59 protein-coding genes and 1 pseudogene (1 of these 60 only partly in view) are annotated in these 55230 nt (G+C 69.7%); 30 read left to right on the forward strand and 30 right to left on the reverse strand.

Translation table 11 applies throughout. From position 1 onward, the window contains the following. Positions 1-321: 321 nt before the first annotated feature. The 3 genes from HOV77_RS10415 to HOV77_RS10425 form a co-directional block, all read right to left on the reverse strand. Entirely contained in the window at positions 322-1020 is a 699-nt protein-coding gene (locus tag HOV77_RS10415) for a nucleotidyltransferase domain-containing protein (protein WP_290860779.1), read from the reverse strand. A gap of 61 nt (positions 1021-1081) precedes the next feature. Continuing rightward, a complete protein-coding gene (locus HOV77_RS10420; RefSeq protein WP_290860781.1) occupies positions 1082-1579 on the reverse strand; it encodes a hypothetical protein in 498 nt (165 codons plus the stop codon). Positions 1580-1614: 35 nt separating this feature from the next. Beyond that, positions 1615-3273 carry a RecQ family ATP-dependent DNA helicase gene (locus tag HOV77_RS10425; protein WP_290860783.1) on the reverse strand — a complete coding sequence of 553 codons (1659 nt, stop codon included), beginning with the start codon at positions 3271-3273 and terminating at the stop codon, positions 1615-1617. Positions 3274-3344: 71 nt separating this feature from the next. On the opposite strand from HOV77_RS10425, the gene HOV77_RS10430 reads away from it, so the two are divergent. Further along, the gene (locus HOV77_RS10430) at positions 3345-4127 is read left to right on the forward strand and encodes an SDR family oxidoreductase (RefSeq protein WP_290860785.1); all 783 of its coding nucleotides are present in this window, start codon (positions 3345-3347) and stop codon (positions 4125-4127) included. A gap of 99 nt (positions 4128-4226) precedes the next feature. Here the strand turns inward: HOV77_RS10430 and HOV77_RS10435 are convergent, their stop codons facing one another. Next, positions 4227-4409 carry a hypothetical protein gene (locus tag HOV77_RS10435; protein WP_290860787.1) on the reverse strand — a complete coding sequence of 61 codons (183 nt, stop codon included), beginning with the start codon at positions 4407-4409 and terminating at the stop codon, positions 4227-4229. Positions 4410-4537: 128 nt separating this feature from the next. Beyond that, positions 4538-4753 carry a DUF2795 domain-containing protein gene (locus tag HOV77_RS10440; RefSeq protein WP_290860789.1) on the reverse strand — a complete coding sequence of 72 codons (216 nt, stop codon included), beginning with the start codon at positions 4751-4753 and terminating at the stop codon, positions 4538-4540. Between the two features lie 103 nt (positions 4754-4856). On the opposite strand from HOV77_RS10440, the pseudogene HOV77_RS10445 reads away from it, so the two are divergent. The 9 genes and pseudogenes from HOV77_RS10445 to HOV77_RS10485 form a co-directional block, all read left to right on the forward strand. Continuing rightward, positions 4857-5303, forward strand: a pseudogene (locus HOV77_RS10445) (SRPBCC family protein); the annotation flags it as partial. Between the two features lie 362 nt (positions 5304-5665). After that, complete coding sequence (locus tag HOV77_RS10450) at positions 5666-6502, forward strand: ABC transporter ATP-binding protein (RefSeq protein ID WP_290860791.1); 837 nt, start codon at positions 5666-5668, stop codon at positions 6500-6502. Next, the gene (locus HOV77_RS10455; protein WP_290860793.1) at positions 6499-7311 is read left to right on the forward strand and encodes an ABC transporter permease; all 813 of its coding nucleotides are present in this window, start codon (positions 6499-6501) and stop codon (positions 7309-7311) included. The genes HOV77_RS10450 and HOV77_RS10455 overlap by 4 nt, the downstream gene beginning before the upstream one ends. Beyond that, positions 7308-8477: a sensor histidine kinase gene (locus tag HOV77_RS10460; protein ID WP_290860795.1), complete on the forward strand. Its 1170-nt coding sequence runs from the start codon at positions 7308-7310 to the stop codon at positions 8475-8477. Before HOV77_RS10455 ends, HOV77_RS10460 begins: the two co-directional genes overlap by 4 nt. After that, positions 8474-9091 (forward strand): response regulator transcription factor, encoded by a 618-nt coding sequence (locus HOV77_RS10465; RefSeq protein WP_290860798.1) that lies wholly within the window; start codon positions 8474-8476, stop codon positions 9089-9091. Before HOV77_RS10460 ends, HOV77_RS10465 begins: the two co-directional genes overlap by 4 nt. Before the next feature lie 37 nt (positions 9092-9128). After that, positions 9129-9947 carry a hypothetical protein gene (locus HOV77_RS10470; protein WP_290860800.1) on the forward strand — a complete coding sequence of 273 codons (819 nt, stop codon included), beginning with the start codon at positions 9129-9131 and terminating at the stop codon, positions 9945-9947. Beyond that, the gene (locus tag HOV77_RS10475; protein ID WP_290860802.1) at positions 9944-11128 is read left to right on the forward strand and encodes a lipid-transfer protein; all 1185 of its coding nucleotides are present in this window, start codon (positions 9944-9946) and stop codon (positions 11126-11128) included. Before HOV77_RS10470 ends, HOV77_RS10475 begins: the two co-directional genes overlap by 4 nt. Positions 11129-11131: 3 nt before the next feature. Then, a complete protein-coding gene (locus HOV77_RS10480; protein ID WP_290860804.1) occupies positions 11132-12220 on the forward strand; it encodes a CaiB/BaiF CoA-transferase family protein in 1089 nt (362 codons plus the stop codon). Positions 12221-12264: 44 nt separating this feature from the next. Beyond that, positions 12265-12948 carry a hypothetical protein gene (locus tag HOV77_RS10485; RefSeq protein ID WP_290860806.1) on the forward strand — a complete coding sequence of 228 codons (684 nt, stop codon included), beginning with the start codon at positions 12265-12267 and terminating at the stop codon, positions 12946-12948. Between the two features lie 187 nt (positions 12949-13135). On the opposite strand, the gene HOV77_RS10490 is transcribed toward HOV77_RS10485, so the two are convergent. Further along, positions 13136-13924, reverse strand: a complete 789-nt coding sequence (locus tag HOV77_RS10490) for a MaoC/PaaZ C-terminal domain-containing protein (protein WP_290860808.1) — start codon at positions 13922-13924, stop codon at positions 13136-13138. Continuing rightward, positions 13921-14331 (reverse strand): hypothetical protein, encoded by a 411-nt coding sequence (locus HOV77_RS10495; RefSeq protein WP_290860810.1) that lies wholly within the window; start codon positions 14329-14331, stop codon positions 13921-13923. The genes HOV77_RS10490 and HOV77_RS10495 overlap by 4 nt, the downstream gene beginning before the upstream one ends. A 105-nt stretch (positions 14332-14436) precedes the next feature. On the opposite strand from HOV77_RS10495, the gene HOV77_RS10500 reads away from it, so the two are divergent. Then, positions 14437-15111 (forward strand): PhzF family phenazine biosynthesis protein, encoded by a 675-nt coding sequence (locus HOV77_RS10500; RefSeq protein WP_290860812.1) that lies wholly within the window; start codon positions 14437-14439, stop codon positions 15109-15111. A gap of 10 nt (positions 15112-15121) precedes the next feature. On the opposite strand, the gene HOV77_RS10505 is transcribed toward HOV77_RS10500, so the two are convergent. From HOV77_RS10505 to HOV77_RS10525, 5 genes are all read right to left on the reverse strand, one after another. Beyond that, positions 15122-16105, reverse strand: a complete 984-nt coding sequence (locus HOV77_RS10505) for a winged helix-turn-helix domain-containing protein (protein WP_290860814.1) — start codon at positions 16103-16105, stop codon at positions 15122-15124. A gap of 146 nt (positions 16106-16251) precedes the next feature. Then, positions 16252-16977, reverse strand: coding sequence for a PH domain-containing protein (locus tag HOV77_RS10510; protein WP_290860816.1), 726 nt, complete (start codon positions 16975-16977; stop codon positions 16252-16254). Continuing rightward, complete coding sequence (locus HOV77_RS10515) at positions 16974-17615, reverse strand: response regulator transcription factor (protein ID WP_290860818.1); 642 nt, start codon at positions 17613-17615, stop codon at positions 16974-16976. Before HOV77_RS10515 ends, HOV77_RS10510 begins: the two co-directional genes overlap by 4 nt. Before the next feature lie 22 nt (positions 17616-17637). Continuing rightward, positions 17638-18882, reverse strand: a complete 1245-nt coding sequence (locus HOV77_RS10520; RefSeq protein ID WP_290860820.1) for a sensor domain-containing protein — start codon at positions 18880-18882, stop codon at positions 17638-17640. A gap of 72 nt (positions 18883-18954) precedes the next feature. After that, positions 18955-19929, reverse strand: a complete 975-nt coding sequence (locus HOV77_RS10525; protein ID WP_290860822.1) for an acetylxylan esterase — start codon at positions 19927-19929, stop codon at positions 18955-18957. 120 nt (positions 19930-20049) lie between these two features. On the opposite strand from HOV77_RS10525, the gene HOV77_RS10530 reads away from it, so the two are divergent. The 4 genes from HOV77_RS10530 (at position 20050) to HOV77_RS10545 (ending at position 23944) form a co-directional block, all read left to right on the forward strand. Next, positions 20050-21066, forward strand: coding sequence for a metal ABC transporter substrate-binding protein (locus HOV77_RS10530; RefSeq protein WP_290860824.1), 1017 nt, complete (start codon positions 20050-20052; stop codon positions 21064-21066). Next, positions 21063-21851: a metal ABC transporter ATP-binding protein gene (locus tag HOV77_RS10535; protein WP_290860826.1), complete on the forward strand. Its 789-nt coding sequence runs from the start codon at positions 21063-21065 to the stop codon at positions 21849-21851. The genes HOV77_RS10530 and HOV77_RS10535 overlap by 4 nt, the downstream gene beginning before the upstream one ends. Continuing rightward, entirely contained in the window at positions 21851-22699 is an 849-nt protein-coding gene (locus tag HOV77_RS10540; RefSeq protein ID WP_290860828.1) for a metal ABC transporter permease, read from the forward strand. The genes HOV77_RS10535 and HOV77_RS10540 overlap by 1 nt, the downstream gene beginning before the upstream one ends. 219 nt (positions 22700-22918) lie before the next feature. Then, on the forward strand, positions 22919-23944 hold the full coding sequence (locus HOV77_RS10545; protein ID WP_290860830.1) for a serine hydrolase domain-containing protein: 1026 nt from the start codon (positions 22919-22921) through the stop codon (positions 23942-23944). Here the strand turns inward: HOV77_RS10545 and HOV77_RS10550 are convergent. Continuing rightward, positions 23928-24545, reverse strand: coding sequence for a class F sortase (locus HOV77_RS10550; RefSeq protein ID WP_290860832.1), 618 nt, complete (start codon positions 24543-24545; stop codon positions 23928-23930). The genes HOV77_RS10545 and HOV77_RS10550 overlap by 17 nt on opposite strands. Continuing rightward, a complete protein-coding gene (locus HOV77_RS10555) occupies positions 24542-25105 on the reverse strand; it encodes a hypothetical protein (RefSeq protein ID WP_290860834.1) in 564 nt (187 codons plus the stop codon). The genes HOV77_RS10550 and HOV77_RS10555 overlap by 4 nt, the downstream gene beginning before the upstream one ends. Before the next feature lie 128 nt (positions 25106-25233). Between HOV77_RS10555 and HOV77_RS10560 the strand changes: the two genes are divergently transcribed. Next, entirely contained in the window at positions 25234-26409 is a 1176-nt protein-coding gene (locus HOV77_RS10560) for a phosphotransferase (protein WP_290860836.1), read from the forward strand. On the opposite strand, the gene HOV77_RS10565 is transcribed toward HOV77_RS10560, so the two are convergent. Further along, positions 26399-26812, reverse strand: coding sequence for a protease inhibitor I42 family protein (locus HOV77_RS10565; protein ID WP_290860838.1), 414 nt, complete (start codon positions 26810-26812; stop codon positions 26399-26401). The genes HOV77_RS10560 and HOV77_RS10565 overlap by 11 nt on opposite strands. A gap of 110 nt (positions 26813-26922) precedes the next feature. Here HOV77_RS10565 and HOV77_RS10570 point away from each other — a divergent pair, with 110 nt between their 5' ends. Beyond that, on the forward strand, positions 26923-28314 hold the full coding sequence (locus tag HOV77_RS10570; RefSeq protein ID WP_290860840.1) for an alkaline phosphatase PhoX: 1392 nt from the start codon (positions 26923-26925) through the stop codon (positions 28312-28314). A gap of 88 nt (positions 28315-28402) precedes the next feature. Here HOV77_RS10570 and HOV77_RS10575 read toward each other — a convergent pair whose 3' ends face one another. Both HOV77_RS10575 and HOV77_RS10580 read right to left on the reverse strand, forming a co-directional pair. Continuing rightward, on the reverse strand, positions 28403-30703 hold the full coding sequence (locus HOV77_RS10575; protein ID WP_290860842.1) for an HAD-IC family P-type ATPase: 2301 nt from the start codon (positions 30701-30703) through the stop codon (positions 28403-28405). A gap of 110 nt (positions 30704-30813) precedes the next feature. Continuing rightward, complete coding sequence (locus tag HOV77_RS10580; RefSeq protein ID WP_290860844.1) at positions 30814-31110, reverse strand: hypothetical protein; 297 nt, start codon at positions 31108-31110, stop codon at positions 30814-30816. Positions 31111-31214: 104 nt separating this feature from the next. Between HOV77_RS10580 and HOV77_RS10585 the strand changes: the two genes are divergently transcribed. Beyond that, positions 31215-32117: an NADP-dependent oxidoreductase gene (locus HOV77_RS10585; protein ID WP_290860846.1), complete on the forward strand. Its 903-nt coding sequence runs from the start codon at positions 31215-31217 to the stop codon at positions 32115-32117. A gap of 14 nt (positions 32118-32131) precedes the next feature. Here the strand turns inward: HOV77_RS10585 and HOV77_RS10590 are convergent, their stop codons facing one another. The 5 genes from HOV77_RS10590 to HOV77_RS10610 all read right to left on the reverse strand — a co-directional run bounded on the left by HOV77_RS10590 (position 32132) and on the right by HOV77_RS10610 (position 36692). Next, entirely contained in the window at positions 32132-32947 is an 816-nt protein-coding gene (locus HOV77_RS10590; protein ID WP_290860947.1) for a hypothetical protein, read from the reverse strand. A 28-nt stretch (positions 32948-32975) separates the two neighbouring features. Further along, positions 32976-33455 carry a hypothetical protein gene (locus HOV77_RS10595; RefSeq protein ID WP_290860848.1) on the reverse strand — a complete coding sequence of 160 codons (480 nt, stop codon included), beginning with the start codon at positions 33453-33455 and terminating at the stop codon, positions 32976-32978. 81 nt (positions 33456-33536) lie between these two features. Continuing rightward, entirely contained in the window at positions 33537-34475 is a 939-nt protein-coding gene (locus HOV77_RS10600) for a hypothetical protein (protein WP_290860850.1), read from the reverse strand. Between the two features lie 185 nt (positions 34476-34660). Beyond that, positions 34661-35323 (reverse strand): alpha/beta hydrolase, encoded by a 663-nt coding sequence (locus HOV77_RS10605; protein ID WP_290860852.1) that lies wholly within the window; start codon positions 35321-35323, stop codon positions 34661-34663. A gap of 196 nt (positions 35324-35519) precedes the next feature. Further along, positions 35520-36692 carry a winged helix DNA-binding domain-containing protein gene (locus tag HOV77_RS10610; protein ID WP_290860854.1) on the reverse strand — a complete coding sequence of 391 codons (1173 nt, stop codon included), beginning with the start codon at positions 36690-36692 and terminating at the stop codon, positions 35520-35522. A gap of 236 nt (positions 36693-36928) precedes the next feature. On the opposite strand from HOV77_RS10610, the gene HOV77_RS10615 reads away from it, so the two are divergent. Further along, positions 36929-37366, forward strand: a complete 438-nt coding sequence (locus HOV77_RS10615) for a hypothetical protein (protein ID WP_290860856.1) — start codon at positions 36929-36931, stop codon at positions 37364-37366. A gap of 23 nt (positions 37367-37389) precedes the next feature. Beyond that, complete coding sequence (locus HOV77_RS10620) at positions 37390-38646, forward strand: CoA transferase (RefSeq protein ID WP_290860858.1); 1257 nt, start codon at positions 37390-37392, stop codon at positions 38644-38646. Here HOV77_RS10620 and HOV77_RS10625 read toward each other — a convergent pair. After that, positions 38643-40409, reverse strand: a complete 1767-nt coding sequence (locus HOV77_RS10625; RefSeq protein ID WP_290860860.1) for a carbohydrate-binding protein — start codon at positions 40407-40409, stop codon at positions 38643-38645. The two genes, HOV77_RS10620 and HOV77_RS10625, sit on opposite strands and share 4 nt — an antisense overlap. A 234-nt stretch (positions 40410-40643) precedes the next feature. Here HOV77_RS10625 and HOV77_RS10630 point away from each other — a divergent pair, with 234 nt between their 5' ends. The 3 genes from HOV77_RS10630 to HOV77_RS10640 are packed head-to-tail and all read left to right on the forward strand — an operon-like array spanning position 40644 to position 43786. Next, the gene (locus HOV77_RS10630) at positions 40644-41972 is read left to right on the forward strand and encodes a sugar ABC transporter substrate-binding protein (protein WP_290860862.1); all 1329 of its coding nucleotides are present in this window, start codon (positions 40644-40646) and stop codon (positions 41970-41972) included. Then, positions 41972-42913, forward strand: coding sequence for a sugar ABC transporter permease (locus tag HOV77_RS10635; protein WP_290860864.1), 942 nt, complete (start codon positions 41972-41974; stop codon positions 42911-42913). Before HOV77_RS10630 ends, HOV77_RS10635 begins: the two co-directional genes overlap by 1 nt. Further along, positions 42914-43786, forward strand: coding sequence for a carbohydrate ABC transporter permease (locus tag HOV77_RS10640; RefSeq protein WP_290860866.1), 873 nt, complete (start codon positions 42914-42916; stop codon positions 43784-43786). On the opposite strand, the gene HOV77_RS10645 is transcribed toward HOV77_RS10640, so the two are convergent. Further along, on the reverse strand, positions 43776-44144 hold the full coding sequence (locus tag HOV77_RS10645; RefSeq protein ID WP_290860868.1) for a helix-turn-helix domain-containing protein: 369 nt from the start codon (positions 44142-44144) through the stop codon (positions 43776-43778). The two genes, HOV77_RS10640 and HOV77_RS10645, sit on opposite strands and share 11 nt — an antisense overlap. Before the next feature lie 127 nt (positions 44145-44271). Between HOV77_RS10645 and HOV77_RS10650 the strand changes: the two genes are divergently transcribed. Continuing rightward, a complete protein-coding gene (locus HOV77_RS10650; protein ID WP_290860869.1) occupies positions 44272-44904 on the forward strand; it encodes an LUD domain-containing protein in 633 nt (210 codons plus the stop codon). Between the two features lie 15 nt (positions 44905-44919). Here HOV77_RS10650 and HOV77_RS10655 read toward each other — a convergent pair whose 3' ends face one another. Together HOV77_RS10655 and HOV77_RS10660 are read right to left on the reverse strand one after the other, a co-directional pair. After that, the gene (locus HOV77_RS10655) at positions 44920-45204 is read right to left on the reverse strand and encodes an acylphosphatase (RefSeq protein ID WP_290860871.1); all 285 of its coding nucleotides are present in this window, start codon (positions 45202-45204) and stop codon (positions 44920-44922) included. Next, a complete protein-coding gene (locus HOV77_RS10660) occupies positions 45204-45971 on the reverse strand; it encodes an exodeoxyribonuclease III (RefSeq protein ID WP_290860873.1) in 768 nt (255 codons plus the stop codon). Before HOV77_RS10660 ends, HOV77_RS10655 begins: the two co-directional genes overlap by 1 nt. Positions 45972-46026: 55 nt before the next feature. Between HOV77_RS10660 and HOV77_RS10665 the strand changes: the two genes are divergently transcribed. Next, positions 46027-46566 (forward strand): DUF1697 domain-containing protein, encoded by a 540-nt coding sequence (locus tag HOV77_RS10665; RefSeq protein ID WP_290860875.1) that lies wholly within the window; start codon positions 46027-46029, stop codon positions 46564-46566. 15 nt (positions 46567-46581) lie between these two features. Here HOV77_RS10665 and HOV77_RS10670 read toward each other — a convergent pair whose 3' ends face one another. Further along, entirely contained in the window at positions 46582-47472 is an 891-nt protein-coding gene (locus HOV77_RS10670; protein ID WP_290860876.1) for an NAD-dependent epimerase/dehydratase family protein, read from the reverse strand. A gap of 85 nt (positions 47473-47557) precedes the next feature. On the opposite strand from HOV77_RS10670, the gene HOV77_RS10675 reads away from it, so the two are divergent. After that, positions 47558-48277, forward strand: coding sequence for a DUF72 domain-containing protein (locus HOV77_RS10675; RefSeq protein ID WP_290860878.1), 720 nt, complete (start codon positions 47558-47560; stop codon positions 48275-48277). On the opposite strand, the gene HOV77_RS10680 is transcribed toward HOV77_RS10675, so the two are convergent. Then, positions 48267-49175 carry an NADP-dependent oxidoreductase gene (locus tag HOV77_RS10680; RefSeq protein WP_290860880.1) on the reverse strand — a complete coding sequence of 303 codons (909 nt, stop codon included), beginning with the start codon at positions 49173-49175 and terminating at the stop codon, positions 48267-48269. The genes HOV77_RS10675 and HOV77_RS10680 overlap by 11 nt on opposite strands. A 166-nt stretch (positions 49176-49341) precedes the next feature. Here HOV77_RS10680 and HOV77_RS10685 point away from each other — a divergent pair, with 166 nt between their 5' ends. The 4 genes from HOV77_RS10685 to HOV77_RS10700 all read left to right on the forward strand — a co-directional run bounded on the left by HOV77_RS10685 (position 49342) and on the right by HOV77_RS10700 (position 54244). Next, positions 49342-49968 (forward strand): NAD(P)H-dependent oxidoreductase, encoded by a 627-nt coding sequence (locus HOV77_RS10685; protein ID WP_290860882.1) that lies wholly within the window; start codon positions 49342-49344, stop codon positions 49966-49968. Between the two features lie 405 nt (positions 49969-50373). Then, complete coding sequence (locus tag HOV77_RS10690; RefSeq protein ID WP_290860884.1) at positions 50374-52101, forward strand: discoidin domain-containing protein; 1728 nt, start codon at positions 50374-50376, stop codon at positions 52099-52101. Then, complete coding sequence (locus HOV77_RS10695) at positions 52101-53294, forward strand: MFS transporter (protein ID WP_290860886.1); 1194 nt, start codon at positions 52101-52103, stop codon at positions 53292-53294. The genes HOV77_RS10690 and HOV77_RS10695 overlap by 1 nt, the downstream gene beginning before the upstream one ends. Then, entirely contained in the window at positions 53291-54244 is a 954-nt protein-coding gene (locus tag HOV77_RS10700) for a hypothetical protein (protein WP_290860889.1), read from the forward strand. The genes HOV77_RS10695 and HOV77_RS10700 overlap by 4 nt, the downstream gene beginning before the upstream one ends. On the opposite strand, the gene HOV77_RS10705 is transcribed toward HOV77_RS10700, so the two are convergent. Continuing rightward, positions 54228-54902 (reverse strand): TIGR03089 family protein, encoded by a 675-nt coding sequence (locus HOV77_RS10705; RefSeq protein ID WP_290860891.1) that lies wholly within the window; start codon positions 54900-54902, stop codon positions 54228-54230. The genes HOV77_RS10700 and HOV77_RS10705 overlap by 17 nt on opposite strands. 21 nt (positions 54903-54923) lie before the next feature. Beyond that, positions 54924-55230: the end of an ABC transporter permease gene (locus HOV77_RS10710; protein WP_290860893.1), read on the reverse strand. 761 nt of this gene lie beyond the right edge of the window; only the last 307 of its 1068 coding nucleotides appear in the window; its start codon lies off the right edge, out of view; its stop codon occupies positions 54924-54926.

The following is a 55230-nucleotide window of genomic DNA, read 5'->3' on the forward strand; positions in this document are numbered from 1 at the left end:
CAGCTGCTCGGATGGGAGCCTTCGCCTCGCTCGCATGATGCTCCGGGCGCGCGCGGCGCGTCATGCGCCTTACGCGTCCGCTGCTTGATGCGCTGCGCGCGCGTCCGCCGCGGCGCGCGCGTCCGGCGCCGGGTCCGGCGGGCGCGTCCGGCGCCGCGCGTTATCCCGGATAACGCGGCTATTTCTCGCGGCGAAGCCGCGTTTTCCCGGGATATCGCGTCACGTCCGTCGCGCCCGCAAGCGCTCGCCACCCGCGGAGCGCGTCCGCAAGCGCTCGCCACCCGCGGAGCGCGCACGCGGGAGCGGAGTGAGGAGCGAGCGTCAGCGAGGACGCACGCCGGAAACCCGGTAGCCCTCGAAGAGGGGCCCACCAGCGCTGTCGAGGACCTCCCGGGCGAACTTCGCGGTCGCGGCAGCGTCACCAGACGCAGCCAGCCACCGCTCGGCGAGGTCGGCGTCCAGGTCCCGCAGTTCGCGCAGCAGCCATTTGCTCGTGCCGGTCCAGTGCCCGGCCAGCGCCAGGGCCTGCTGCGCCGATGCCGTCCACAGCGCGGTGGCGATCACCGTACGCTCGCCGGGGTCGACCGCATGCGTGAGATCGTCCAGCAGGTCGGTCAGGCCGTAGCGAACGTACTCGCGGTCGGCGTCGGACAGGCCGCGCGGCCCGGCGGCCAGCACCCGGGCGCAGCGCGCCGGCCGGTCGCCGGGATCACCGAGAATCGGCAGCCCCGTCGCGATCATGCGATGGAGCACCGGACGCCGTTCGGCGAGGTCCTTGTCCAGGTAGTACGTCAATGACTGTTCGTCGTGCACGAACAGTTCGACGGGCCAGCCGCGGAAGTATCGCGAGTCGCGGTGCGGCGCTTGGGAATCGCCGTCCGGCAACACCACGACGATGTCCAGGTCGGAGCCGGGCGTACGGTGGGCGGTCAGGACGCTGCCCGCCAGCATCGCCCATCGGGCCAGCGGAAACACTTCCAGGACCAGATCTCGGGCCACCGCCGCCGGTTCGTCGTGCATCTGGTCAGCATTCCCCGCGTACGCCGAAAGTGCCAACCAGATGGTGACCGGCTCCCTCGCCTCAGTCGTTGAGCACCTGCACGAGTTCGTCGCGGAAGGTCTGCTCCGCCGCGCTGACTTCGGTCCCCCCGATGCCGAGCACACCGCCGCTGGACGCCGCGGTGACGACCTCGTCGGCCACGGTGACCAGCCAATGCTTGTACGCCGCCGCGTCGGCCTCGTGACCGCGCTCGTCGAGCAGCTGGGCCGCCGCCTTGGCCCGGTCGAGCGCGTCGGCCGCCACCGCCGCCGGATCGCCGGGGGCGAAGACGGGCAGGCTCGCCTCCTCGACGCCCAGGTCGTCGCCGTCCGGGTCGCCCAACCGGGCGACGATCTCGGTCGCGACCGCCTGCACCAGGGGGCTGGCCGATTGCCGGGCGTCTGCGATCGCCGCCATCCCGGCCGCGTGCTCGGCAGCCGTCCGGCGCGTGCTGTCCTCCTCGGCCGCGCTCGCGGCCAGCAGGACCGCCTGCGGCAAGCCGACGAGCAGACCCCATTCGGCGTCGGTGAAGCCCTCCACGTTTACCCCCTCGAGTCGGTGAAGCCTGTCGTAATTTAGTCGACGACGAGCAGCTGCTGCGCCCGCACCACGGGGACGGACAACGTCTTGTAGCCGACCTCGTCGAACAGCACCGTCATCTTGTCGCCGTCATAGCCGAGAACCTGGCCCGTGCCCCAGTCCGCGTGGCGTACGCCGGTGTGCACGGCGAACGGGCGGTCGGCGGTGGTGGCCTGATCGGGTCGGGCGAGGCAGTTGTCGCAGTGCCCGCAGGGCTTGGCCAGGTGCTCACCGAAGTACGCGAGGAGCACCTGCGCGCGGCAGGACCGGCTCTGGGCGTACGCCCGCATCATGTCCCCCCGGGTCTGGCTGACCGCCTGCCGCCGCTCGAACTGGGCGAGGGCCGCTTTCGCCGCCGCGACCGGCTCCGGGGCGTATCGCGGGCTGACGACCTTGTTGTTCGCGAGCGTGTCGGCCGCGCCGACCTCCTCCAGCAGCCCGAGCAGCTGGGCGATCTTGCGGGCGCTCAGCCCGCTGCGCTCCTTGAGCTGTGTCTTCGTCGCCGGCCCGCCGGTACGCAGCAGCGCCGCGAGATCGCGCAGCTCGGCATGGTCGGGCGAGCCGCCGTTGAAGAACCGCTGGAGCGCCTCGTCTTCCATCCGCCACAACAGCAGGGTGCGGGCGGGCTGCCCGTCGCGCCCGGCCCGGCCGATCTCCTGGAGGTAGCTGTCGGGCGAGTCGGGCAACGCGACGTGGGCGATCCACCGGATGTCCGGCTTGTCGATGCCCATCCCGAACGCCGAGGTGGCCACCATGACCGGGATCTCGCCGTCGCTGAACTCCAGATGGCGCTTCTCGCGGACGCCACCGGCCATGCCGCCGTGGTAGAACGCCGCCTTGAACCCGGCCGACACCAATCGGTCGGCCAGTTCCTCGGCTGCTCGCCGAGTCGGCACGTATACGATCCCCGACCGGCCGTCCTCCTCGGTCAGGAACGCCTGCAGCCGCCGCCAGCGATATTGCTCGTCCGGGCAGTACGCCACTTCGAGGTGCAGATTCGGTCGGTCCAAACCGGACACGATCGTGCGATGCCGCCGCAGGTCCAGCCGCGCGGCGATGTCTTCGCGCACCGGAGGAGACGCGGTCGCGGTCAGCGCCACCACCGGCGGGCGGCCGAGGTCGCTGATGAGCCGGCCGAGCCCGAGGTAGTCCGGCCGGAAGTCGTAGCCCCAGGCGGAGATGCAGTGCGCCTCGTCGACCGCGACCAGGGCCGGTCGCAGCTCCCGGACTTGCCGCGCCCGTTCGGGATCGGCGAGCTGCTCCGGAGTGGTGAAGAGGAAGCGCGCCCGGCCCGCCCGCAATTCGGCGAGCGCGGCGGCCTGTTGCGAAGGCGTCTCGGCCGAACTGATCCGCACCGCCCGCAGTTCCGGCACGCCCCGGTCGTTCAAGGACGCGAGCTGATCCTGCTGGAGTGCCAGCAACGGCGAGATGACGATGGTCGGGCCGGGCAACAGTGTCGCCGGGATCTGGTAGACGGCCGACTTCCCGGCTCCGGTGGGCAACACCACCAGGGTGTCGCGACCCGACATGATGGACCGCATCGCGGTCAGCTGCCCGTCGCGGAGACGACGCCAGCCGAACACCTGCCGCGCCGCGCGGCGCAACCGCAGAGAGTGAAGCAGGTGGAACGGGGGGAACGACAGAAGTGATCTCATCGGCGCTGACGCTACCCGGTGGGTCTGACGAGCAAACCCGAGCGCCACGCGGCACCGCCTAAGGTGACGGCATGACGACACCATCCCCCGACCGGCCGGATGCGCCGGTAGCCGCGATAACCGGTGCGGCGCAAGGCATCGGAGCCCGCATCGCCGAAGTCCTCGACGCAGCCGGGTTCCGCCTCGCCTTGCTCGACCGCCAGGAGATCACGGAGTTCCCCGACGCACTGACCGTCGTCGGCGACGTCACGAGCGAGGCCGACGTGGCGGCGTACGCCGGTGCGGTCAACGATCGCTACGGCCGGATCGACGTGCTGGTCAACAACGCGGGGGTGGCGTGCATCAGCCCGGCCGAGGAGACTCCGGCGGCGTTGTGGCGGCAGGTCGTCGACGTGAACCTCACCGGGCCGTTCCTGCTGTGTCAGGCGTTCGGGCGGCAGATGCTGGCCGCCGGGACGGGATCCGTCGTGAACATCGCCTCGGTCGCCGGGATGTTCGGCATCGCCGACCGGGCGGCGTACAACGCGAGCAAGCACGGTCTGATCGGGCTCACCCGGACGCTGGCCGTCGAGTGGGGCGGCCGCGGCGTACGCGTGAACGCGGTGTGCCCAGGCTGGGTGAAGACTCCGATGGACGACGCCTCGCAGGGCGAGGGCGCGTACGGCGACGACGACATCGTCGACCACGTGCCGCTGGGCCGGTTCGCCACGCCGGACGACGTCGCGCAGGCCGTCGCCTTCCTCGCCGACGCCCGGCGCAGCGCGTTCGTCAACGGCGTGACGCTGTCGGTGGACGGCGGATGGGCGGCCGACGGCTCGTGGCAGTCGCTCCGGCTCGACGCCCGCAGCCGATGACGCGAACCCTTTCGCCCGCAGCCGGTTGACCAGGCCGACAAAGCAGCGAGGCGGCGCGCCCACGCGCGCCGCCTCCCGAACGAGAACTACGAACGAGCACTACTTGTCGATGATGTCCTTGGCGGCGTCGGCTGCCTTGTCGACGCCGGCCGCGGCCTTGCCCCCGGTCAGGTCGTTGGCCTTGTCCGCCGCGGTGTCGACATGTTCCTTGAGCTTGTCGTCGCCACCGAGCTTGTCGGAGACCTTGTCGACGGCGTCCGCGATCTTGTCCGAGATGCCCATGTCTACCCCCGTACGCCCAGGTCCCCCATGGACCCCGGGCGCTTCCGATGGTAATGCCGACAATCTTGGTGTGCGGCGCATATGTCCGAACCGGTGGGGTAGTTCCCCGTCATGGCAGAGACAACCGGTCAGGCGTCACGCTCGGCGGACATCAGCCGGATCGACTCAGCCACCTCGTCGCGTTCGTATTCGCCCTCGGGCAGCGCGTCGAGCCGGCTGAGCGTTTCGGCGGGCAGCTCCGCCGCGGTGGCCCGGCGGACGATCTCGTCCCGAGCCACCCGCTCGTCGGCGACGTAGACCTCATCCAGAAGTCTTTCGAGCCCCGGCAGCGGAACACCGCTCATCGCACACCTCCGAAGTTCAAGGAGCGAGCGCTGCGGTACCCGGGTTCGACGAGGTCAAACGCCGACGACGGCATGATCCGACCGGACGACGAAAGGAGCTGGCATGACCAGCCAGACCGAGACCGTCGAGGTCGCGGTGCCGGTCCACACCGCGTACAACCAATGGACCCAGTTCGAGCAGTTCCCGAAGTTCATGAAGCGGGTCAAGGAGGTCCGCCAGATCAACGACACCCTGACCCACTGGACGGTGGAGATCAACGGCGTACGCCGGGAGTTCGACGCGCAGATCACCGATCAGCAGCCGGACCGCCGGGTGGCCTGGATGTCGACCAGCGGTACACGTCAGGGCGGCATGGTGACCTTCCAGCCCATCGACTCCGGGCATACGCGGGTGACCGCGCAGCTGGATCTGGAGCCGGAGGGCTTCGCCGAGAACGTGGCGGACAAGACCGGAATGGTCGGCCACCACGTGAAGGAGGATCTCCAGAACTTCAAGGAGTTCATCGAGCACCGGGGCAGCGAGACGGGCGCCTGGCGCGGAAGCGTCGAGGACGGCCGGGTCGAGGACCGGGGCACCACCTACCAGTCGCAGGCGGCCGGTACGCCCGGCGGCAGCATGCCCAGAGACGACATGCCCAGCCGCGACATGCCGAGCCACGGAATGCCTGGTTCCGACATGCCGGACACCGGCAGGCCCGCCCCCGGCACGCCGGCACCCGGAATGCCGGGGACCGCGACACCGGGTTCCACGCAGCCTGGCCGGTGGAGCCGGCCGGACGACGACCTGGACCGCCCGCTCTAGTAGGTCCGCTGTAGTCGAATGAACAGACGGGGTGTCCACCGATTGGTGGACACCCCGGTTACGTCGGCCGGTCGTCCCGGCGCACCCCTTCCGACCGCGACGCTCATGACATGACGAAAACCATCGCGGTTCACGGATTGCGCAAGGCGTACGGGGATCGGGACGCGGTCGCCGGGCTGGATCTGGCCATCGACTCGGGCGAGGTCTTCGCCCTGCTCGGCCCGAACGGGGCCGGCAAGACCACCACCGTGGAGATCCTCGAAGGTCACCGCCGGCGGACGGCCGGCGAGGTCACGGTGCTCGGCGTGGACCCGGGCACGGCCGGGCGCTCCTGGCGGGCCCGCATCGGCATCGTGGCCCAGTCCGCGAACGACCTTGCCGACCTGACCGTCGTCGAGGCGGTCCGCCACTTCGCGACGTGCTACCCGAATCCCCGGCCGGTCGGGGAAGTCGTCGACCTCGTCGGCCTGACGGAGAAGGCCACCTCCCGCGTACGCACCCTGTCGGGCGGCCAGCGCCGCCGGCTGGATGTGGCGGTCGGCATCGTCGGCCGCCCTGAGCTGCTGTTCCTCGACGAGCCCACCACCGGCTTCGATCCTGAGGCCCGCCGCCAGTTCTGGGATCTCGTCCGCCTGCTCAGCGCCGAGGGCACGACGATCCTGCTCACCACGCATTACCTCGAAGAAGCCGAGGTGCTGGCCGATCGGCTGGCGGTGATCGCCGCCGGGCGGATCGTCGCCGAGGGGACCCCGGGCTCGATCGGCGGCCGGGATGCGCAGCTGGCCACAGTTGCGTGGACCGACGGCCGGGGCCAGCACACCGAGCGCACCGCCGATCCGGTCGCCTTCATCACGCAGCGCTCCGTCGAGAGCGCCCTCGACAACCTCACCGTCACGCGCCCCACCCTCGAAGACACCTACCTCAGCTTGATCGGAGAAGCCCGATGACCACGATCTCCCTGCCTTCCAGCGGCCGTCTCGGGCTGGCCCGCGGCGCGGTTGAGCTGCGTCAGTTCCTGCGGAGCCGGGAAGCCGTCGGATTCAGCCTGATCTTTCCAGCGCTGCTGCTCGTCCTGCTCGGGTCGATCTTCAAGGACTCCTACGGAGAACACTCCGAGGCGTCGGCTGCGCAGGTGTTCTCCGCCAGCATGATCGCGTACGGGATCATCTCGACGGCGTTCATCACGATGGGGGTCGGCATCGCGGCCGACCGGGAGGACGGCACGCTCAAGCGGTTGCGCGGTACGCCGATGACGGTCCTCGCGTACTTCATCGGCAAGCTCACCGTCGTCGCGGTCGCCACCGTGGCCGAAGTCGCGCTGATGCTGGGTGTCGGCGTAGCCGTCTTCGACATGCCCCTGCCGGACGAGCCCGCTCGCTGGCTGACCTTCGCCTGGGTGCTGGCCCTGTCGATCGTCGCCTGCACCGCGATGGGCGTCACCGCCAGTTCCCTCGTACGCTCGTCGCGCAGCGCCGGAGTGGTGCTGAACGTGCCGGTCGTGGCCCTGCAGTTCCTCTCCGGGATCTTCGTGCACCCGATCACGATGCTTCCTCAGTGGATGGTCACGATCGCGTCGTTCTTCCCGGTCAAGTGGATGGGCCAGGGCTTCCGCTCGGTGTTCCTGCCGGACTCGATGGCGGCCCACGAGATGACCGGCGGCTGGGAGCCCGGCCGGACCGCCCTCGTGCTCGGGGCCTGGTGTGTGGTCGGATTGGCGGCGTGCCTGATGACCTTCCGGTGGACCGAGGACCGATGAACGGATCGCAGTCCTGGTACGCGAGCCTGCGGATCTGGGACGTCTACTTCGCGATCGGATACTCCGTCGTCCTGGTGCTGGTGGCCGTCGGCCACGGTGCCGGGACGACGGCCCGCGCCGTGCTGGCCACCGTCGCCCTTACCGCGATGGCGGCGTGTTACGCCTGGTGGGGACGGCCGCTGATCCTGGCCGACGTCGAGGGACGGCGGATGTGGCCGTTCATCGCGGCGCAGCTCGTGCTGGCGGCCGCGGCGGTCACCGCCGTGCCGATCGCGGCGTACATCAACTTCGCGTTGTCCCCGCTGATGTTCATGAGCCTGCCGCTCGGCCAGGCCATCGCGGGTGCGGTCGCGGCGAATCTGCTGCCGGTCGCGGCCGCTCTGATCGGCCGCGCGGACCCCGGCGACACCCGGACCACGATGATCATGGCAGTGTTCGGCGTGGCGTTGTCGGTGCTGATGGGCGTCTTCATCGTCCGGGTGATCAAAACGAGCGAGGAGCGGCTGGCGTTGATCGGCGAACTCGAGGCGAGCCGGGCCGAGGTCGCGCGGCTGTCCCGGCTCGCCGGCGTCGCCGAGGAACGGTCCCGGCTGTCCGGCGAGATCCACGACACCCTCGCCCAGGGGTTCACCAGCATCATCACTCTGCTGCAGGCGGCCGGCACCGAGCTGGAGCGCGATCCGGCGCGGGCTCGCGGCCACGTCGACCTGGCCGTGCGTACCGCCCGGGAGAATCTCGCCGAGTCGCGGGCCCTGGTCGCCGCCCTGGCTCCGGCCGCGCTTCACTCGGCCTCGCTCGACCAGGCGATACGCCGTCAGACCGAACGACTCGCCGAGGAGACCGGCGTCGCCGTCGCGTACGCGATGAGTGGCGACCCGGCACCGCTGCCCACCGCGACCGAGGTCGTGCTGTTGCGAGCGGCACAGGAAGCGCTCACGAACGTCCGTCGTCACGCGGAGGCCGCGCACGTGTCGGTCGAGCTGGCCTACACCGCGGACCGGGTGACGCTGACCGTGCGCGATGACGGCCGGGGCTTCGACCCCGGTAGGCACAGCGGCTTCGGCCTGGACGGCATGCGCGCTCGGGCCGCCCAGGTCGACGGACTGCTCACAGTGGACAGTGCACCCGGCCGGGGCTGCACGACGACCCTGGAGGTACGCGCATGATCACGGTGTTGCTCGTCGACGACCACCCGGTCGTCCGGGCCGGACTGCGCGGCATGCTCGAAGCGGAACCGGATCTGCGGGTCATCGGCGAAGCAGCCTCCGGCCCGGAGGCAGTCACCGCGGCGGCGGCGTTCACCCCCGACGTGATCCTGATGGATCTGCGGATGCCCGGCGGCGACGGCGCGACCGCGACGGAGAAGATCCTGAGCGGCGGTTCGCGCAGCCGGATCGTGGTGCTCACGACGTACGAAAGTGACGCCGACATTCTGCGTGCGGTCGAAGCGGGCGCGTCCGGCTACCTCCTCAAGGACGCCGCCCCGACCGAGCTGGCCAACGCGGTACGCGCGGCGTCGAGAGGGGAAACGGTGCTGGCCCCGGCCGTCGCCGGCCGCCTCCTCCGCCAGGTACGCCAACCGGCGCAGCCGGGGCTGTCCGCCCGCGAGGCCGAGGTGCTGAGGCTAGTGGCGCGCGGTTCGACCAACGGCGACATCGGCCGCGAGCTGCACATCTCCGAGGCGACCGTGAAGACGCATCTGCTGCGGATCTTCAGCAAGCTCGATGTCGACGACCGCACCGCCGCCGTCACCACCGCCATGTCCCGCGGCCTGCTCTGATCGGCCAGCAGCCGAGAGCTGAAGTATCTTCAGGCTCATGGTCCGCCTCCTCCAGTGGTTGCTCGCCGTGACAGCGCTCGCCACCGTCGTGATCGAGGTGCTCATCTGGTGGTACGCCGAAAGCAGCGACTGGGGTCTGGCGGTGCGTACGGGGTGGGCTTTGCTCCGTTCGCTCGGCTTCCTGCTGCTCATCCGCCAGGTCAGCCTGGGGCGGACGAGCGCGCGCCCGTTCGGGCTCATCCTGTGCGTGACCACGTTGTTCGCCGTCGCCCGGCTGGTCGTGCCGAAGCACGGGCTGCCCGCCGCGCCGGGCGTACTCGGGTTCGGGGCGCTGGCGCTGCTGTGCACCGCCGTCATGGTGCTGCTCTACCGGTCTGATCGGCTCGACGGGCATCTGCGTACGCATCCGCGCCGGCTCGTTCTCGACGGTAACGGGTTGTCGCTCCAGAACGTCCCACCGAAACGGCCGCCCGTCTCCGGATGGCTGCTCACCGCCCGGGTGGCCGGACTCGCGTACGGGCCGCTGATGGCAGTTCCCGCCATCGTCGCGCTGGGCGTCGTCTTCCACGGGCGGGTGTCGGCGATTCCGCTGGTGGTCTTCTGGTTCATCGCCGCCTTCGGGATGAGCTACGTGATGGCGCTGGTGACCTTCTTCCTGCTCCGGGGCAAGCGCTGGCCTCGGGTTCTGCTGGTGCTGCTGACCCTGGTCGCGCTCGCGGTGCAGTTGCCGTTGTGCTGGCTGCTCCTCGACGGCGACGGGCTCGTCCGGGACGGAGCTCCGCTGGTCGTGACGGCCGGGCTCGCCGTGTACGCGCTCTGGCGAGCGGATGTACCCACGAGTAACATGCGAGTGTGAGCCAGAACGTCTATGTCGTCGGCGTCGGGATGACGCCGTTCCGCAAGCCCGGCGGGGATGCCGATTATCCACAGCTCGTGCGGGCGGCGGGACAGGCGGCGCTGGCCGACGCCGGCGTCGAGTACGCCCAGGTCGAGCAGGCCGTCGCGGGTTACGTCTACGGCGACTCCACCAGCGGTCAGCGAGGACTCTACGAACTGGGGCTGACCGGCATCCCGATCAGCAACGTCAACAACAACTGCTCGACCGGCTCGACCGCGTTGTTCCTCGGGCGGCAGCTGATCGCGGGCGGGCTGGCGGACTGCGTACTCGCGGTCGGGTTCGAGAAGATGCAGAAGGGCTCGCTGACGATGGCCTTCGGCGACCGGGAGCCGCCGTTGATGCGCCACCTCGCCGCCCAAGCCGAGCTCTACGAGCCGACGACCGCCCCGTACGCCGCCCAGCTGTTCGGCAACGCGGGGCGCGAGCACATGACGAAGTACGGCACGACCGCCGAGCAGTTCGCGCGGATCGCCGAGAAGAACCACCGGCACTCGGCGAACAATCCGTACGCTCAGTTCCAGGACGTCTACACGCTGGACGAGATCCTGGAGTCGAAGATGATCTCCGAGCCGCTGACCAAGCTGCAGTGCTCGCCGACCTCGGACGGGTCGGCGGCGGCCGTGCTGGCCAGCGAGCGTTTCGTCGACGAACACGGCCTCGGCGACCGGGCGATCCGGATCGCCGCCCAGCACATGGTGACCGACACCGCCGCGACCTTCGAGGACCGCAGCGCGATCAGCGTCGTCGGGGCGGACATGTCCCGGCTGGCCGCGCGGAAGGCGTACGACACCGCCGGGCTCGGCCCGGAGGACGTGCAGGTCATCGAGTTGCACGACTGCTTCTCGACGAACGAGCTGATCACCTATGAGGCGCTCGGGCTCTGCGGCGAGGGCGAGGGCGGTTCGCTCGTCGACTCCGGCGCGACGACGTACGGCGGACGCTGGGTGGTCAACCCGTCCGGCGGGCTCATCTCCAAGGGACATCCGCTCGGCGCGACCGGGCTCGCCCAATGCACCGAGCTGACCTGGCAACTCCGGGGTCAGGCCGGTCCGCGGCAGGTCGACGGCGTACGGGTGGCGTTGCAGCACAACATCGGGCTCGGCGGCGCCGCCGTCGTGACGCTCTACACGAGGGCCTGACGCGTGCCGGGGCCGCTGGCCGGCGTACGCGTCGTGGAGCTGGCCGGCCTCGGCCCCGGCCCGTTCTGCGCGATGCTCCTGGCCGACCTGGGCGCGGACGTCGTCCGAATCGACCGGGGTACGCCTTCCTCCCCCGTCGCCCCGGAACACGATCTCCTCAATCGTGGTAAGCGTTCCATCGCGCTCGACCTCAAAGATCCGCCGGATCTCGAAACGGCGTTGCAGCTGGTGGCGAAGGCCGACCTCCTCATCGAGGGCTACCGGCCCGGGGTCGCCGAACGGCTCGGCATCGGCCCGGAGGTGTGCCTCGCCCGGCAGCCCCGACTGGTGTACGGGCGGATGACCGGCTGGGGTCAGGACGGGCCCCGGGCCCAGACCGCCGGGCACGACATCACCTATCTCGCCGTCGCCGGGGTGCTGCACGGCATCGGCCGCGTCGGTGGGCCGCCGCAGATCCCGCTGAACCTGCTCGGCGACTTCGGCGGCGGGGCGCTCTACCTGGCGACCGGTCTGCTCGCCGCGCTGTGGGAATCCGGACGCAGTGGCCGCGGCCAGGTCGTCGACGCCGCCATAGTGGACGGTGCGGCCCACCTGAACACGCTGACCTGGGGCCTGCTGGCCGGCGGCGCGTGGCAGGATGAACGCGGCGTCAACCTGCTCGACTCAGGTGCGCCGTTCTACGACGTGTACGCCACGGCCGACGGCGAGTACGTGGCGGTCGGCCCGCTCGAAGCCCGCTTCTTCGCCGAGTTCGCCCAGCGCCTCGGCGCTCCGGAGCTCGCCGATCTTCAGTACGACTCGGGGCGCTGGCCCGAACTCCGGGAACGGCTCCGGGCGCTTTTCGCTGTGCGTACCAGAGGAGAATGGGCCGAGATCTTCGCGGACGGCGACTCGTGCATGGCACCGGTCTTGTCGATGCGCGAAGCCGCACAGGACGCGCACCTGGTGGCCCGGCGGACCTATGTGGACTTCGCGGACATGACGCAACCCGCGCCCGCGCCGCGATTCTCACGGACCCCGGCGGAACTGACCCGGCCGCCCGCGAGACCGGGCGAGCACACCGCGGAGGTGTTGCGCGACTGGCTGGGCTGACCCCGCCTGACAGAGATCCAATATCGGACTTATGCTAGCTTTTCGTGCTCTTCGTCCGAATGCGAGATCTCGTGCTCAAGCTGGCAGCCTGGTTCACGACGGTCGCGGCACTTCTCCTGGCGACCGCCCCGGCCTCCGCCGCGCCGGGACAGGCCGACATGTACGCCGTGCCCGACCGGACCTACCACTACCTCCACGTCGGCGACGTGCTGACGGCGCAGCTGACGGTACGCAACCGGGGCCCGCACAGCGCCGACATCGTCGTCAGCCGGCCGCGAGCCGAGGGATTCGCCTTCCTGGGCTGGACCGGCTGCCCCCACGTCGTCGAGAACACCTGCCACCGTTCCCTGGCCGTGGGCTCGGCGATCCGAGTCGGCGTACGCCTTCGACTGCGCAGCGAGAACCCGTCGTCGCCGCACCTCGGCTTCGCCGTCGAAGACGCGGCCGACCCGAACACCGGTGACGACGGCGTGACCCTGGCGGTCTGCGTCTACGAGTCGCGCCATTGCAGCCGGTCGTTGCCGGGCGCACAGCCGTTCGCCACGGCCGCACCGTCGCCCGCCCCGACGCGACTCGTCACCGCCGCCGCGGCCGCCCCGTCGACCGTAGTTCCCCGGCTCGCTGACGCCTCCTCGCCGTTCCGGGGCGCTTGGCTCGCTACCCTCGCCCCCGCGCTCATCCTGCTCACGGCCGCCTTCGTCTCGACCCGCTTCCGTCGCTCCCGCTGACCCCCCGCCGGGCGCCTTTCCGCCGGGCGCTTTCCGCCGGGCGTTTTCCGCCGGGCGTTTTCCGCCGGGCGTTTTCCGCCGATCATGAACTACCGGGCATGATCGCCCGGCGTGTCGTGTCCCGAAGACCTTGATCGTTCCCCGGACGGCCTGATCGACTCCGCAAGCGAAGCGGCTCCCCCCGAAACTAGCGAAGCGGCTCCCCGAACTCGGCGAGCCCGTTGCGGAGCACGACGTCACCCGAGTCGGATACGGTCTCGAACTGGGCGATCCCCGGCGTCACCGGCCAGAACGAATGAGTGATCTCCTGACCCGGCAGCACCGGACGGCTGAACCGGACGGCCAGTCGCCGCAGCGTACGCGGATCGCCGCCGCCCACCGCCGTGATCGCCGCCCAGGAGGCGAACGCCATCGTGCACAGTCCATGCGCGATGATCCCCGGCAGCCCGGCTCGCCGGGCGATCCCGTCGTCGAGGTGGATCGGCATCGGATCGCCCGACGCCTCGGAGTAGCGGAAGGTCTGGTCGGGATCGAGCCGGGCGGTGACCGAGGTCCCTGGCCCGATCCGCAGCGCCTCGTCGAAGTCGTGCGGCGGCGCGGAGTCGCCGTACGCCACACCCGTCCACTCGCGGATGAACGCCGTGATGACCTGCTCGTTGACGAGATCGTTACCTGCATGAGTCGCGGTACGCACGACGACGCTGGTCCCCGACGCTTTCGGCCGCACGCCGATCACCGTGGCGGCTGACCGGAGCTCCATCCCGGGCGTGATCGGCCGGTGGATCCGGATGTCCTGTTCCCCGTGCAGGATCAGCGCCAATGCCTCAAGCGGGGCGGCTCCCATGACGGCCTCGACGACGACCTCCCACACCGGCACGATCGCGAAGACGGGTGGTGCCAACTCCCCCGACAGGTGCTCGGGAATGGGATCGTTCGTCGCCTTCGCGTACGCGATCGTCTGCTCAGGAGTGATCACGAGTCGCCTCCGGCGAGAGCCTGGGCGTCGTACGCCACCTGAGCGGGATCGGAGCTCCACAGCACCACGGAATGGATGGTGTCACGCCGGTAGACCTCGTGCGGCGAAGCGACAGCGGCGCGCGTCACGACCGGCTCGAACGCCCAGAACCGCGGCACCGCGATGCCGGCCGCGGCCAGCTCGCGCTTCATCGTGACCTTGTCCAGATAGTTCAACGGGTACGCCGGAAGCCGCGCCGCGAGCCCGAAAGCGTTTCGCAGCTCAGCACAGTCGGCGAGACAGTACTCGTCGTTCGTGACGACTTCGTCCGGCCCGAGTTCGGCGAGCACAGCGGCCCAGTCGGCATGCTCGGCCGTCACGACGTGCGGCGCTTCACCGCCGACGTCCTCGATGCACGAAAGATCCACATCCCGATTCGTGTCATTTCCCGGCCGCATTTCGACACGGATCGGGATGTGGATCAACGAGTCGGGCGGGGCCGGAACCACGCCGCGGAGGACTAGGCTCGCCTCGTGACTGACCTGCATGTGCTGCGCGTCTTCTGCGCGTCCGGCGACACCGGCGGCAACCGGCTCGGCGTCATCCTCGACGGCGACCGGATTCCGGGTGAGCCCGACCGCCAGGAGGTGGCCCGGGAGCTGGGCTTCAGTGAGACCGTCTTCGTCGACGACCTCTCCGACGCCGTCCTCGACATCTACACGCCGAGCACCCGGCTGCCGTTCGCCGGGCATCCGCTGGTCGGCACGGCGTGGCTGCTCCGCCGCGAGGTGCATGCGCTGGAGCTGCTGCGACCGGCCGCCGGTGAAGTCGCGACCCGGCAGGAGGGCGAGTTGAGCTGGATCTCCAGTCCGCCGAGCTGGGCGACCGGACGGCGTACGCAGCAGTTCGAGTCGCCCGCCGAGATCGACGCACTGCCGACCCCGCCGCCGGGCGAGGGCTGGCTGTACGCCTGGGCCTGGGCGGACGCCGACGCCGGCAAGATCCGGGCCCGGGGTTTCCCCCGCCGGGGGGACGGCATCGTGGAGGACGAGGCGACCGGGGCGGCCGCCATCACGCTGACCGGCGAGCTGAAGCAGGATCTGCTGATCCGCCAAGGCATCGGCTCCGAGATCTTCACCCGGTACGTCGACACGGAGACGGTCGAGCTGGGCGGCCGGGTCGTCCTCGACGAGGTACGCGGCATCTGACGGGCGGAGCCTACGACCGATAGAGGAGCGCCTCACCCAACGCAGTGAGCTGGTGCACCATCCGGTTGCCGTCACGGCGGCTGGTCAGCAGGCCTGCCTCACGCAACACCGAAGTCTGCTCACTGGCCGACGCGACCGAGATGCCGACGCGGCGGGCGAGGTCGGTCGTGCTGCGGCCATCGCCTGCCGTCGCGTACAGCAACGACGCCCGGGTCTGGCCGATCAGCGCGGCCAGACCCGATCGGCGCTCGGACGCGGTGTCGGGCAGCAGGTCGAACCGGCGCTCGACCGGATAGACCAGAACCGGGTCGGCGCTCTCCTCGAACATGGTCATCGGGTGGTTCACCCCGAAGTACGCCGGGATGAGCAGCAGACCGCGCCCGCCCAGATGGATCTCCTGATCTGGATGACTCGGTACGCGGAGTTCCCCGTCGGAGTACTCGATCATCGGGCGCAGTCCGTCGAGCATCCTGGCGACCCCACCGTCGGCCATCGTCCGGATGCGTACCGACCGATCGTGTTCCACGGCCGCTTCGACGACCCGCCGATGCGGCTCGATCGCCCGCTGGTAGTACGACAGGATGGTGTCGGTCAGGGAGCGCAGGGCGGCCGGCGACCCCTCGGCGATCCGGCGTACGCCCGCCTGCACGTGCTCGGGCAACCCCATCCGGCGCAGATCCCGGTCGAGCACCGCCACCGGCGTCGACCGCATCCGTTCGAGACCGTCCTCCAGCCGATGCCCGGGCACGATCGGATTCAGGAAGTCGGGAAAGTACCCCATGGTCGGCGTCAGCGACGAGAGCAGGCCCATCGCGGGACCGAGACCGGCCTCCCGGAGCGCGCCCGCGGTCGTCCGCCGCCACTCGGTGAACAGCAGGTCGCCGCGCTGACCCCGCAGCATGTGGATGCTGAGGATCGTCTCCCACAGCGGATCGGCGGTGGGCGCCAGGCGTACGCGCGCTATGTCAGCGCTGGTGAAGTAGATGCGCAGCATGAAGTGTCCCCCCGCACGGTCGTCGTTCCCCCCGATAGAGGACGCTCGCCGGTCCCGCCCGGTTGCGGAACCGACTAGTCGGTTGAAGGCGGTTCAGTCGTTCAGCGGATTCCGAGGGTTCGCCGAGCCTGGGGAGGACCGGCTGCTCATGCCCAGGCTGCCTGATCCTCGGCGTACGCCCGAATGCGGGCGGCCTCTTCGGCGCTGCCGACGGCGCTGCGTTCCTCCGGATAGCCGACGTAGTGCTCGATCACGACCTGAAGGATGTCGGGATTGACGAACAGCCAGCCGACGGCGATGTCGGCGCTCTCCCTGGCCAGCCCGAACACCGCCGTGGTGTCGAGGACCAGCCGCAGGGTCGGCGGCCGGTTGATCCGGCGTACGTAGGCGATCTCGTCCCAGCCCACCGTGTGCCGGCGGAACAGATGCTGGATGGTGACACCGGCGGAGTCCAGCACCAGCCGCGGCCGCCGGACCGCGAACCCCAGCACGCCGACCAGGAGAAACGGCGCACCCAGGATCGCCGCGAACGCCCATTGGCCGCCGTCGCCGACGATTCCCGGCGCCTCACCGGGCAGGGCGGTCGGCACGAGCTCAGCGAGCTGGACAGCGCACAAGATGGACAGCCCGGCTGCCACCGGACTCGCCGGCACGACGAAGACACCGCGGTCGACCGTGAATGTCGCGCGGCGGGCGGCCCACCAGGCGAGGAGCACGAACGCCACCCCCGGTACGCCCAGCGGCACGATCGCGCCCAGGACCAGGTCGGATCGTTCGCCCGGCCCGTACCACCCGGCCTCGGCCGCGAGGCGCAGCAGGAAAGCCAGTAACGCCAACGGAAGGGCGCACCAACGGACAGCGGTCGAGGTCACGCCCTAAGGTACGCCAACACGGCAAGTACGCGCCGGTGCTGATCGCTGTCCTGCGGCAACTGGAGCTTGAGGAAGATGTTGGAGACGTGCTTCTCCACCGCGCCCTCGGTGACGACGAGGCGCTTGGCGATCGCGGTGTTGGACGACCCCTGCGCCATCAAGCTGAGCACCTCGCGCTCACGCGGGGTCAGCTCGCCGAGCGGATCGGCCCGGCGACGCATCATGAGCTGGGCGACGACCTGGGGATCCAGGATGGTGCCGCCGGACGCCACCCGGTCGAGGGCGTCGAGGAACCCGTCCACGTCGACCACCGCGTCCTTGAGGAGGTAGCCGACCGCGCCGGTCGCGTCGGCCAGCAGGTCGTCGGCGTACGCCAACTCCACGTACTGCGACAGCACCAGGATCGGCGTCTTGGGCGCCTTGCGGCGTACCTCGACGGCGGCGCGCAACCCCTCGTCGGTATGCGACGGGGGCATCCGGACGTCGACGACGCTGATGTCCGGTTTCAGGGAGAGGGCCGCCTCGACGTAGGACGGGCCGTCGGCGACCGCCGCGACGACCTCGTGACCGGCCTCGGCCAATAGCCGGACGAGGCCCTCTCGGAGGAGGACCCCGTCCTCGGCGACGATGACACGCACGCCGTCGAGCCTAGCGAACCGGTCAGACAGGCACCTCGGCGATCACCACGGTCGGCCCGCCGACCGGCGAGTCGACGGCGAATTCTCCGTCCACAGTGGTGAGTCGATCGGCCAGCCCGGCGAGCCCGTGGCCCTTCGCCGGGTGGGCGCCACCCTGGCCGTTGTCCGAGATCATGATGTACACGCGGGCGTCCCGGCGAGTCAGAGTCACCCGTGCCGCCGTAGCCGTGCTGTGCTTGGCCACGTTCGCCAGCGCCTCGGCGGCCGTGAAGTAGAGCACGTTCTCGACTTGGGCCGGTAGCCGTTCGTCCAGCTCCAGCGTCACGTCGACCGGCACCGTGGAGCGGCTGGCCAACGTCGTCAGAGCAGCGCCCAGGCCGCGGTCGGCCAAGATCGGCGGTGCGATGCCTCGAGACAGCGCCCGCAGCTCGTCAAGCGTCTCCTTGGCCTGCCCGAGCGCATCGTCGATGGTGGCCGCGGCCGCCTCGGGATCGTTGTCGAGCTGCCGCCGCGCCCGGCTCAGCTCCATCGCAAGCCGGATCAGCCGTTGCTGCGGCCCGTCGTGGATGTCGCGCTCCAGCTTGCGTAGCGCGGTCGCCTCAGCCGAGACGGCCGCCGCCCGGCTCACCGTCAGATCCTCGATCCGGCCCTGGATCGCGGCCAGCCGGGTCAGCAGCAGCTGGGCGAACGAGGCGTGCGCGATCGCGGCGAACCGCTGCACGAAGTACACCGTGAGCAGGGCGAAGATGCCGATGTAGGTGTTCCAGAGGATCTCGTTGTGCCGGCTGTACTCGCCGAACAGAGCCTCCACTGGGGGGTTGCTGTAGTCGTCGGGATAGGGCAGGTACCGCTCCCAGAACCAGTACGTCAGACCGCCCAGCGCCGCCGCCCACCACACGACGGTCAGCACGAAGGAGAAGATCGCGATCGGCAGGTTCAAGAAGCCGTGCAGCAGATCGAGCCACGACTGACCCGAGCGCATCGGGTTGGTGAGCTTGCGGAACCAGCCGGCGTTCCCGGGTGCCTTGCGGTACACCGGCCGCGGCGTCTTCTGCCCCGACCACACCTGTAGGCGTACCCGTTGAAGATCGGCGAAGCCGCGCGCGAGCAGCAACGTGAACGCGAGCACCGCGAACCCGAGCACGATCACCAGCGTGCCGATCCCGAGCCAGAAGAACGGCACCACCAGGGCGAAAGTGATGACGGCGACCGGCAGCGACAGCAACGTGTACGCGGCGTCGGAGCCGAGACGGCGGAAGATCCTCATGGCCATAACGCTAGGGCCTGTACTAGTACATCAGACATCCCGCCGCCCGGCGTCCTCATGGTGGGGTTATCCCTACTGACCGGCAGTGCGCGCGGCGGCGAAGCGCATCATCTCGAGCCGCTGGAGGGTCTGGCCGCCCTCGTGGCCGTTGTAGGGCCACACGACGATCTCCTTGTCCGCCGCGTAGTGGTTGTACGCCGCATAGACCGTCGACGGCGGGCAGACCGCATCCATCAGCGCGACCGAGAACAACGCCGGAGCGGTGGCCCGCGTCGCGAAGTTGACGCCGTCGAAGTAGCTGAGGGTGGTGAAGACCTCGTCGACGTCGTGCCGGTGTGCCTTCAGATACGTGACGATCTCGGAGTACGGCGCGCTGTCGGTGATCTCCGTCGCCCGCCGGTAGTGGCACAGGAACGGCACGTTCGGCATCGCCGCGACGAGGCCCTCGGTGAGACCGGCGACGGCGATGGTGATGCCGCCGCCCTGGCTGTCGCCGGTGACGACCACGCGGCTGGCGTCCACCTTCGGGTGCGCTCGCACGGTGTCGACGGCGCGCACGGCGTCGGTGAACACCCGGCGGTAGAAGTACGTTTCCGGGTCGCCGATGCCACGAGTCATGAAGCCGGGAGCCTGCGGCGCGCCCGAGGGATCCGGGTCGGCGGTGTCGCCCGGGTACGCCGGGTTGTAGCCCTGGCCGCGGGTGTCCATCAGCAGGTGGGCGTAGCCGGCGGCGCTCCAGTGGAGCCAGTCGTGCGGCAGCCCGCGACCGCCGCTGTAACCGAGGTAGTTCACGACGCAGGGCAGCGGGCCGTCGAGGTGCCGTGGCACGAGGAACCACGCCTTCACCGGCTGGCCGGCGTACCCGCTGAAGGTCACGTCGAAGACGTCGACGGTCGCCAAGCCGGCGTCGTAGGGGGTGAAGACCGCGTCGGTCGCGGCCTCGCGAGCCTGAGTGAGGGTCTTCGACCAGAAGGCGTCGAAGTCGGCGGGTTCGACACGGTCGGGACGGTAGTCGCGGAGGCGGTCGAGGGGCCAGTCGACGAGCACGGGCCGCTCCTTTCAGCGAGAACGTGCGAGAGGGATCTTGGAACACCCTAAACCCCTCGTTCAGCTGGTGTTATTGCAACTCACTTGCAATAGCTTGAGGGGGAGTTTTAGGCTGCCCCCATGGTCATCTCCCGGCTCCGCCGTGTCCTCACCATTCCGACACTTGTACTACTCGCGACCGGCACCACGCTAGCCGCTTGCCGCGAATCCGGCGACACCGGCAGCTCAAGCGGTCTGCGCATCGTCACCACTGTCGCGCCGATCACCTCGATCGCCGCCGCCGTGGCGGGCGACAAGGCCCGGATCGACGGACTGGTACCGGAGGGCACCAACTCGCACACCTTCGAGCCGCCGCCGAGCGCGGCGAAAGTGCTGAGCCGGGCGGACATCGTCTTCGTCAACGGCCTCAAGCTGGAGGAGCCGACGAAGGAACTGGCCGAGACGAACCTGAAGAAGGGCGCCAAGATCGTCGAGATCGGGACGACCGTGCTGCCCGAGAGCGATTACATCTACGACTTCTCGTTCCCGAAGGAAGACGGCAAGCCGAACCCGCACCTGTGGACCGACCCGACGTACGCGATCAAGTACGCCGCGGTCATCCGGGACACCCTGGTGCAGGCGGACGCCGCCAACGCCGAGGCGTACCAGGCGAACTATGCGCTCTTCGAAGCCAAGGCGAAGGAGCTCGACGCCGCCCTCCGGGCCGATCAGGAGACCATTCCGGGCGGTCACAAGGAACTTCTGACCTATCACGACGCGTACGCGTACTTCGCGAAGACGTACGGTTGGAAGGTGATCGGCGCGATCCAGCCGCAGAACTTCGAGGACCCCACCCCGAAGGAGATCGCCGCGCTGATCAACCAGATCAAGTCCGAGCAGGTGCCGGTGATCTTCGGCTCCGAGGTCTTCCCGTCGAAGGTGCTGGCCGAGATCGGCCGGTCCACCGGCGCCCGCTACGAGGACACGCTGCGCGACGACGACCTGCCCGGCAAGCCGGGCGAGACCGAGCACTCGTGGCTGGGCCTGATGCGCTACGACTACGTCACCATGATCAAGGGTCTGGGTGGCGACCCGGCGAAGCTGCAGGCGCTCGACATCTCGATCGCCACGCCCGACAAGGCGGACTACCCGCAGTGACCGCCGACGACAGGACCGGACGCGGCGAGGAACTGGTCCACCTCGCCGGGGTCGACTTCGGCTACGACCATCACGCCGTACTGCGCGGGGTCGACCTGAGCGTGTGCGAGCGGGACTTCATCGGCGTCGTCGGGCCGTCCGGCTCGGGCAAGACCACCCTGCTGCGTCTGCTGCTCGGCACCAACAAACCGCAGCGCGGCACGATCACCCGCACGCCCGGGATCGCGGTCGGATACGTGCCGCAGCTGGAGACGGTGAACTGGAACTTCCCCGTCACCGTGGCCGAGTGCGTACTCATGGCACGCAAGCAGCGCGGCCTGCCGTGGCCGAGCCGCACGGACAAGGCCGACATCGCCGCCGTTCTCGACCGGCTCGGCATCGGCCACCTCGCCCATCGGCACATCCGCGAGCTGTCCGGCGGCCAGCAGCAGCGCATGTTCATCGCCCGCGCGCTGCTGCGCCGCCCGCGCCTGCTGCTCATGGACGAGCCGACGTCCGGAGTGGACGTCGCGAGCCGGCACGACATGCTGCACCTGCTGACCGATCTGCACAGCGAAGGCGTCGCGATCCTGATCACCACCCACGACCTCAACGGCGTGGCCTCCCACCTGCCCCGGCTGGTGGCCGTCCACGGCCGGATCGTCGCCGAGGGCACCCCGCGCGAGGTCATCACCCCGCCGGTGCTCGAGGAGACCTTCGGCGCGCCGATGCAGGTCCTGGAACACCTAGGCATGCCCGTCGTCCTCGACCTCGAGGGCAACCTGACCCCCTCCGGGAGCTCCTGATGGACGTGCTGCTCGACCCGTTCACCTACCCGTTCTTCGTGAAGGGCCTGATCGTCGCCACCATGGCCGGCGGGCTCTGCGGGCTCATCGGCGTCTTCATCACCCTGCGCGGCATGAGCTACATCGGCCACGGGTTGTCGCACGCGATCTTCGGCGGCTTCGCGGCCAGCTCGATCATCGCGGTGAACTACTACCTCGGTGCGGGTCTGTGGGGCCTCGCGTCGGCGCTGGCCATCAACTCGGTCACCAAGCGCCGACGCATCGGCGCGGACGCCGCGATCGGCGTCATCACTACGGCTTCGTTCGCCTTGGGTGTGGCGCTGCTGAAGTTCTACGGCAGCAAGGGGCCCAGCTTCGACGCCGCGCTGTTCGGCAGCGTACTGGGGATCACCTACACCGACATGTGGATCCTCGCCGGGGTAGCGGTCTTCGCCGGGATCGTCGTCTTCCTCAACTACCGATCGCTGCTGTTCGCGACGTTCGATCCCGACGTCGCCGATGTGAGCGGCGTACGGGTCGCCCGGGTGGACGCACTGCTCATGCTGGTGCTGTCGCTGTCGATCCTGGCCACGCTGACCGTCATCGGCGTCACCCTCGTCGCCGCCACGCTCGTGGTTCCAGCGGTCGTCGCCCGGATGCTTACCAATCGGTTCTCCCGCATGCTCGTGCTCTCCACGATCATCGGCGCGGTGTGCGGGTTCGTCGGCATGTATCTGAGCTACCACCTCGACGTCCCGTCCGGCACCACGATCGTTCTCACCGGGGCGGCGGTCTTCGGTGCGGTCATGCTCGTCACCGGCGGGCGGCGGCTCCAGCGCGCCGGGCATCTCGACACGCACACGGCCTGACGGGCTTCCCCGGGCCGCGCCGGCGCGGCGCGGGTGGGCGCGGCAGGCGGGCGGCAGCGGCCTCAGCGCTGAGTGGTACGCCACATACCTGATCTTGGTGCGGATAGGTACGCCAGGTACCGCCGAGCGCGGCGCAACATACCGCGTGCGGCGCGTACCGCGTGCGGCGCGTACCGCGTGCGGCGCGTACCGCACGAGGAGCCCGGCAGAATAGGCCGCATGACGGTGGCGAAGGGCTTCGAGCCGGTCGAGGCGGCGTTCCGGGATCTGGTGAGCAGCGGGGCCGAGTCGGGTGCGGGCCTGGCTGTGATCCGGGACGGCCGCGCGGTGGTGGATCTCGTCGGCGGCGTGGTACGTCGGGACACCCTGGTGAACACGTACTCCGTGAGCAAGCCGTTCGCTGCGTACTGCCTGCTACTGCTCATCGAGCGGGGCCGGGCCGATCTCGACGACCCGGTACGCCGTCACTGGCGGGAGTTCGAGAGCGACGCGACCCTTCGGCACGTCCTGGCGCATACGGCGGGTCTGCCGGTCTTCCCGGTGACGCGGACGGCCAAGGCGCTGCGGGACTGGGATCTGCTCTGCGCCGACCTGGCCACGGCGACCCCGATGTGGACATCAGGCGAGGTCGCCGCCGAGCATGCCCTCACCTACGGCCACCTCGTCGGCGAGATCGTACGCCGGATCGACGGCCGATCGCTGGGCCGTTTCCTACGTGAGGAGGTGGCCGAGCCGTGGGAGCTGGATCTCGGGTTCGGGCTGTCCCCCGCCGACCAGGCACGCTGCGCCGATCTCGTCTACGGCGATCCGGACTGGCCGGTGACGATCCTCGGGGAGCCCGGTTCCCTCAAGGCGCGGGCGCTGGGCAATCCGCTGAGCTGTCTCGACGTGGCCGTGCTCAACGGCGAGCTCTGGCGCGGCAGCGAGGTGCCGGCGGTCAACCTCCACGCGACCGCGCTCGGCGTCGCCCGGTTCTACGCCGAGCTGATGAGCAGCCGCCAGGAGATCGTGGCCGAAGCGGTCCGGGTGCAGCACGACGGTGTCGATCGAGTGCTGGACCGGACCGTGCGGTGGGGGTTGGGCGTACAGGTGGACGACGACGGCAGCTGGGGCATGGGCGGGATCGGCGGCAACTGCGGCTTCGCCGATCCGGTCCGCGGGTACGCCTTCGGCTACGTGACGAGGCACCTGGCCGGATTCGATCGAGTCGACCGCCTCGTCGACGTCCTCAACGAGTGCCTGTGAGGCTCGCGTACACGATGATGTTGTCCAAATAGGACCGAGCCGAGCGGTCGAACCGCCCGCCACAGGTGATCAGCCGCAACAGCGAAGTGGCGGCCGCTCGGTGCACCTCCTGCGACGGGAACTCGTCCTTCGCGACGAGGCGTACGGCGTCCACGGTGAAGACGGCAGTGCTCCCGTCGTCGCGGTCGACCAGGATGTCGTCGCCCTTCCGCAGGTCGCCGAGGCGGAAGAAGACAGCCGGTCCGGAGAGCCGGGAGTCGACGTGCCCGACCAGGATCGCGCTGCCGGGTTCGCCCGGGCTGGGCCCGTAGCGGTACCAGCCCGCCAAGTCGGGTGTCGCCAGCGACGGGACCTCGATCGAGTCGTCGGGTTCGACCCCGGTCGCCACGATCCCGGCGTCCACCCCGATCGCCGGGATGCGTACGCCGACCGGTGCGGATCGGCTGAGCAGCCGCCCCGTCCCGTCCACGGTGTAGCCGTCCGGGATCTGCGCCGGATCCGGCACGGGCGGGCGCGGCGGCATGAAGACGAAGGCGGCGGCGAGCGTACCGATGCCCACCAGCGCGAACAGCCAGGAGAACAGCCCGAGCAGCCGCCTCATCGACGGGCCAGCCGCGAGACGAAGTACGCCGTCGCGAGCAGTAGCAGCCCGGCGACGACGAGCGTCGGCTGGGGGCCGCTCATCGCCCAGCCGCCGCCACCCATCGGGCCGAGGACGGTGGCGACGATGACGGACGCCGTGAAGCCGGTGCCGTCGCCGCAGGTGCCGCCGAGCGCGTACGTGCCGGGGTGGGTCTCGACCGGGATCGTCATGGTCACCGACCACTGCCCCGGGTTCTTGACCGAGGCGAGCATCGGGATGTTCGACGCCCCGTCGAGCGTGGTGGCCGAGATCGACGCGCTCCGGGCGGTGGCCGGGCAGGTCGCGACCACCTCGACCTGCGCGCCGGGGCGGACCGGATTCGGGTCCACCTGAACGTCGGCCGCAGAGACCCCGGAGACCACGGAGACCCCCGAGACCACGGAGACGGCGGAGCCCACAGCGCCCGCAGCGAACCCGGAGCCCGCCGAGGCGGCCGACGGCAGCGCCGGCAGGGCAATCGCGAGGAACAGACCGAGCAGAGCGCCCGCAACGAGCCGGAAAGGCAGCGCAGCGCTCATAGCGGTCCCTTTCGCCACGGACACGTCGCCCCCGAACGAGCTGGCACATCCGACAGTAAGCGCAACAACCGCGCCGTTACCGCGTTTCGCGAGAAATCCTCGGCGGGGCGGCCGACTATGATCATTCGGTGCCCCGTACCGTGACGCTTGCCCTCCTGGACGACGACGGCGCCCTGCTCGGGGCCTTGCCGCCGGTCGAGGTCGAGGTGCCGTGGTGGCAGGAGACCGCGAGCGTGATCGCCGCGGTCCGGGAGCGGTTCGGGGTCGACGTCTCGATCCTGCGGCTGCTGCACGCCCCGGAGCACTTCCCGGGCGGTGAGGTCACCTACCTCGCGCAGACCTCCGACCGGCCGCGCACACGCGCCGTCGACGTCGATCTGAGCGACCATCCGCTGCGGCCCGACTATGCGAAGCCGGGTGGGCCCGACCGCACCCTCGACTGGGCCGCCGAACAGCTGCACGAGCTGGAGTTCGGTCCGATCGGGGCGGCGACGCAGATGCGTACCTGGAATCTGAGCGCGATCTGGCGGCTGGAGGCGGCTGCGGGCACGGTCTGGCTCAAGCAGGTTCCGGCCTTCTTCGCGCACGAGCCGGTGGTGCTGCGCTGGCTCGCGGCCGAGGGCTTCGGGCTGTCCGTGCCCATCCAGCTGGCCACCGACGGCCGCCGCATGCTGCTCGCCGAGCTGCCCGGGGTGGATCTCTACGCGGCCGGGCTCGGCGTCCGCGCGTCCATCGCCGCGACGCACCACCACATCCAGGTCGAGGCGGCGGCCGAGGCCCACCGATTGATCAGCCTCGGGGTTCCAGACCTGCGCGGCCTTCGACTCACCGAGGTCGTCACCAGAGTCACCGACTGGTATGCAGAAAGCAGCCCTGCGCTCGAAGAACTCATCGCGGGTCTGCCCGGCCGGTGGGCCGCGATCGACGAGTGCGGGCTGCCGGACACTCTCGTCCACGGGGATCTGCATCCCGGCAACGCCCGGGGCGACGAAGTCCACCAGGCCGTGCTGGACTGGGGCGATTCGTTCGTGGGCCACCCTGGCTTCGACATCCTGCGGCTGACCGAACGGGTCGACGCGACCGAGGCGAGCGCGCTGATCGAGGCGTGGGCGGCCCGCTGGCAGCACGCCGTGCCAGGGTGTGACCCGGTTAAGTCCCTCGATCTGCTGCGCCCGGTCGCCGCGCTGCGCAATGCGGCCACGTACGCCCGGTTCCTGGCGAACATCGAGCCCTCGGAACATCCGTACCACGCGGGCGACGTGCCGTTCTGGCTCGGGCAGGCGGCTCTCGCCGCTACTTCGTGACGGTGACCTTGATGGTTTGCGGCGTGGTCGGGCCACGCCCCGAACTCGTGTCGCAATTGGACGGACCGGATCGGTAGCAGTACTGGAAGACCAGCTTGGTCTTCCCCACGCCGACGGCCTTGAACTCGTAGCTCAGCGTGCCGCCACAGCCGACCTCGCCACCGTGGCAGTCGGAGTCGTACTCACGATCGGGCTCGCCGAGGATCGCCCGGTCGCCGGACTCGACCACGTACCACGAGTCGCCGATCGAACCGTTGACCTTGCCGAGGTCGATCGACAGGGTCTGTCCTTTCTCGATGGTGATGGACCCGACGCCGACGCCCGCGTGCTCGGTCGACGAGCAACCGGACAGGGCCAAGGCCAGCACAGTGGCGGGGAGGACGGGCAGCCAACGCAGTCGCATGACGCAGATTGTGAACCATCCGCGCCAGTCACCTTCAGCTTCACGAGCTGTTCACCGAATGGTGAACCGTCCGTCCCCCGGGTGCCCGGTGGCTGCTGAAACGTGGCGGCGTGACTTCTTCCGTAACCCGCCGCGGCGTACTGCGGGCCTCCGCCGTAGGCGGACTGGGCATCGCCGTCAGCGGCAGCATCCCCGCCATCGCCGGACCGGCCGCAGCCCACGCCCCCGCCGCGGGCTATGGCGACCTCGTTCCCGACCCCGCCGGCCTGCTCGCGTTGCCGGCCGGCTTCCGATACACGATCGTCGCGTACGCCGGGCAGTCGGTGCTGGAGACCGGCCAGTTCACCCCGAGCGACGCCGACGGGACCGCCTTCTTCCGCGGCCACCACGGCGCGGGCGCGCTGGTCAACAACCACGAGATCGGCGGCAGCGAGCCGTTCCGGGTGCCGGCGCTGGCCGGTCTCACCTACGATCCCGGCGCGGGCGGTGGCACGACCACCATCGACGTCGACCACGACGGCAACCGGATCGGCGAGTACGTGTCCCTCGCCGGGACGCACAACAACTGCGCCGGTGGGCGTACGCCGTGGAACACCTGGCTGACCTGTGAGGAGACCGAGCAGCGCAAGGGCGGCGTCTACCTCCACGACCACGGCTACGTCTTCGAGGTCGACCCGTTCGACCGCGAGGCGAACTTCGACCCGGTGCCGCTGAAGTTCCTCGGCCGCTACTCGCATGAGGCGGTCGCGGTGAACCCGCGTAACAACGAGATCTACCTGACCGAGGACGCCTCCGGCCCGCTCGGGCTCTACTTCCGCTGGACGCCGCCGCGCGGTTTCCGGGGCGGCAAGGGTGCGCTGCGTGAGCTGGCGCTGAGCGACGGTGGTGCGACCGCCGGTCGCCTGCAGGCGCTCCGGGCCCGCCACGGCGACACCCACATCAAGGACCTGTCGGAGGCGACCCGCCCCGGTACGCGGTACAAGGTGGACTGGGTCGACGTGCCGGACCGGGACGGGCAGACCACGTCGGTACGCAAGCAGTTCACCGACGACCAGGTGACCCGCAGCCGCAAGCTCGAGGGCGCGTGGTGGGGCGACGGCGGCGCGTACTTCGTCGCGAGCTACGCCCGGGCCTCGGACGGCAGCGTGAACGAGCACGACGGCCAGGTCTGGTTCTACGACCCGGAGAGCGAGACCATCACGCTGAAGACGATCTTCGGCGTGAACCCCGACCCGAGCGTCGAGGGCAACTTCGACGGGCCGGACAACATCACGGTCTCCCCCTACGGCGGCGTCATCCTGGCCGAGGACGGCGAAGGACTGTCCCACCTGGTCGGCGTCGACGAGCACGGCAAGGCGTTCGCGCTCGCCCGCAACGAGCTGAACGACAGCGAGTTCACCGGGCCGACGTTCAGCCCGGACGGGCGCATCCTGTACGCCAACATCCAGACGCCCGGCATCGTCTTCGCCATCACCGGCCCCTGGGGTCGCGCCGGCCGCTGACCCTCCTAGCGCTGGATCAGGGTTCTCGGTCGAATCTTGCACGATGATTCGACCGAGAACCCTGATCCAGCGCCAAGCATTTCGGGCGTCAGCGGCGGAGCAGGGCGACGACCCAGGTGAGCGCGGCAGCGGCGGCCGCTGCGCATGCGACGCCGATCGTGTCGTTGCCGGGATCGGTGACGCTCAACGCGGCGATCTTCGCGATCGGCGGCACCGACGCGATGAGGGCGAACGCCCCCGCCGACGCCGCAAGCAGCCCGATCTTCCAGCCGTTCAACGGCCGGGCGACCAGCAGCAGGACCCACCACGCCACCAGGAACAAGGTCAGCGTCGCCGTGGACCGGTCGGCCTCCAACGACGTGCCGGCGTTGGCCCGGGCGAGGGCGTACGCGATGAAAGTGGCGGCGGCGCAAGCGATTCCGGCCGGGATCGCGAACCGCAGTACGCGCGGGACGAAGCCGGGCCGCGCTCGCTCGTTCGACGGCGCGAGAGCCAGGAAGAAGCCGGGAATGCCGATGGTCAGCGACGCCACGAGGGTGACGTGCCGGGGCAGGAACGGAAACGGCAGCTGAGCCACGCCGACGGCCAGCGCGAGCAGGATCGAGTACGCCGTCTTCGTCAGGAACAGGTTGGCGACGCGCTCGATGTTGGCCAGTACGCGGCGGCCTTCCCCCAGCACGGACGGCAGCACCGAGAAGTCGTCGTCGAGCAGCACGACCTTGGCGACCGCCCGCGTCGCGCCGCTCCCGGAGCCCATCCCGATGCCGAGGTCGGCTTCCTTCAGGGCGAGCGCGTCGTTGACGCCGTCGCCGGTCATCGCCACGACGTGGCCCCGGCCGCGCAGCGCGCCCACGAACTCCCGCTTCTGCTGCGGAGTCACCCGGCCGAAGACCGCGTGGTGATCGACGGCGTCTGCCAGTTCGTCGCCGCCGTCGGGCAGCGTCCGGGCATCGCAGGGATTCCCCGACCCCGGTACGCCCACCTGCCCGGCGATGGCGCCGACCGCCGCCGCATTGTCCCCGGAGATGACCTTCACGGTGACGTCCTGCTCGCCGAAGTACTTCAGGGTGGCCGGGGCGGCCGCGCGCAGCTTCTGTTCCAGCACGACGAGCGCTGCCGGACTCCGTCCGTCCGAAGAGGACAGCGAAGGCGCGGACACCAGCACGAGTACGCGCAATCCCTCGGTCGCCAGCTCCGAGACTCGGCGCTGAATGTCGGACGATCCGTCGAGGAGCACCTCCGGCGCACCCAGCAACCAGGTTCCCTGACCGTCGAAGTCGGCCCCCGAGTACTTGCGCGCCGACGAGAACGCCTGCTTTTCGCGTACCGGCCAGGACGGCGGATCACCCACAGCGACGCCGACGGCTTGCAGCGTGGCGTTGGGCCGCTCGTCGGCCTGGACCAGCGCCGCCAGGACGGTACGCAGCTCGCCTTCGTCCTGCCCGGACATCGGCTCGATCGCGCGCAGCCGCATGCCCGGTTCGGTGAGCGTGCCGGTCTTGTCGAGGCAGAGCGTGTCGACCCGGGCGAGCACCTCGACCGCGGGCAGTTCCTGGACGAGGCAGCGCTTGCGGCCCAGCCGGATCACCCCGACGGCGAACGCGACGCTGGTCATGAGCACGAGACCTTCGGGGATCATCGGCACGACGCCCGCGACCGAGCCGATCACGGCCTCCGACACGTTCGATCCCCGGGTGAACTGGGCGATAACGAGCAGGGCGCCGACCGGGATGATGACCCAGGTCAGCAGGCCGAGGAAGCGGTTGATGCCCCGGTAGAGCTCCGAGTGGGCCAGGCTGAACCGGCCAGCGTCGGACGCGATCTTCGCCGCGTACGCGTCGTCGCCGACCTTCGTCGCCCGGAACGCGCCCGCGCCGGCGACGGCGAAGCTGCCCGAGAGCACCCGATCACCGGCCGCCTTGTCGACCGGGTCGGACTCGCCGGTGAGCAGTGATTCGTCGATCTCCAGGTGATCACTGTCGACGACCTCGCCGTCGACCGGGGCCTTCTCCCCCGTCGCGAGCAGCACGACGTCGTCCAGCACGACCTGCTCCGGCGGGACCTCGACTTCCTTGCCCTCCCGGCGTACGCGGACCGGCGCGCGCCCGACCAGCGCCAGCTTGTCCAGCGTCTGCTTGGCCCGCAGCTCCTGGATCACGCCGACCGCGCTGTTGACCACGATGATCAGGCCGAACAGCGCGTCGATCGGCGAGCCGAAGACGAGCACCAGCGCACACAACGCGCCGATGAGGGCGTTGAACCGGGTCAGGACGTTCGCGCGGACGATCTGCCCGACCGAACGGCTGTTGCGCCCGGCGACCCGGTTGACCCGGCCGTCGGCGTTACGCTCCGCCACTTCCCGGGCGGTCAGCCCACTGTGCTCGCTCACGCCCCCAGTCTGCGGCCTCCCACCCCTCATCTGCGCGATCATGAACTAACGGACGTGATCAACCGGTGTGTCGCGTCCGCAGGCCCCTGATCAACTCCCCGAGTCCGTGATCACGGGACGGTCTTCTCGATCGCCGCCGGCCCCCATTCGGCGAGCTGCTTGCGCGCCCGCTCGATGTTCTCGGGCGTCGGGTCCCAGCCCTGCGCCACGGCGTAGTCCTCCGGGTCCCATTGCTGCTCCGCGCCGGTCCGATAGGTCGGTTCCTGACCGGGCTCGCGGAAGACGGGCGTGACGTCGTCGGGCGTACCCCGGCGCTCGGGCGCCAGCGAGGCGACAGGCGCCTCGTCGTCGACCGCTTCCGCGGTGTTCGGATCTTCTTCGATCGGCTCGATGGCGTCGCTGCTCATGGCATACATCCCTTCTGCCGTGCTTCTCCCCAATCTCCCATACCCATACCCCGCTCGCGACCGGACTTGACCTCAACCGAAGTTGATAGGGCAGGCTCACCCGCATGAGAGCTGTCGTCTTCGACCGGTTCGGCCCGCCCGAGGTTCTGCGCCTGGCGGAGCTGCCCGATCCCGCGGCCGGACCCGGCCACCTCCGCGTACGCGTCCGGGCGGCGGGCGTGCAGCCGTTCGACGTCGCTGTGCGTACCGGGCGGATGCCATGGGTGCAGGCGAGTTTCCCGCAGCAGATCGGCCAGGAGTACGCCGGCATCGTCGACCAGGTCGGCGAGGGTGTCACCGGGTGGGCCGTGGGAGACGAGGTGCTCGGGTCGGCGATGCTCAACGCCGTCGCCGACTATGTCGTGGTCCCCGCCGAAAACGCCGTACGCAAGCCCGCCGAGCTGGACTTCCCGAGCGCGGCGGCATTAGTGGCCGCGGCGCAGACCGCGTCGGGCGCGCTTGGAGAACTCAAGGTGGCCGCCGGCGAGACGCTGCTCGTGCATGCCGCCGCCGGCTCGGTCGGCACCATCGCCGTGCAGCTCGCGCGGCAGACCGGGGCGACCGTCGTCGGCACCGCCAGCCCGGCCAACCACGACTACCTGCGCTCGCTAGGCGCGGTGCCGGTCGCGTACGGGGACGGGTTGGTGGAACGAGTCCGGGCGGTCGCACCGCAGGGCGTCGACGCCGCACTCGACGCAGCTGGGCGCGGTGCGATCGCGGCCTCCGTCGAACTGGTCGCCGACAAGGAGCGGATCGGCACCATCGTGGACGACGCCGCAGCCGCCGAGTTCGGTACGCGAGTGGTCCGAGCCGGACGCTCGCCACAGCGCCTGGCCGAAGTGGTCGCTCTCGCTGCCACGGGCCGGATCCTGCTCCCCGTCCGGGCGTACACAGTGGACGAGATCGCGGCAGCACATCAGGCGGTCGAGTCAGGCCACGGCCGGGGCAAGGTGGTGGTCACCCTGTGACACCGGATCAGGGGTCAGACGCGAGGCAGGCCGATCGGGTTGACGTCGGGGATCGCCCGCGCAGCGGCCCGAGCAAGAGGCGTCAGCAGCTCGACGAGCCGGTCGGTCGACCCGAGCGCGTGCCACGGCCGCATCGCGGCCTCGTCGGTGAGCCCTTCGATCCGCCGGTACGCCTCGATCGCGCTGGTGGTGGCGGTCGCCGCCGAGGTCAGCCAGCCCCGGCGCCGCAGTCGGTCGACGGCCGCGTCCCATTCGTCATCGGTCCAGCCCCGGGCCGGTTGCAGCGTCTGCCGGGACAGGTCCAGCCCGGATCGCCAGGCGAGCGACTCGCAGCCGTCGAGCCCGGCCGTGACCAGGGCGGCCACGTGCCCGTCGCCGCGGTGTTCCCGCAGGGTCGTCGCCGACTGCCACAGCCGTGCGTACGGCTCTGCTGGCATGGGCACAGCGAGATTGGCCGCGCCGAGCATTCGCCCCGCCGGTTCGGCGGCGGCCGCTGCCCGGCTCAGCAGCTCGGCGGCCTCGGCGACGTGCTCGGCGTCGAAGTCGGCGAGCAGAGCCCGCAGGCTCGCGACCGCGCCCGCCTGCCGTGCTTCGAGGGCTGCGGCCGGGGTGGCCCGGCTCCACACATCAGGCAGAGCGCGGGCCACCGTCGCCGGGGCGAACCCGAAGAACGCCGCCACCACGGGGGCGGGGCCGACCGGTCCGAGCACGGCCGCCCGCCCGGCGAAGTATCCCCGCCAGAAGCCGCGCAGGCCGGCCGCCTCGAAGTGTTCGCGCGCCTCGGGCGCGAAGTACGTGACCGCGTGGAGCGGTTCGAACAGTGTCCACATCCGACGCGCGAGGTGCATGAGACCGAACCTAGTCGGTGTCGAGGCTGCGCTTGCGCCGGAGGTACTTCTCGCGGAATTCCAGCGGCACGAACACCAGCGTGATCACGACGTCAGCCACGATCGCCCACAGCACCACGGTCCAGGGATCGAGGTGCGGTAGACCGGCGCTCTCCGCCCAGCTCGTGGTGAGGCCGAGCGGTGGGAAGCCCTCCCAGAACAGGAACCACAACAGTGGGCCCAGTCCGACGGCGAGCCCGTACGCCGTGTAGTGCCCCGCGTGCGAGAACCCGATGCCCAGCAGGATCGCCAGGATCAGGAAGACCACGACGGCGACTCGCTGACCGCTGTCGGTCGGGAAGCCGTCGGTGATCACCTCGCCGAGCGACTTGCCGCTGTTGAGCACCTGCCGCCAGAACACCGCCAGGAGCACGATCGCCCCGACGATGACGACGGCGAAGAGCAACCCGCGGAATATCTTCGCGCCCCCGCTGCTCTCGGTTTCGGACATGCCTTTGCTCTCCTCCCCTTGGAGGCCGGCGACGTGAGGGTCCCGGCCCCGAACGCCGACACGCTACTGGAAAGAGTCCACTCAGGCAGCGCGTCGCTGAGTGCCGCCACGGCGGGCCGCCGATGCGCCCACAGATCGTCTCATCGAAGTCGAAGCGAGGCGACGTCCGGCCGAACCGAAGTCGGTGACCGATCCGGTGACGTCGGCGTCGCACCCCGAGGACACCGCACGCAGCTCAAACGCGGTGTCGTCCAGTTCGGCCGCACAGACGTGCCGGGTCTCGGCGAAGTCCTCGGCGTCGCTCTCGCTCCGTCCGGTCTGGACCGCGTACGCCGCGAGGCGCTCACTGCTGTCGGTGATCCGATCCTGCCGGGCCCGGACGGCCAACGCCTGGGCCGCCACCGCCTCGCGTTCCCGGCGACGCCCTTCGAGCCGCAGGTGCTCCGCACGGCGAGCGGCAGCCAAGGCGACGCTGCGTGCCCCGCTCACGATGGCGGCGTCGGGGTTGATCGGCCGGGCGGCGATCTCGGCCCAGGCCGCGTGCGCGGCGCGCTGCCGCTCGTGCATCCGTTCCCGGCGGCGCGCCGCCTGCTGGGAGATGGACGGCAGCGGCTGCCCCGCCGCGTCGCACCAGGCCGCCAGCAGGTTGAGAACCTGCCGCTCGACGCGAGCGGGCGAGTCGCCCGCGAGTGGCACTCCGCGCGCCGCACTGCCGTCCGGGTCGTGGTCGAGCGCGTGGACCACGTCCAACGGCGTCCAGCCGGCCTCGAAGAACCGGCCGATGCGGCGACGCAGCTCGGGTGGCTGCAACTCGCGCAGACTCACGAGCTCGTAGAGCAGCCAGCGGACGGCCTGCTCCTGGTCGGCGCGCCCGACGGGCACCCGCGCGGGGTCGACCGACGAATGGCCGAACGCCCAGTACGGGTGGCACTCGGGACAGCGGCGTTCGCTGTCGCCCAGGTCGAACCTGCGCGTCTGCTGATCGCATCGGCCGCACCAGGGCGGCATCTCCATCGCCATGACCGGGACTCCCTGCTGTCTCAGGCAGCGGTTAGGGGTGAAGCACCTGTCACGGCCGACGATAACGGTGAGGTACGACAAAAACTCCGAGCGTTACCCGAACACCTGTCCCAAGATGCCGTCATGGCAGGTCACGCACTGCGGCTGGCCGGGCGCGAGCTGCCCGTCGGAGTTGCTCGACGAGTTCACCGCTGCGAAGGTCGTCCACTGGGAAGCGCCGCCAGCAGGTCCGCCAGCTCCGTCGGACGGCTGAACATCGGCCAGTGGTCGCCCAGCGACTCGACCACATCCGCGCCTTGGAGCAGCGCGAAGTACGGGTGGCCCGACGCGATCATTCCGCGTACCTGGTCGGCGGGGAACCCGCAGGTGACGAGGGTCTGCGGCAGGTTCGCGTACTCCGGGGTGTAGTGCACGCCCTGGGTCACCGAGGCGAACGGATGCGGCCTGCCCTCCTCCTTCAAGTGCTCCGGAACGGGCACCAGGCCGTCCACGACCGAGGCGCGCGTCTGCTCCTGCTCCTCCGGCGAGGTGGTGTCGAACTGCGACATCCCCTCCGGCAACGGCCCACTGTCCACATAGACCACACGGCCGATCCGGTCCGCGACCTGCCCGGCCGCCGTCGACACCACCATGCCGCCGTAACTGTGGCCCACCAGTACCACGTCACGCAGATCGTTCTTCTCCAGCACCGCGATCAGCTCGGCCACGTGCGCGTCCAGGTCCGTGCCCGGTTCCAGATTCAAATCCAACGGGTACGCCGAATGCCCGAGCGAGGTCAGCCGGCTCACCACGTCACGCCAGGCCGACGCGCCGAGCCACATTCCGGGAACAAGTACGAAGGTCGTCATACGAACCACGCTAGACCTGATTGCGGACAGGTCCTGTCCTCGTTGTGCCTCCATCTTCGGCGGACGTCGCGTGCCTCTGGCGGCCGGGCCCCCCGAGCGGGCGCGCGCCGGGCGGCGGGTGGTACGCCATCGACCTGATCTTGGAGCCGTAGCGTGCATGGCGTACCACCGACGCGCCGACCGTTTCTCGCGACGGTCATGCGAGCAGCGCGCGCTCGATGTCGCTGTGGCGACGGCCGCGCGCCGCTATCCGCAGATCACCGAGCCAGCCCTGCAACCGGCCGCCGGCCTGCTCGATCTCGGCGATCTTGTCCGCACCGAGGTCTTCGAGGAGCCGGAAGACGATCTCGCCGTCGGAGCGCTGCGCCCAGCCGCCGACGATGCGCCCGTCGCTCCACACCGTCGCGCCGACGTTGCCCGTCCGGTCGAACACCATCCCGGAGTGCTCGCCGAGGTACCAATCCCGGGCAGACCAGCCCATCGGCGTCGGGTCCAACGCGGGGAGCAGCGCGACCCAGGGCTCCGGCTCCGGCACCGGATCGGCGTCCTCCGCGAGGACGAAACCGGGCTGTCCGTCGAGGTCGACCTCGACCGCACCGATCGCGGCGAGCGCCTTGCGAGCCTGGGTGAGCGTCCAGCCGGCCCACCACTTGAGGTCGGACGCGGGCGCGGGGCCGAACGCGGCCAGCCACCGCCGGGCCAACTCCGCGCGGGCCTCCTCCTCCTCGATCTCCGGTACGCCGCCCGGCAGCCACTTCTCCATGGGCGACCAGGTCCACTGCGTATTCGTCCAAGTGCCCCCGGCCGGACGGCCCCGCGCGACGCGACCCTCGACAGCGAGCAGGAACAGAACCCAGGCAGTGATCGTCTGAGTGGACTCATAGGGTTTACCAGGCGCGATGGTGACCTGCGTACGCAGTCTCGGCTCGTCGACGGACAGCTGCGCCGCCGTCGCCTCGCCGCGCGCGGCCAGCGCCGTCTCCGTGGCGCGTTCCAGGTCGGCGAGCCAAGCGGCGTCCCCCGCACCCGCATCGGCCAGCAACTTGAGGTACGTCTTGCGCGATTGGGCCGCCACGGCCACTCCGCAGGACCGCTGGATCGCCGGGACGAGGTCGAGCGGGGCGACGAACAGCGTACGCCGCATGCCGTGCAGGCGAAGGAGCGTGCGATCGGCGTACAACGCCTGGTCGACGGCCTCCACGGTGACGCCGGGACAGCGGGCGAAGACCGACAGATAGACGGTCGCCGGATCAGTCGCGTGAAGTACGCCCACCGCCCGCACCGCCTCGTCGATCGAGCCCGCCGGGGTGCTGAGCCGGTGTCGCCGAGCCAGCCGCGCTCGCCGTTCGGCCACCGTGATCGTCCGCATGCCCCGTTGATACCAGAGCCCCCCGACACCCCGGCCGATTCGCCGCCACCCGGCGCGCTCCCGCGCCGCACGCCACGCCACGCCCCGCGCCACCCGGCGCACCCCGCCACCCGGCGCGCCCCCGCAGCCGTTGATCATGGAGTTTCAGCCACGACACACCGCTCGATCACGCCCGTTAGTTCATGATCGCGCGGAAAAGGCGGGAGGGATCCCCGAGAACCGGGTATGCAGGAGGAATGGCGAAGCAAGAGAGATCCGCCGCCCTCGACCGCCTCCTGGATCGCGCGTACGCGGACGGCGGCAAGCTGAGCACGGCCGAGCTGCGGGCCGAGGCCGAACGTGAGAAGGCGCCGTCGGGGCTGCTCGCCCGGCTGGACCTGGTGCCGGAGGGCGAGTACACCCGGGAGGGCCTGCTCAAGGCGTTGCCGGACGAGGACGCCGACCTGTGGCGCGATCCGGAGTCGTTGCCGCTCTCGGAGTTGGACCGCGCGCTCGCGACGTACTCGTCGGACGGTCAGGCCGACGACGTCACCGGCGGAGACGCCGGAGCCGAGGAGGAGTTCGGCGAAACACCCTGGGCGTTGCAGGATCACGAGAAGGGCGATCCCGATCCCGATTCGGTCGAGGGCATGCGATTGCGGCCGTCGCCGGAGGGCCGCACCGGGCCAGGCTGATCCGCGCGCATACCCTCGAACGCATGCGCACAGCGTTCGAGCAGGCCTGGACAGCGCTCGGCGGCGGGCCGGCGCCCGCGTACTCCGTCGACGATCAGCCGGTGTTGGCCGCCGCGCTGCCCGTCGCCGACCTCGCGTTGGCGACGGTGACCGCATGCGCCTGTGCGGCCGCGGAGCTGGGACACGCCCGCGACGTGAAGATCGATGCCGCCAGAGTGGCGACCGCGTTCGCCAGCGAGCGGCACTTGCGCCGCGACGGGCACGCGTACAGCACCTTCGCGCCCGAGTCGGCGTTCTTCCGGGCCGCCGACGGCTGGGTGCGTACCCACGCGAACTATCCGCATCACCGCGAACGGCTCCACCACGTCCTCGGCGACGACATCGAGGCGGCCATCGCCGTACGGTCCGCGCACGAGGTGGAGACGCAGGTCCTGGCCGCGGGCGGGCTCGCGTTCGCGGTGCGTACGGCCGAGCAATGGGCGAGTTCCGCGCCCGGCCAGGCCGTCGCCCGGCTGCCGTTGATCGCTCATTCCGCCGATCCGGGGATACGCCGAAAGCAGCCCCCCGAGTTCACCGGTGATCGGCCGGCCACCGGATACCGAGTGCTGGACTTGACGAGGGTGATCGCCGGCCCGGTCGCCACACGTACGCTCGCCTTCTTGGGGGCCGACGTCCTCCGGATCGATCCGCCCCAGCTCCCGGAGCTGGAAGGACAGTGGCTGGACACCGGGATCGGCAAGCGTTCCACACAGCTCGACCTAGCCCGTCCCACCGACCGCGCGACCTTCGAGGAACTGCTGGCCGACACCGACGTCGTGGTGACCGGCTACCGGCCAGGTGCGCTGGATCGGTTCGGGCTGTCCCCGGCCGCCCTCGTCGATCGGCGTCCCGGCCTGGTCGTCGCGCGGTTGTCCGCTTGGGGTACCGAAGGACCTTGGGCAGAGCAGCGTGGCTTCGACAGTCTGGTGCAGGCGGCCACCGGCATCGCACTCATCGAGGGCACTGTGGACAGACCGGGCGTACTGCCGGCGCAGGCGCTCGATCACGGCACCGGCTACCTCCTCGCCGCGGCCGTGCTGCGCGCATTAGCGGCACAGGTCAGCACCGGCACTGGTCACGTCGCCGAGCTCTGCCTTGCGCGTACCAGTAAATGGCTCTTGGAACTTCCCGCGCGCGAACAGCTCGCCGGACGCGAGCCGGAACCGACGCTGACCACGGTGGGTGACCTGACCGTGGCCCAGCCCGCGTTCGGTTCCGGCTCGTGGCCTGAGCCGCGCTAGCCCTGATACTGCGCGACGATCTTCGTGAAGTCGTAGGGCTGCTGGGAGATGCCGCTGCAGGCGTCGGCGTCGGTGCCGGTGCCGCAAGCGCGGTCTCTATTGATCGACCAGTACGCGAACCGCCCGAGATGCTTGCTCTTGGCGTAGGTGAGCATCTGCTGGAAGTCGGCGACGGTGACGGTCTCGCCGGCCTCGTCGGTCTTGCCGTTCATCGACGAGAACCCGACGTGCGAGTACGCGACCGCGTCCGAATACCCGTACGCGTTCTTGACCGCGTTCTTGAGCCCTTCGGTGGCCGCGATGGTGGCGTCGCCCATGTCGCCGGAGAAGCCGCCGTAGTCGAACGGCATGATCGCCCACACGTCGTTGGCCAGCCCGGAGTTCGCGCCCCGGCTGATCATGTCGAGACCGGTGCTGTCGGGGCCGGTCGGCGTGGTGCCGAAAGTGATGATCGTCTTGACGCCCGGATTGTTGGTCTTGACGATCTTCAGGGCGTCGATCACCCGCTGCCGGACGGTGGCACTCGACCACTCCGTGGCCTCGATGTCGATGTCGATCGCCTTCAGCCCGTACGCGTTGATCACCTTCTGGTACGCCCCGGCCAGCGACGACGCGCTCGTGCACTTCTCGCCGAGCTTGTTGCCGGACCAGCCGCCGATGGAGACCATGACGTCGCCGCCGTTGGCCCGGATGCGGTTGATCTGAGTCTGGTCGTTGCCGCCGGTCAACGGGCGGCTGCCGTCCCACGCCGGGTTGCAGGTGCCGTCGGAGAGGATGAAGGCGAGGGTGAACCACTTGATCCCGGTGGTGTTCATGACGGTGACCGGGTCTTGCGGGCTGCCCCAGCCGAGGTACTCGTAGGGCGCGGCGGCCATCGGGTTCGACGGGGGCGTCGTCCCTCCACTAGAGACAGTGATCTTGTCGAGGTTGGGGCCGCCGTTGGCGGTCGTCGCCGTCCCGCGTACGGTGTTGGCCCCGGCGTTCAAGGTCACGGTCTGCGGAATGTCCGCCCAGGTGTCCCAGGTCGACGTCGAGGCGAAGTTCAGTGAGCCGTTGACGGTCGACCCGTTGACGACGACCGACAGCGGCCGGTCGGCCGTGGTGCCGTTGGACGCGCGGAAGGTCAACGTGTACGCACCAGCGGTCGCCACAGTCACCGAGCACTGCACGTAGGAACCGCTGAGGTTGTCGTAGTTCACGAATCCGGTGCCGGTGAACCCGGTGTGATTGGCCTCCACGACGCCCTGCGAGATCGTGCAGTCCTCGGCCTGGTAGACGTCGCTGACCGGAGCGGCGGCGACTTCGAAGTCAAGGTAGTCGATGTTCGCGTCGCCGTTGGCGGTGGTCGCCGCGAGCTTGATCGTGTTCGACCCGGCGACGACGGGCACCGTCACCGTCTTGGTGACCCACGTCGTCCACGCCCCGGTTCCCGGGAAGGAGACAGTGGACCCCGCCGTCGCGCCGTTGACGACGACGTTCGCCGGGCGGTCGGTGGTGGTGCCGTTGGCGTACCTGATGCCAAGGGTGGCCGTTCCCGCGCCGGCCGCGGTCACGGTCCAGGTCACCGAGCCACCGACGGCGTTGGCGGTGTTGCAGAACCCGGTTCCGGAGAACCCGGCCCAGTTCGAGTCGATCGTGCCGTCGCAGCTGCCGTTCTCTGCCTCATACCTGGTCGGAGCGGCCGACGCCGCAGGCGCCCCGATCACGGTGGCCAGCAGTGCGGAGGTGAGGACGGCCGCCCGCACGAGGGCGTGTCTCTTCATGCCCTTCCTTTCTGCTTTCTGTTAGGTAATCTGACTAACTGACGCATCACCATAGAGCAGTCCGTCGATCCTCGAAAGAGGCGCGTCGTCGAAAGACCGGAATAGAGGGATGAATCGTTGACGCGCCCTTAACACCGTGGATATCTTCACGTGAACCACGGACGCCTGAGCAACATCTGTCTACATACGTGAACTCGATCCCGCGCCCCGAACACCTTCCCTCAAGGAGTGACCGTGAAGAGACTTCGGTACGCCGTCGCCCTTCTCGCCGCTGTGGCCACCGCGCTGTCGGTCACCGCGTGCGGCGGCGACGACGGAACCAAGCAGAACGACAAGGGCGAACTGGAGATCTGGATCCGGCAGGCGGCCGACTCCGACTCCGCGAAGACCGCCCAGCGCCTGGCCGAGGCGTTCACCAAGGCCAGCGGCATCCCGACCAAGGTCGTGGCGATCTTCGACGACTTCGAGACCAAGCTTCAGCAGCAGGGTGCGCAGCACAAGCTGCCCGACATCGTCATCAACGACACCGCTCAGCTCGGCAACATGCAGTCGCAGGGCTGGCTGCGCGAGGTGAACAAGTCCACTTTCGGCGGTGGTGACAAGATCTCCGAGCGAGCCTGGAAGGCGGCGACCGCCACCGACGGCAAGTACTACGGAGTCCCCTTCTCGGCGCAGGCCTTCCTGCTGCTGGTCCGGGCGGACTGGCGGAAGAAGCTGAACCTGCCCGAGCCCAAGTCGTGGGCCGACCTCGCCGCGCTGGCCTCGGCGTTCACGAAGAACGACCCGGACGGCAACGGCAAGGCCGACACCGCGGGGTTCGACATCCCGGGGACCACGCAGCGCGGCTACATGTCCTGGTACGCCTCCTCGTACATCTGGGGCAACGGCGGCGACTTCATCGAGGCGGCCGGCACGGGCAAGTGGAAGCCGGCCATCAACAACGCCAAGTCCGTCGAAGCGGTGCAGTGGTTGCAGGATCGGTTCTGCGACGACAAGTCGGTCAACGCGGGTGCGGTGAACAACAACACCACGATCGCCCACGAGGTCTTCGAGAAGAACCAGGCCGGCATCTACCTCGTCGGCCCCTACGTGCTGGCCCGGTTCGTGAAGAGCCTGGGCACGGACAAAGTGGAGGCCATCCCGCTGCCGGCCGGTCCGTCCGGTGGGCCGGGCGCGCTGGCCGAGGGTGAGAACGTCTACCTGATGGCCGGCTCGGACAACCAGACCGGGCAGCAGAAGTTCGCCGAGTTCGCCACGTCGGTCGAGGGTCAGAAGATCGGCATGAACGCCGACAACAACGGCGCGATCGTCCGGCTGCCGGTCAACACCGGCGTCGACATGGCCTCGGTCCGGCAGGATCCGCGGTGGCAGACCTTCAAGAAGGTCTACGACGACGCCGGCGTCTACACCCCGCCGGTGCCGAACTGGGCGCCGTTCCGCCAGACCTCGGCCGACGCGATCAACGCCGTGATGGCCGACTGCGGCGCCGACGTCAAGACAGCCATGGACAAGCTGGCCGGGCAGCTCGGCGACCTGCTGTCGAAGCAGAGCGCACTGGGCTGATGACCGTTCGGACCGCGGAGGCCCGCCGCGCCAACGGGCCCACCGAGGAGCCGGGACGCACTCCGGAGCGCCGCCGAAAGTGGCGGCGCTCCCCCTACGTGCCCTGGCTGTTCCTTGCTCCCGCCTTGATCCTGATCTTCTACTTCAAGTACCTGCCGATGGCGTACGGCCTGCGGATGAGCTTCTACGAAGTCCGCGGCTACCTCGGGGATCTCTACGTCGGCGGGCAGAACTACTCCGACATCGTGACGGACGACAAGTTCACGGCGGCGGCGTGGCACAGCGTCGTGCTCGCCGTCGGCACCACCGCCGGTTCGATGTTCTTCGGGCTGATCCTCGCACTGCTGCTCGAAGGCAGCTCCCGTACGCTCTGGTTCGTCCGCACGGCGGCATTCCTGCCGGTGGTCACCACCATCGCGGTCGCCGCCGAAGTGTGGCGGATCCTCTACCACCCCGCCGCCGACGGCCCGCTCAACTCGATCCTCGGCCTGATCGGCATCTCCCCCCAGCCGTTCCTCGCCGACGAGCAGAGTTCGCTGCTGTCGGTCATGGGCGTGGGGATCTGGCGCGGCGCGCCCTACGACATGATGATCTTCCTGGCCGGGCTCGCCGGGGTGGACCGAAGCCTCTACGAATCGTCCGCTGTGGACGGTGCGAACACCTGGCATCGGTTCCGCCACGTCACCGTGCCCGCCCTGCGCCCGGTCTTCGCCATCCTCATCACGCTCGCCGCGATCCGCGGCATCCGCGTGTTCACCGAGGTCTTCCTGCTCACCAACGGCGCGCCCAACGGGTCGACCGAGGTGCTGATGACCCTGATCTACAAACTCGGCCTCCAGCAGGGCAAACTCGGCATCGCAGCGGCCGGGTCGATCCTGCTCTTCGGAGCCACCGTCGTGCTCACCGTGGCCGTCCGGGCGCTGCGCCGGCGGGAGGTCTAGATGAGCGCCGAACGCTTCGACACCGTCCTCGGGCTCGCGTACCGGCGCGGGGCCGTGGCGCGCATCCTCGTCATCCTGTTGTACGCAATCCTGGTGCTGGTCTTCGCCGGTCCGTTGGTGGCCCTGATGATCGGGGCCTTCAGCAAGGTCGTCGACCCGACCGGGTTCTCCCTCATCCCCGAGGGCGGCTTCACCTTGCGCAACTTCATCGCGGCCGGGGACCGCAACGTCTACCACTACCTCTTCAACTCGTTCGTGGTGGTGGGCTTCGGTCTCCTGCTGCAGATGCTCGTAAGCGTCTTCGCGGCGTACGCCTTGGCCCGGCACAAGATGCGGCTGGCCGCGCTGATCATGCTGATCATCCTGGCGACGATGATGCTGCCCGAGGAGGTCATCGCGATCCCGTTGTCGGTGGTGCTCGCCGACCTGCCCCCGTTCGACCTCGACCTGATCGGCACGTACGCCGGCATGATCCTGCCGGTCGGCGCGTGGGGCTTCTCCATCCTCGTGATGACGGAGTTCATGAAGGAGGTGCCGGTCGAGCTGGAGGAGGCGGCTCGCATCGACGGCGCGGGCGAGCTGCGTACGTTCTTCTCGGTCATCCTGCCGTTGTGCCGGCCGGCCCTCGGGGTCATCGGTGTCTTCGGGTTCACGATGATCTGGGATCAGTACCTGCTGCCGCTGATCGTGGCCACCGACGCGACGCAGTACACGTTGCCGATCGCGCTGCGTACGCTGCGCTCGGACGAGGAGGTCGGGATCGGTGTGCTGCTCGCCGCCTCGATGCTCGCGCTGCTGCCCTCGGTGATCGCCTTCCTCGCCTTCCAGCGTCAGTTCGTCCGGGGGCTGACCAGCGGGGCGGTCAAGGGGTGACGGTGGACCGGTCGTAGTGCGCGCGGGCGTGTGCGATGTCGGCCGCGTGGGCCTCGGCCCAGTCGATGAGTTCCCACGCGGTCTTCAGCAGCGTCTGCCCCATGGTGGTCAGCTCGTAGTCCACCCGGGGCGGCACGACCGCGTGCACCGTACGCTCGACCAGCCCGTCGCGTTCGAGGTTGCGCAACGTCACGGTGAGCATCCGCTGGCTGATCCCCTCGATGGAGCGTTTGAGGTCGGTGAACCGGCGGCTGCCGTCGCGCAACTCGTAGACGACGTTGAGCGACCACTTGTCGCCGACTCGGTCGAGCACGTCGCGAACCTGGCAGGTCAGCTCGTCGTGAACAGACAGGTCCACGGTTACCCCCACGTCACTGAGGCAGGTTTTCCTCACTGAGGCAGAAAATAGTGCCTTCTTCCGCTTCCGTCCAGAGTTCCCGACGATGGGGTCAGTTACTCGGGAGAACTGAGGAAGGAAGCACCACATGACCCAGCAAGCCCCCGCGATCGACGAGACGTTCGGCGTACCGGCCTCGGCGGAGCAGCTCGACAAGACGGCCGAAGCGTTGCGCGCCAACGGTTTCGTCGTCCACGTCGTCGACACCGCCGAGGACGCCCGCAAGCTCGTCGTCGGCGAGCTCGTGCCGCGCGACCTCACCGTCTTCACCGCCAGCAGCGAAACCCTGCGGCTGTCGGGCATCCTCGCCGACCTCGACGAGTCCGGCGGCTTCCAGTCCGTCCGCGCCGAGGCGGGCGAACTAGGCGACGACCTGTGGGCCCGGATTCGGCTGGGCGCACTGCCGGACGTCGTCGTCGGCAGCGTGCACGCCGTCACTGCGGAGGGTCACCTCGTGATCGGCTCGGCCAGCGGCAGCCAGTTCGCCCCGTACGCCTCCGGCGCGAAGAAGGCGGTCTGGGTCGTCGGCGCGCAGAAGCTCGTCCCCGATCTCGCGACCGGCCTGCGGCGACTGCGTACGCACAGCCTGCCGAAGGAGTGGCGGCGGCTGACCGAACTGGTCGGGCAGACCTCGTTCCTCAGCCGCATCCTCATCATCGAGCACGAATGGTTGCCGGAACGCGGAGTGGTGGTGCTCGTCCGGGAGACGATCGGCTTCTAGGTCGCCGGTCGACGTCTACGCGGTCGGGAGGATGAGGAAACCGGTGTCGCCCGCCGGTTCTTCCTCCTCCACCGTGAAGCTCTTCACCACGGCGTCCTCCGGACCGCGCCGCGCCCAGTTCAGCAGCCGTTCCACGTCGGCCGGCGCGCCTTCGAAGGCCGCTTCGACGGCGCCGTCGCGGCGATTGCGAACCCAGCCGGCAACGTTATGCGCCAGCGCTTTGCGGCGGCAGGTGTCGCGGAAGTAGACGCCTTGTACCAGGCCGGCGACCACCACCCGCCTGCGGATTAGCTCGCCCATCAGCCGAGATCCACCACGATGGGAGCATGGTCCGACGGGCCCTTGCCCTTGCGGGCCTCCCGGTCGATGTAGGCCCGGGTCACCCGGTCGGTGAGCGCCTTGGTCGCGTACACGAGGTCGATGCGCATTCCCTTGTCCTGGTGGAACATCCCGGCTCGGTAGTCCCAGTAGGTGAACGGATTCGGTCCCTTCATCGGCTGCGGGACGATGTCGTGCAGGCCGAGGTCCCGCAGGCGGGCCAGGGCCGCGCGCTCGTCCGGCGTCACGTGGGTCGCCCCGATGAACTGCGCGGGGTCCCAGACGTCCGCGTCGGTCGGTGCCACGTTGTAGTCGCCGCACACCGCGAGCTGCGCCCACTGTCCCAGCTCGTCGGCGAGCGCGGTCCGCAGGGCCGCCAACCAGTTCAACTTGTACGCGTAATGCGGGTCGTCGGGGGTGCGCCCGTTCGGCACGTAGACCGACCACACCCGTACGCCGCCGCAGGTCGCGCCGAGCGCCCGCGCCTCGGGGTCGGGGAAGCCCGGTTCGCCGGGGAAGCCGACCGACACGTCGGCCAGCCCGACCCGGGACAGCACGGCGACCCCGTTCCACCGGCTCAGCCCGTGAGCTGCGGTCTCGTAACCGAGCTTGTCCACCTCGGCGACCGGGAACTCGGCCGTCTTCGTCTCCTGGAGGCAGACGACGTCGGGTTGGACGGACTCCAGCCACTCGAGCAGCCTCGGTAGACGGGCGTTGACCGAATTGACGTTCCAGGTCGCCAGTCGCATGACCCCACCGTAGGCCATAGGGGTGACACCCCGTGCGCGTGGGATGATCGAGTCCATGGCGAAGTTCGCGGTCCTCCTGCGGGGCATCAACGTCGGTGGCAGCAACAAGGTCGGCATGGCCGACCTGCGGGCTCTGCTCGGCGAGCTCGGCTTCACCGAGGTGAAGACGCTGCTCCAGAGCGGCAACGCCGTCTTCGACGCTCCGAAGGGCACCCCGGCGCAGCTCGCCGAGCAGATCGAGAAGGCGCTGGAAGAGCGCTACGGCCGGGTGATCGGCTGCGTCGTGGTGACCCGGGCCGACCTGGACCGCATCGTCGAAGCCAATCCGCTGGCCGGGATCGCCGACAAGCCCTCCTACCAGCTCGTCACCTTCCTCAACGGCAAGCCGGAGGCGAAACTGTTCGCCGACGACGACGCGACGGCGTACGCCCCGGAGGTCGTGCTGGTGGGCGAACGCGAGATCCACTCGTGGCACCCGAACGGTCAGGCCAACTCGAAGCTCAGCCCGACCTGGTGGAAGAAGCGGCTGCCCGGGCTGGTCGCGACCGCCCGGAACTGGAACACCGTCCTGAAGCTGCGCGACCTGCTCGACTAGCCGTCGGCGGCCGGGTCAGCCGCGCGGGTGCTTGGCGACGAAGTCCGCGATGTACTCGTTCAGCTTCACCGTCGGCTCCCAGCCCAGTGTGGCCGCCTTGCTGGTGTCGGCCCGGCCCCGCGTACGCTCGCCCCGCAGCGCGGGCACCATCTCGATCTCGGTGCCGAACATCTGCGCGACCTCCAGCAGCGGCCACTCCCGGCCGGTGCCGAGCAGGTAGCCGTCGCCGGAGCCCTTCTCGGCAGCCAGCACCACGCCCCGGACGATGTCGCTCACGTGCGTGAAGTCGCGGGTCTGCGTACCGGGGTCGACGACGGTCAGCGGCTCGCCCGCGAGGTACTGGCGCTCGAAGATGCCGATGACGGTCGCGTAGCGACCCTCGGTGATGTGCCACGGCCCGTACGCGTTGTAGAAGTACGTGATCGCGTAGTCCAGCCCGTACCAGCTCGCGAAGTTCTTGATGTACTCGATGTTCTTCGCCTTGGTCCAGGCGTACGGGTTGAGGTTCTCGTCCGCCCCGTCGTTGCCGAACTTCGAGCTCGATCCGGCGTACACCAGCTTCGCGCCGTGCTCGTGGGCGAACTTGACGACCTCTTTCGTCCCGTGGAGGTTGAACTCCCAGGTGAGGTCGATGTCGTCGAAGGACTGCACGATCCGGGAGTACTCCCCCAGGTGGAACACGGTGTCCGGGCCGGGCAGGCCATGCTCGGCCCAGATCTTGCGGATGTCGACCGTCGACCCCGTCAAGTACCGCACCCGCGGATCGGCGACGTGTTTTTCCACGGATCCCGTGAAGTAGTTGTCCACGGAGATGATCTGGGCGTCGGGGCGCTCCGTCAGCAGGAGCTTGATCAGATTGCCGCCGACGAACCCGGCGCCGCCGGTCACGAGGATCGTAGAAGTCACCCGACCACTTTAGTTGCGCAGGCCGCCGACCAGGTAGCCGACCGGTGGCCCGATACGATTCGCCGGAATTGGGTATCGGTGTCCCATGCTTGTCATCGGAACCTCGGGCTGGCAGTACCGAGACTGGCGGGGCCGGTTCTACCCGGCGGACCTGGCCCAAGCGCACTGGCTGGAGTACTACGCCGAGCGCTTCGCCACCGTCGAGGTCAACAACGCGTTCTACCGCCTGCCCAAGCGCTCGACCTTCGAGCAGTGGCGGGCGCGCACGCCGGACGGGTTCTGCGTCGCGGTGAAGATGAGCCGCTATCTGACCCACATCAAGCGGCTCAACGAGCCCGCCGAGCCGGTCGCGCGATTCCTCGGCCGGGCCGAGGCGCTCGGCGACCGGCTCGGGCCGGTACTGCTGCAACTTCCGCCGACGCTGCGGGCTGACACCGACGCGCTCATCGAGACGCTCCAGCGCTTCCCCCGAGACGTCCGGGTGGCGGTCGAACCGCGGCACTCCTCCTGGTGGACTGACGACGTACGCCGCGCATTGGAGAAGCACAACGCCGCCCTGAGCTGGGCGGATCGGGGTGGGCGCCCGGTCACGCCGCTGTGGCGTACGGCGGACTTCGGTTATCTGCGGCTGCACGAGGGGCGAGCACATCCCCGGCCGCACTATGGGCGTACGGCGTTGAAGACCTGGCTCGCCCGGATCGAGGACGCGTTCGACGCCGAACCCGTCTACGTGTACTTCAACAACGATCACGGCGCGGCCGCCACCGACAACGCGGAGACCCTCGTCCGACTGGCTAAAACGTGAGCACCACCTTGCCGGGCAGGCCGCCGGTCGCCATGATCCGGTGTGCCTCAGCCGCCCGCTCGAACGGGATGGTCGCCGCGACCCGCGTACGCAGCCGCCCGACGGCCGCCGCCGTCACCAGGTCGCGCAACGTCCGCTGATCCGGCCGGACGAGCACGACCTGCTGGCGTACGCCCCGCGCCGGGTCGACCGGCTCGGTCGGACGGGTAGTCACGAGGATTCCGCCGTCCTTGGTCGCCTCCGCCGCCGCCCGGCCCACCGGAACCGCGTCGAGGACCGCTGGTGCCTGACCGGCCGCGCCCGGCCCCGCCGACCGCGTGACGACCTCGTCCGCGCCGATCTCGCGTACCCAATCTTGATCATGATCGTTCGCCACGGCCAGGACGCGCCGCCCGGACTGGCGGGCAAGCTGGACCGCGAGCCCACCCACCCCACCGCTCGCCCCCACCACCAGCAGCGGGCCCTCGCCCGCGAGCATCCGCACGGCCTGGCTCGCGGTCTGGCCGTTGAGCGGCAGCGTGGACGCGGTCGCATAGTCGAGTGCGGTGGGCAGTTCGGTGATCCAGTCGACGTCGACCGCGAGGAGCTGGGCGTACGAGCCGGGCGCGCCGCGCGTGAGGTGCCACGGCACGAGACCGGCCACCCGATCGCCGACGTGGAACCGGCTGTCCGACGCGCCGACCGCCACCACGTCGCCGGCGAAGTCCCAGCCCGGGAGGAACGGCGGCGTGACCGGGCCACCCGGGAGCCGCCCCGTCCGGGCCGCCGCGTCGGCGGGTTGTACGCACACCGCTCGTACGCGGACGAGCACCTGACCTGGCCCGGCGACCGGATCGGGCAGGTCCACGACGTGCAGGACCTCCGGTCCACCCAGCGCGGTGACTGCGATCGCACGCATCTCCCACCTCCGTGGCGTCCAGTGTGGACGGCGCTTATCACCATCGCAAGCATCGATCTACATCTCAGGAACGTGACGTAGCTCGCAGCCTCTGGTCGATCCGGACTCCAGTCCGCTACCGTTCTCGAAGTAAGCGGACTTCGGTCCGAATCTGAGGAGGGTTCTCGTGAGCAAGCTTCTGCACATCTCCGCGTCGCCCCGGGGTGACCGTTCCGAGTCGCTCGGCCTGGGCGAGACGTTCCTGGCGACCTACCGCACGGCGAACCCCGGCGCCGAGATCGACACCTGGGACCTCTGGGACGGCACCCTGCCGGCGTTCGGCCCGGCAGCCGCCAACGCCAAGATGACGATCTTCGCCGGTCAGACGCCGGTCGGCGACGAGGCGTACGCCTGGGACAGCGCGCGGGCCGCGTTCGAGCGGTTCAACGCGTACGACCGGTATCTGTTCACCGTTCCCATGTGGAACAGCGGCGTTCCCTACATCCTCAAGCAGTTCATCGACGTGGTGAGCCAGCCGGGGATGGCCTTCTCCTTCGACGCCACCACCGGATACACCGGTCTGCTCAGCGGGAAGAAGGCGGCCGTGATCTACACCGGCGCGGTGTACGGCGAGGGCCGCGGCCCGGCCTTCGGCCTCGACTACCAGCAGCCGTTCTTCCGCAGCTGGCTGAACTGGGCCGGCATCACCGACGTCGCCGAGGTCGCCTTCCGCCCGAATCTCGTCACCGCCGACGCCGCAACCGGCCGAGAGATCGCCCGAGCCGCCCTAACCGACCTCGCGAAGACCTTCTAGTCGCCCGCACCACCGCACCACCCTGCTGGATCAGGGTTCTGGGTCGAATCTTGAGTCAAGATTCGACCCAGAACCCTGATCCAGCCCCAAAGACCGGCGCCGAACGACGCACCCGGACCACGGGACTGCAACGCCGTAGAAGCATGCGAACGCCGTCCAACCCCACTCGCCTAAACCCCTACGGCCGCAGGCAATTCGGCTGGGGCATGGGTGACCCGCGGCGGGATCAAGCCTGACCGCCCAGAGCGGGTCACCCATGCCCCAGCCCTTACCCCGGCTTGACAACCACGCCGAACACATCGAGACTCGTGAACGACAAAGCGGCTTGGCGCGGCGTACCAACGGACGTGACGCGCTCAGTGAGAACTGCCCCGGCCGGCAACCTCTCTCCAGAGGAGCCGCACCGTGCGCAGAAAACTAGCCATAGCCGCCGCCCTGATCCTGGCCTCCGCCGTCGCAGTGATCGCACAGCGGGCGTCGGCGGCCGACGCCTTGCTCTCCCGGGACAAGCCGACGACGGCGTCGTCGGTCGAGTCCTCGGCGTACGCCGCGCAGTACGCCGTCGACGGCAACACCACCACGAGATGGGCCAGCGCCGAAGGATCCGATCCACAGTGGATCCGCGTCGATCTCGGCGCGACCGTTCCCATCTCCCGCATCCGCCTCGTCTGGGAGGCCGCGTACGCGTCGGCGTACCGGTTGGAGGCGTCCACCGACGGATCGGCGTGGACCACGATCAAGTCCGTGACCGGGGAGAACGGGGGCACCGACGACCACACGGGGTTGTCAGCCTCCGCGCGGTACGTCCGCATGTACGGCACCCAGCGCGGCACGTCCTACGGCTATTCGCTGTTCGAGTTCGAGGTCTACGGGCCGGGTAGCCAGAACACCGCCGACTACCAGGCGGAAGACGCGACGCTGTCGCAGGCGGCCGTCGCCGCCAACCACACCGGGTTCACCGGCACGGGTTTCGTGGACTACGTGAACGTCGCCGGCGGCTGGATCGAGTGGACGGTCACCGCGGCCGCCGCCGGTCCGGCGACCCTCACCTTCCGGTACGCCAACGGCACCACCGCCAACCGCCCGCTCGACGTCGCGGTCAACGGTGTGACGGTGGCGTCGGGGGTGGCCTTCAACCCCACCGCGAACTGGGACACCTGGACGACGCAGTCCGTCACCGCAACGCTGAACGCCGGGAGCAACACCGTACGCGCGACCGCCACAGCGAGCACGGGCGGCCCCAATGTCGACAAACTGACCCTCGGAACGGCGGGCAGCCCAAGTCCCACGAGCAGTCCCAGCCCGAGTCCCAGTCCCACGGGCAACCCGGGAACCCAGTTCACCGTGGCCGCCGCCGGTGACATCGCCGAGCAGTGCACGGCGTCGTCCAGCTCGTGCCAGCACCCGAAGACGGCCGCCCTGGTGACGGCGATGAACCCGGCGTTCGTCCTCACGATGGGCGACAACCAGTACGACGACGCGCGCTTGTCGGACTTCCAGAATTACTTCGACAAGACCTGGGGCGTCTTCAAGCCCAAGATGCATCCCGCGCCCGGCAACCATGAGACCTACGACCCGGCCGGGTCGATGGCGGGCTACAAGTCGTACTTCGGGAGCATCGCGTACCCCCAGGGCAAGGCGTACTACAGCTACGACTTCGGCAACTGGCACTTCATCGCGCTCGACTCGAACACGCTGACCGATTCGGCCCAGCTGACCTGGCTGCAGAACGATCTGGCCGCGACCACGAAGGGCTGCGTCGCGGCGTACTGGCATCATCCGTTGTTCAGCTCGGGCGAGCACGGCAACGATCCGGTCAGCCGCCAGGCGTGGCAACTGCTGTACGCCGCCCACGCCGATCTCGTCCTCAATGGACACGACCACCACTACGAGCGGTTCGGCCCGCAGAGCCCGACGGCGGCGGCCGACCCGAACGGGATCGTCGAGGTGCTCGGCGGCATGGGCGGGGCGTCGCCGTACTCCATCGTGAACGTGCAGCCCAACAGCCAGAAGCGGCTGTCCGGCACGTTCGGCGTCCTGAAGCTCTCGTTCACCGACACGACCTTCTCGTGGCAGCTGATCGGGACCGACGGCGCCGTCAAGGACACCAGCCCGACCTACACCTGCCACTGATGTACGTAACTGTCGGCCGGGACACTCCGGCACCGGGACGGCGGGCGCTGCGCGCCGTCCCGGCCACCGTGCTCGTCCTCGGCACGGTCAGCCTGATCACGGACGTCTCCTCGGAGATGGTCACAGCGGTGATGCCGCTCTATCTCGCCCTCGCCCTCGGGCTCACCCCGCTGCAGCTCGGGCTGGCCGACGCGCTGTCTTTCGGAGTCACCGCCGTGCTCCGTCCGATCGGCGGGCGCGTCTCCGACCGCTGGCGGGCCAAGCCGGTGGCGGTCTTCGGCTACGCGCTCTCGGCGGTCGCGAAGGCCGGCGTACTGGTCGCGGGGGCGGCGATCGGGCCGCTGGCCGCTGCCATCGTCGCCGATCGCACCGGGAAGGGCCTGCGTACCGCGCCTCGGGACGCGATGATCGCCGCCTCGGTCGCGCCGGAGCGGCAGGGCACGGCCTTCGGCGTACACCGGGCGATGGACACGCTGGGTGCGCTGGTCGGTCCGCTGGTCGCCTTGGCCGTCCTGGCCGCCACCGGCGGTGCGTACCGGGCGGTGTTCGGCGTGAGCTTCTGCATCGCGTTGCTGGGCGTCGGCGTTCTGCTGCTTCATGTCCGCGACAGTCCAGTGCGGACAGAAACGGTACCGCCGATGTGGACCGTCCTCAAAGATCGGTCGCTGCGCCGGATCTGCCTCGCTGCCGCCGGGCTCGGCCTGTTCACGGTCAGCGACTTCTTCGTGTATCTGCTGCTCCAGCGGTCCGGCGCGGTGCCGATCCAGTACTTCCCACTGCTCCCGCTGGGCACGGCCGCCGTCTACCTGCTGCTCGCGGTTCCGCTCGGCCGCCTGGCCGACACTCGCCGCGTCGAGGTCCTGCTCGGTGGGCATCTCGCGCTCGTCGCCGCTCTTCTCCTGCTCATTGGTACGCACACAGCAGCGGTCGCGCTGGTCGGTGTGCTGGCCCTCCACGGGCTCTTCTATGCGGCCACCGACGGGGTGCTCATGGCCCTGGCGGCACCGCAGGTACCCCCCGCTGGGCGTACCACTGGATTGGCTGTGATCCAGACGGTGCAGGCAGCCGCGCGATTCGTCTCATCGCTGGCGGTCGGCGCGTTGTGGACGGCGTGGAGTGAGCGGACGGCGTTGCTGGTGATGGCGGTGGGCTTGACCGCGGCCGTCGCGGGCGCGGCGAAGGTTTTGCGATGAAGCGGGCCTGGATCACGGCGCTCGTGGCGGTCGTCCTGCTCGGCGGCGCGACCGCGTACGCCGTGAGCGTCCGGCAACCCGCCGCTCCGGCAACAGTCCAAGATGGACTGACCGACGGGCGGCTCTACTTCCGTGCCGCCACCGGCCAGCTGACCTCGGTACGCGCGTCCGACCCGACCGGCGAGCGGGAAGCGCTCGGCCTGCGATGTGACCGGTTCGCAGCCGCCCAGGCGAGTGCGATCTGCCTGATCGCGAACGCGGGACCGGGGTTGCCGACGACGACCGCGCTGATCCTCGATCGCGACCTGCACGAGACGCGGCGCATCAACCTGGCCGGGATTCCGAGCCGGGCCCAGGTGTCGCGGACCGGGCGGATGATCTCCTGGACGGTCTTCGTGACCGGGGATTCATACCGGGCGAGCGGCTTCTCGACCTGGACGGGCATCCTCGACACCCGCACCGGGTACGCCGTGGTCAACATGGAGAACATCCACCTCTATGTCGACGGCGAGCGATACCACTCCCCTGATGTGAACTACTGGGGTGTCACGTTCGCCGCGGACGACACGACGTTCTACGCGACCGCGAGTACGCGTGGCCGGACGTATCTGGTCCGCGGGGACTACGCGAAATGGGAAGCGCATACGGTGACGACCGGGGTCGAATGCCCGTCGCTGTCGCCGGACGGCACCCGGATCGTCTACAAGAGACGGGACGATTCGGCGGCCGGAGCGCCCTGGCGGCTGGCCGTGCTGGACCTGAGCACCCTGCGGTCGACGACTCTGGCCGAGGCGCAGGGCGTGGACGATCAAGCGATCTGGCTCGATCCCGCGACCGTGGCGTACGCCCGCGACGGTGAGGTCTTCGCCGTCCCCGCCGACGGCAGCGGCGTACCCCGGCGGCTGGTCGCTGACGGAACCTCGCCGGTCCTCTTCAGAGCACCCGAGTGACGCCCTCCTCCTCGACCCGGCTCTCCACCAGGGCCGGGTCGAGGTTGGCGCACAGGACGACGGAGGCACCGACCGTCATCGGCGCCAGCAGCCATTTCACGGGGTGATCGTGCTCGTTCGCGTCGATGAGCACCCGGTCGCCGGCCTGGATGCCCATCTGCGCGGCGAGTTCGCGGGCCAGCTGCTCCCAGGCCCCGTACGTCGTGCCGTCGACGCTCGCCGGGTCGCTGCCGAGGACCTCCTCATAAGGCGGTGTGACCGCGTCGCGTTGCTCGACCATCGCTTCGAAGTCGAGGTAGCCCTCCGGGACGGGTCCGCCCACTGCGAACTGCCAATTGGCCGGCGGCACGTCCTCCAGCATGCTGCGTACGCGGTCCGGGGAGGCGAACACGACGTCGTAGGGACCGCCGGGTTCACCGAGCCCGGCGGTCGCGTACCCGCGATAGTCCACGCTGATCCCGATCGACCACGCCCCGAGCAGCACCGCGGCGGTGAGCCAATGCGGCGGCAGCAGTACGCCCGCCCGATCGCCCCGGCGTAACCGGCATTCGCCGGTGAGCAGATCCGCCGTACGCCCCGCCCAGACCCCGAGGTCGGCGGCCGACAGCGCGACCCGCTCACCGGACTTGTCGTCGTAGTACGTCAGCACGTCGTACATCGTCCCACTAGCGTCGTAGCCCTAGACGTCGTCCCACTTGAACAGCATGGCGGCCGCGCCGGTCACCACGACGGTGAAGCCGAGCAGGATGCCGATCGCCGGGAGCGTCGCCGTCGGGGACTGCCCCCGGACCATCACGTCCTGCATCGAGGTGACCAGATGCTTGAGCGGCAGGAAGTTCGACAGCGTTCGCAGCCAGCCGGGCGCGTTGTCGAGCGGGAAGAACGAGCCGGACAGGAAGGCCATCGGCAGCACGATCAGGTTGGCGATGGCGCTGGCCGCCTCGGGCGTCTTGGACACCGCCCCGGCGAGCAGGCCGATCGAGAGG

It is taken from the genome of Hamadaea sp., from assembly GCF_013362815.1.
GTDB lineage: Bacteria > Actinomycetota > Actinomycetes > Mycobacteriales > Micromonosporaceae > Hamadaea.

Coding starts and splice junctions, on each gene's coding strand:
- HOV77_RS10415 (WP_290860779.1), bottom strand. CDS start 1,020: ATGCACGACGAACCGGCGGCGGTGGCCCGAGATCTGGTCCTGGAAGTG.
- HOV77_RS10425 (WP_290860783.1), bottom strand. CDS start 3,273: ATGAGATCACTTCTGTCGTTCCCCCCGTTCCACCTGCTTCACTCTCTG.
- HOV77_RS10430 (WP_290860785.1), top strand. CDS start 3,345: ATGACGACACCATCCCCCGACCGGCCGGATGCGCCGGTAGCCGCGATA.
- HOV77_RS10435 (WP_290860787.1), bottom strand. CDS start 4,409: ATGGGCATCTCGGACAAGATCGCGGACGCCGTCGACAAGGTCTCCGAC.
- HOV77_RS10440 (WP_290860789.1), bottom strand. CDS start 4,753: ATGAGCGGTGTTCCGCTGCCGGGGCTCGAAAGACTTCTGGATGAGGTC.
- HOV77_RS10450 (WP_290860791.1), top strand. CDS start 5,666: ATGACGAAAACCATCGCGGTTCACGGATTGCGCAAGGCGTACGGGGAT.
- HOV77_RS10455 (WP_290860793.1), top strand. CDS start 6,499: ATGACCACGATCTCCCTGCCTTCCAGCGGCCGTCTCGGGCTGGCCCGC.
- HOV77_RS10460 (WP_290860795.1), top strand. CDS start 7,308: ATGAACGGATCGCAGTCCTGGTACGCGAGCCTGCGGATCTGGGACGTC.
- HOV77_RS10465 (WP_290860798.1), top strand. CDS start 8,474: ATGATCACGGTGTTGCTCGTCGACGACCACCCGGTCGTCCGGGCCGGA.
- HOV77_RS10470 (WP_290860800.1), top strand. CDS start 9,129: ATGGTCCGCCTCCTCCAGTGGTTGCTCGCCGTGACAGCGCTCGCCACC.
- HOV77_RS10505 (WP_290860814.1), bottom strand. CDS start 16,105: ATGCTGCGCATCTACTTCACCAGCGCTGACATAGCGCGCGTACGCCTG.
- HOV77_RS10520 (WP_290860820.1), bottom strand. CDS start 18,882: ATGAGGATCTTCCGCCGTCTCGGCTCCGACGCCGCGTACACGTTGCTG.
- HOV77_RS10530 (WP_290860824.1), top strand. CDS start 20,050: ATGGTCATCTCCCGGCTCCGCCGTGTCCTCACCATTCCGACACTTGTA.
- HOV77_RS10540 (WP_290860828.1), top strand. CDS start 21,851: ATGGACGTGCTGCTCGACCCGTTCACCTACCCGTTCTTCGTGAAGGGC.
- HOV77_RS10545 (WP_290860830.1), top strand. CDS start 22,919: ATGACGGTGGCGAAGGGCTTCGAGCCGGTCGAGGCGGCGTTCCGGGAT.
- HOV77_RS10550 (WP_290860832.1), bottom strand. CDS start 24,545: ATGAGGCGGCTGCTCGGGCTGTTCTCCTGGCTGTTCGCGCTGGTGGGC.
- HOV77_RS10555 (WP_290860834.1), bottom strand. CDS start 25,105: ATGAGCGCTGCGCTGCCTTTCCGGCTCGTTGCGGGCGCTCTGCTCGGT.
- HOV77_RS10565 (WP_290860838.1), bottom strand. CDS start 26,812: ATGCGACTGCGTTGGCTGCCCGTCCTCCCCGCCACTGTGCTGGCCTTG.
- HOV77_RS10580 (WP_290860844.1), bottom strand. CDS start 31,110: ATGAGCAGCGACGCCATCGAGCCGATCGAAGAAGATCCGAACACCGCG.
- HOV77_RS10585 (WP_290860846.1), top strand. CDS start 31,215: ATGAGAGCTGTCGTCTTCGACCGGTTCGGCCCGCCCGAGGTTCTGCGC.
- HOV77_RS10590 (WP_290860947.1), bottom strand. CDS start 32,947: ATGTGGACACTGTTCGAACCGCTCCACGCGGTCACGTACTTCGCGCCC.
- HOV77_RS10595 (WP_290860848.1), bottom strand. CDS start 33,455: ATGTCCGAAACCGAGAGCAGCGGGGGCGCGAAGATATTCCGCGGGTTG.
- HOV77_RS10600 (WP_290860850.1), bottom strand. CDS start 34,475: ATGGCGATGGAGATGCCGCCCTGGTGCGGCCGATGCGATCAGCAGACG.
- HOV77_RS10605 (WP_290860852.1), bottom strand. CDS start 35,323: ATGACGACCTTCGTACTTGTTCCCGGAATGTGGCTCGGCGCGTCGGCC.
- HOV77_RS10610 (WP_290860854.1), bottom strand. CDS start 36,692: ATGCGGACGATCACGGTGGCCGAACGGCGAGCGCGGCTGGCTCGGCGA.
- HOV77_RS10615 (WP_290860856.1), top strand. CDS start 36,929: ATGGCGAAGCAAGAGAGATCCGCCGCCCTCGACCGCCTCCTGGATCGC.
- HOV77_RS10620 (WP_290860858.1), top strand. CDS start 37,390: ATGCGCACAGCGTTCGAGCAGGCCTGGACAGCGCTCGGCGGCGGGCCG.
- HOV77_RS10625 (WP_290860860.1), bottom strand. CDS start 40,409: ATGAAGAGACACGCCCTCGTGCGGGCGGCCGTCCTCACCTCCGCACTG.
- HOV77_RS10635 (WP_290860864.1), top strand. CDS start 41,972: ATGACCGTTCGGACCGCGGAGGCCCGCCGCGCCAACGGGCCCACCGAG.
- HOV77_RS10640 (WP_290860866.1), top strand. CDS start 42,914: ATGAGCGCCGAACGCTTCGACACCGTCCTCGGGCTCGCGTACCGGCGC.
- HOV77_RS10650 (WP_290860869.1), top strand. CDS start 44,272: ATGACCCAGCAAGCCCCCGCGATCGACGAGACGTTCGGCGTACCGGCC.
- HOV77_RS10655 (WP_290860871.1), bottom strand. CDS start 45,204: ATGGGCGAGCTAATCCGCAGGCGGGTGGTGGTCGCCGGCCTGGTACAA.
- HOV77_RS10660 (WP_290860873.1), bottom strand. CDS start 45,971: ATGCGACTGGCGACCTGGAACGTCAATTCGGTCAACGCCCGTCTACCG.
- HOV77_RS10665 (WP_290860875.1), top strand. CDS start 46,027: ATGGCGAAGTTCGCGGTCCTCCTGCGGGGCATCAACGTCGGTGGCAGC.
- HOV77_RS10675 (WP_290860878.1), top strand. CDS start 47,558: ATGCTTGTCATCGGAACCTCGGGCTGGCAGTACCGAGACTGGCGGGGC.
- HOV77_RS10680 (WP_290860880.1), bottom strand. CDS start 49,175: ATGCGTGCGATCGCAGTCACCGCGCTGGGTGGACCGGAGGTCCTGCAC.
- HOV77_RS10695 (WP_290860886.1), top strand. CDS start 52,101: ATGTACGTAACTGTCGGCCGGGACACTCCGGCACCGGGACGGCGGGCG.
- HOV77_RS10700 (WP_290860889.1), top strand. CDS start 53,291: ATGAAGCGGGCCTGGATCACGGCGCTCGTGGCGGTCGTCCTGCTCGGC.
- HOV77_RS10705 (WP_290860891.1), bottom strand. CDS start 54,902: ATGTACGACGTGCTGACGTACTACGACGACAAGTCCGGTGAGCGGGTC.